Here is a 56255-nt window from a genome sequence, read left to right as displayed (position 1 = left end):
GATGCTGTCGCCCGGAGTCCATGCGCGGTGACTTCTTCCTTCGAATATCCCATGCGACGAAATGCGGCATTGAGCGTGTTTTCACTCATGGGACGCTTGGAGCTGCGCGCAGACGGGAAGACATATCCTTCGCGGCCGAGCATCTCGGCCAGGTCTGTGAGATAACCTCTAACTTGCTTGGACAGCGGGACGGCATGCGCTCGGCGCGCTTTCATTTTACCGGCAGGGATCTTCCAGACCCCATCGACCAGGTCGATCTCATGCCATTCGGCGTGGCGGAGTTCGCCGGGACGTACGAACACATGCGGCGCGATCTGCAAAGCAAACTTGGTCACCATGTAGCCAGTGAAGTCGTCGATTGCGCGCAGCAGCCCGCCTAGCTCGGTGGGCTCGAGGATTGCTGCATAATGCGTGGCTCTCGGCGTTACGAGAGCGCCCTTCAGCATACTGGTCGGATCGGATTTGCAGCGGGTGGTAGCGACACCGTAACGAAACACGCGGCCTGCGAACGAGCGGCATTTCTTCGCAGTCTCGTGCTTACCAGTGGCTTCCAGTCGTTTCAGAGGAGCCAGGACTTCGAACGGCTCGATCTCGTGGATGGGTCGGTTACCGATGGCAGGCGCAAGCTTGTCGAGGAAATAATTGGCCTTGACGATCGTGCCATCGGCGCGGCCATTCTGGACCATCATCTGCTCGATATATTCACGCGCGACTGCCTCGAACGTCTGTGCAGAAAGGAACTCGGCGCGGATTTTCCGCTTCCGCTTCTCAAAGGCCGGGTCGCCCCCAGAAGCAACAGCTCGTCGTGCCTCGTAGGCTGCGTCTCGGGCTTGCTTGAGGCTGATGTCAGGATAGCTGCCGATGCAGAGCTTCTTTTGCGCACCACCGATCCGGTATCGGAATCGCCAAAGCTTGCTGCCGGTCGGCGTGACCTCGACATATAGGCCGCGCTCATCGGTTACCTTGTACGGTTTGTCCTTGGGCTTGAGAGCGCGGAGGCGAGTATCTGTCAGCGGCATGTGGGGGCCTTTTCATCTGGGCCTTTGCGAAACGGCCTCAAAAGGCCCACAAAAGTGTCTGGAACCCCCGAGAACAGGCGGGACGATCCGGAACGATCCAAGGGCCAAATCCCTAGGATTTCTGCGGGTTTTATAGATTATTTGGGAGAACGTGAGAAGAACAAATGGTGCCCAGAAGAGGACTCGAACCTCCACGGGGTTGCCCCCGCCGCCACCTGAAGACGGTGCGTCTACCAATTCCGCCATCTGGGCACGGATGCGAGCGGGTCTTCGTCGTCCTGCTCGCGGGTAGGGGCGCGCCACTAGCGAAGGCGGGGGGGACTTGTCAACGCCTTCCGCGCGTGGTGCGGGGGCGGTTGCGGCCCGCGGCGCATTGGGGCAATGCGGCGGCGGAGTCGCGAACGACGCGCAAACGAAACGGCACGAGACAATGGCAGCAAAAGATCCCCTTCACGGCAAGCTGGTGACGCTGACGGGCGGCAGCGGCTTCTTCGGGCGCCACGTGGCCCAGGCCCTGCTGGAACGCGGCGCGCGCCTGCGCATCGCCAGCCGCGATCCGCGCAAGGCCCATTCGCTGAAGCCGCTGGCCAACCTCGGCCAGATCGCCTTCATGCCCTGCGACGTGCGCGACCCGGCCCAGGCCGAGGCCGCGGTGCGCGGGGCCGATGCCGTGGTGAACCTGGTCGGCGCCTTCGAAGGCGACCTGATGAAGCTGATCTGCGGCGGCGCGCGCAACGTCGCCCGGGCCGCGGCCGAACACGGTGCAGGCACCTTCGTCCACATCAGTGCGATCGGGGCCGATGCCGCTTCCCCCGCCGGCTATGCCGAGGCCAAGGCCCGCAGCGAGGACGCCGTGCTGGAGGCTTTCCCGCGCGCTACCGTCCTGCGCCCCTCGATCCTCTTCGCCGAGAACGGCGGCTTCGTGAACATGCTGGCCGATATCATCGCGACGTTCCCCGTCGTGCCCGTCTTCGCGCCCGAGGCCAGGCTGCAGCTGCTGTTCGTGGACGATGCGGCCGATGCCGTGGCCGCGGCGCTGGCCGATCCGGCGCGCCACGCGGGCAAGACATACGAGATCGCCGGGCCCGAGGCGCTGGAGGTGATGGAGCTGCACCGGCGGATCGCCCGCGGCCAGGGGCGCAAGCGGCATTTCCTGCCCGTGCCCGACAGCCTGGCCGGGGTCTTCGCCGCGCTGCCGGGCACCCCGATGAACGAGGACCAGTGGGCCCTGCTGCGCCAGGGCAATACCCCGTCGGGCAAGCTGCCGGGGCTCGACAAGCTGGGCGTGCAGCCGCGCCCGCTGGGGCTGTTCCTCGATCGCTGGATGACCCGCTATCGCAAGCACGGCCGGTTCGCCGACCGGGTGCGCAGCGCGGCCTGACCGGGCGGCCTAGCCGCCGCCGGGCGGCGGGCTCTGCACCGGCGGGACGGTGCCCTCGTCGGCGAGCAGGGTCAGCGGCTCGACCAGCAGGACCGAGCCTTCGTGCCCGATGATGCGCACCCGCTGGCCCGCAGCGATATCGGCCCCGCGCGCGAGCCATTCGCTGTCGCCGTGGCGAATGCGGCCGGTCCCGCCTTCGAAGGCCTGGGTGACGAGCGCGGTTTCGCCGATCAGCCGCCCGCCGCGCTTGTTGAGCAGCGGATCGGCCCCCACGATCGGCCTGTCGCGCAGAAGGCGCCGGGCGGAAAAGGCCAGGATCAGCGCGAGGAAGACGAAGTTGGATACCTGCACCGCCAGGCCCAGGTCGAGCACGAAGGTCAGCGCGCCGGTGATGATCGCCGCCGCCGCCAGCCAGATCAGGTAGACCCCGGGAACGAGCAGTTCGAGCGCCGCCAGCGCGAGGCCGATCGCGATCCAGACCCAGGGCGGATCGAGCGAATCGAGCCCGCCCATGCGCTAGCCCCCTTCGCCGGTGCGCGGCACGCTGGCCGAAGGGGTGCGGCCGCCGCGCGGGGGCAGCGGGGTCCCGCGGTCGCCGGGCGCGGCCTTCGCCCCGCCCTCGCCGCTGCCGACCGCCTCGCGCACGAGCTCGCCGATCCCGCCGAGCGAGCCGATCAGCTGGGTCGCCTCGACCGGGAACAGGATCGTCTTGGCATTGGGGCTGGTCGCGAACTGGCCGACCGCCTTGGTATATTCCTGCGCCACGAAGTAGTTGATCGCCGCGTTGCCGCTCTGCGCGATCGCGTCGGAGACCATCTGCGTCGCCTTGGCCTCCGCCTCCGCCGCGCGTTCGCGCGCCTCGGCATCGCGAAAGGCCGCCTCGCGCTTGCCCTCCGCCGAAAGGATCGCGCTCTGCTTCTCGCCCTCGGCGCGCAGGATGCGGCTCGCGCGGTCGCCTTCGGCCTCGAGGATCTCGGCGCGCTTCAGGCGCTCGGCCTTCATCTGGCGGGCCATGGCCTCCGAGATGTCGACCGGCGGGCGGATGTCCTTGATCTCGACCCGGGTGATCTTGACGCCCCAGGGCGAGGTGGCGTGATCGACCACCGCCAGCAGGCGGGCGTTGATCTCGTCGCGCTTCGACAGGGTCTCGTCGAGGTCCATGCTGCCCATCACCGTGCGCAGGTTGGTCGTCGTCAGCGCCATGATCGCGGCATAGAGGTTGTGCACCTCGTAAGCGGCCTTGCCGGCGTCGAGCACCTGGAAGAAGACGACCGCGTCGACGCCGACCATCGCGTTGTCTTTCGTGATGATCTCCTGCCCCGGGATGTCGAGCACCTGCTCCATCATGTTGACCTTCTGGCCGACCCGGTCGACGAAGGGGATGATCAGGTGGAACCCCGGCTCGGCCGCGAGCGTGTACTTGCCCAGACGCTCGATCGTATAGACATATCCCTGCTTCACCACGCGCACCGCCATCAGCAGGAACAGCACGGCCAGGACCAGCAGCATTATCAGCACGATGCCCATGGGCATTTCTCCTCCACAACCCCGCCTGCCATCGTAGCGCGCGCGGGGGCCGGGGCAAGCGAAACCGGCAGCCGCCAGGGGCCTGCCGCGCATTGCCGGCCGGCGAGGCCGAACGTTACCATTCGGCAAGAATTGCCCACTAGCCTCGCCGCCGACAGCAAGGATCGGGGGCTCGCGCGTGATCGAAATCGAGGTCCAGAACGAAACGCACCAGACGCAGGACCGGTTGCGCTTCGCAGCCGTCCCCCGGATCGGAGAGGGCATCCGCCTGCGCGAGCCGGACGGGTGCTGGGCATCCTACGACGTGCTAGACGTCTGGTACCAGAAGGCCGAGTTCGGCGACGTCTGGGTCCCCTATCTCCACGTCTGCATGACCCCCGACGAACAGCCCGCGGCCCCGCCCGCGCCGCCCGCCCAGGCGGCGCGCGCGCCCGGGCCGGGGGGCGCGCCGCGCTCGCCGCTCGCCGATCGCCCGGCCGGGCCCGACGCGGCGATCTGGGGGGAAGAGGAGGTGCCGCCATTCACGGGCTGATCAAACGTTCGCGCAAGCCCGGCGGCAACCGCGCGCAGGGCCGCGCGCCGGCGCCGGAAGGCAACGCGCCTGCCGCCGTCCCGCCTGTCGCGGCGGCGGGCTCGATCCCGTCCCCGGCGCCGACCCAGGCCGCCGCCCCGGCTCCCGCGGCGGACGACACCACGCGCCGGATCGTGGCGGAAGCGCGCGCCGCCGCCGCCGCGCGGGCGGCGCAGACGCGCCTGCGGCGGTGCCTGGTGGTCGACGATTCGCGCATGATCCGCAAGCTCGCCCGGCGGATCGTCGAGGCGCTCGGCTACGAGGCGGCCGAGGCGGAGAACGGCGAGGAAGCGCTGGCCCGCTGCAAGGCGGCAATGCCCGACCTGGTGATCCTCGACTGGAACATGCCGGTGATGAGCGGGATCGAATTCGTCACCCGGCTGCGCGCGACCCCGGCCGACCGCGTGCCGCGGGTGATCTTCTGCACGTCCAACGCGCAGGCGGGCGACATCCACAAGGGCATTTCCGCCGGTGCCGACGACTACGTGGTCAAGCCGTTCGACGAAGCCACGCTGCGCGCCAAGCTCCGCGACCTGGGCATGGCCTGAGACACCGCGGCGACTCGCCTCTGGCACATTTCCCTTGACATTTATAACCGTTTTGGTTATGTGGTGAGGGCCCGTCCAGGCTGGCTACAGCGACGGGGGCAAAGCGTGTACGCGTCACGTCTGGCCGCTTCGTCCATACGGCCGGTGCCTCGGGGGGCTAGTGACCGCTCGATAAAGCACCCCTGTGCCGGAATGCGAGGACTATTCGTAACGGGGCATGTCCCTTGCCCGGCCCGCGGCGGACCTCAACGCCGCGAGCCTTTCCAGGGGACGCTCCCGGGATAGCCTCTGGCGGACAGGGCAAGCGCGAGCCCTGGCCCTGTCCGCGCCTCGCATTCCTCGAAGGGCCGAGCGGGAGGTTGAAGGCAACCCCTCCCGCCACTCGCAAGGATGTTGCCAAGGCAACCCTGTGACGCCCAGGTGGCAATCCTGTGATGCCCAGGCGGCACCGGCCGGTTCCGTCCGCTTGCCTTTCCTCCCGGCGTAACCGTCCGCACGCGCCAGCGGATGACCGGGCGTGGGCACCCTCCGCAGGGGAAGATACTCCACCCGTGAGTTCCTGCGAAAGCAGGAACCCAGCCCCAGCCCCAGCGCCCGCCGTCCTGGGCTCCTGCTTTCGCAGGAGCTCGCGTTGCGGGGAAGATGGAACGGGGTGCCGCCCGCTTGCCTGCCAGGACGATGGCTCAACCCTCCCGAGTTCCTGCGAAAGCAGGAACCCAGCCCCAGCCCCAGCGCCCGCTATCCTGGGCTCCTGCTTTCGCAGGAGCTCGCGTTGCGGAGAGCGTGCCTTCCCGCCGCCGCCCCCGTCATGCTGAACGTGTTTCAGCATCCATCGCGCCGCCCGGCACCGCCGGTGCGGGAGGACGAACGGACCCCGAAACAGGCTCAGGGCGACGGCTTTTCGAGCGTTCGGACTTGTCCCGCCCTCACGCCAGCGCGCCGCGGTAGAGCGCGAGGAGATCCTCCCACGCGCGCTCGGCTTCGGCCGGGGCGTAGGCGGGGGAATCGGGGACGGTCCAGCCATGGTCGCCGGCATAGACCTCCACTTGCGCCGGCCGCCCCGCCGCGGCGGCGGCCTCGCGCAAGGTGCGCTTGTGCCCGGGCGCCTCGGCATCGTCGTCCTGCGCGATCGCGAAGAGGAAGGCGGCGCGGGTGCGGTCGAGCAGATTGTGCGGGCTGGCCGGCTCGCCTTCGCGCACGAGGCCGCCGCCGTGGAAGCTCGCCGCCGCGCGAACCCGCGCGGGCACGGCAGCCGCGGTCCAGACCGTGAAGGGCCCGCCCATGCAATAGCCCTGGGTGCCGACCCCGCGCGTGCTGTCGACCGCCGCCTGCCCGTCGAGCCAGCCGATCGCCGCGACGGCGTCGCGCATGATCGCGGCCGCGTCCAGCTTCGCCCGCCACGGGCGCACCTGCGCGAACCCCTCGTTGCCCGCGAAATCGGCGAAATCGGCGAAGCGTTCGCCCGCCACGTCGCGGTAATAGGGATTGGCGACGAGCACGGCGTGCCCGCGCGCGGCGAGGCGCCGGGCCATCGCGCGCTTCGCTTCGCGCAGGCCGGCGATGTCGGGCCAGAACAGGACCGCCGGGGCCGGCCCGCTATCGGGGTGGACGAAGAACCCGTCCATCGTCCCGTCGGGCGTGGCGAAGCGCACCGCGCGCTCGATCGTCGCCGGGGCCGCCGGGCCGCATCCCGAGCTCGGCCGGCACGCGGGCACCGGCAGATCGCCCCCGAAGCCGGGCGGCGTGCAGGCGGCGACCGCCGCCGCCCCGCCCAGCGCCGCGAACTGCCGCCGGCTGATCCCCTCGCGCGCCCAGCGGGCCAGCTTCTCCTCGTCGCACATCGTCGCCTCCTCGCCCCTGCTCGCTGCCGGTCGATCGCGCCATCGTGATCGCGCGCGCGCGGCGATGCAAGCGCAACGCGGATTGGCATGGGCCGCACGCGTGGTAGGTTGCGGTGAAAGACCGATTCTTGCCGGGAGAGACAAAGATGAACGAACAGACCGCCATCAGCCGCGAACAGCTCGAATATTCGCAAGGGGCGAAGGATTTCCTCGCGCGCAAGCCGCAGCTTTTCATCGGCGGCGAATGGGTCGAAAGTTCGCACGGCAAGACGCTGGCGGTCGAAGACCCGTCGTGCGGGCGCGAAGTGGCGCGGATCGTCGATGCCTCCACCGACGACGTCGATCGCGCGGTCGCCGCCGCGCGCAGCGCCTTCGACGACGGGCGCTGGTCCGACCTTCCGCCGATGAAGCGCGAGGCGACGATCCACCGGCTCGCCGACCTGATCCAGCGCGAGGCGGAGCTGCTGGCAGAGCTGGAGGCGATCGACAACGGCAAGCCCAAGACGATGGCCCAGGCGGTCGACGTCAACGGCGCGGTCTCGATGCTGCACTACCACGCCGGCTGGGCGAGCAAGATCGGCGGCGAGATGATCGAGCCGGCGAACGCGCCGCGCGGCGTGTTCCACAGCTATACCCGGCGCGAGCCGGTCGGCGTGGCGGCGCAGATCGTGCCGTGGAACTTCCCCCTGCTGATGGCGGTGCAGAAGATCGCCCCCGCGCTCGCCGCCGGCTGCACGCTGGTGCTCAAGCCGGCCGAGCAGACCAGCCTCACCGCGCTGAAGCTGGCCGACCTGGTGGCAGAAGCGGGCTTCCCCGCGGGCGCGGTGAACATCGTCACCGGGCTGGGCGAGACCGCCGGCGACCGCCTGGTGCGCCACCCGGATGTGGACAAGGTCGCCTTCACCGGATCGACCGAGGTGGGCAAGATCATCAACCGCACCGCGACCGACAGCCTGAAACGGGTGACGCTGGAACTGGGCGGCAAGAGCCCGGTGATCGTCCTGCCCGACGTGGACCCGGCGGCGGCCGCCGGCGGGGCGGCGAACGCGATCTTCTTCAACGCGGGCCAGGTCTGCGTCGCCGGCAGCCGCCTCTATGCCCACAGGGACGTGTTCGACCGCCTGATCGAGGGGATTGCCGAGACCGCCCCCGCCTGGGCCCCGCGCCCCAGCCTCGACCCGCAGGCGCGCATGGGCCCGCTGGTCAGCCACGAGCAGTTCGAACGCGTGATGGGTTATATCGAGGCGGGCAAGAAGGACGGGGCGAGCGTGGCCATGGGCGGCGACGCGGCCCCGTCGAACGGCGGGTACTACGTCAACCCGACCGTGATGGTCGACGTGAACCCGTCGATGAGCGTGGTGCAGGAAGAGATCTTCGGCCCGGTCGTCGTCGCCCAGCGTTTCGACGATCTCGACGATGTGGCGAAACAGGCGAACGACACGCTCTACGGCCTCGGCGCCGGGGTCTGGACGCGCGACGTCGGCGCGTTCCACAAGCTCGCCGCGCGCATCAAGTCGGGCACCGTCTGGGGCAATTGCCACTCGATGCTCGACAGCGCCCTGCCCTTCGGCGGCTACAAGCAGTCGGGGATCGGGCGCGAACTCGGCAGCGAGGGGGTGAAGGCCTATACCGAGCTGAAGACCGTCATCCTCCAGCTCTAGCGTCTCCCCTCGCGGCGGCCCCCGACCGCCCCCTCAGGCGGGCAGGTTGTCGGGCCGCTCGACGTGGTCCATCGTTTCGGCTTCCGCGATCGCGCTCGCATCGCGCCCGATCACCGCCAGCGTGCCGTCGGTTTCGAGGACGACCCAGTTCGCCCCCGCGGGATCGAGGATCCCCTCGTGCCGCAGGGCGGATTCGATCTCCGACTTGGTGATCCGGGTGCGCTTCATCGCGTCTTCGAGATAGACGCCCTTGTGCAGCAGCAGGGTCGGTTCGGCCTTGATCGCCCTGGTCACGCTCGACGAGCGCACGAGAACGAAGGTCACCGCGTACTGGCACAGGCCCAGCGCGACGATCGCCACGGTCGCCTCGGCATAGGACACGTCGCGCAGCAGGATGCCGCTGGCCGCGAGGCTCCCGACCGCGACCGTGATGATCCAGTCGAAATTGTTCATCTGGCCCGTCGTCCGCTTGCCCGACAGGCGCGTGAGCAGCACGATCGTGACGTAGAACGCCACCGACAGCGCCACCACTTCCCACAGGCGCGAGCTGTCGGCCCAGAAGCTCGGATCGAATTCCATTTGCACGTCCTCCTGCCTGATAGAAGGCGCAGGCCTGCGATACGTTTCCGGCCGGGCCGGTTTTTCGCCTCGCCGGTCAGTTGCGGAAGACGACCGTGCGCGCGCCGTTCAGCACGACGCGCTCCTCGACATGGAGGCGCACCGCCTCGGCCAGGACGCGGCTCTCGATCTCGCGCCCCTTGCGGACCAGCTCTTCCGGGCTGTCGGCATGGGTGATCGGCTCCACGTCCTGGTGGATGATCGGCCCTTCGTCGAGGTCGGCGGTGACGTAGTGCGCGGTCGCACCGATCATCTTCACCCCCCGCGCGTGCGCCTGGTGATAGGGCCTCGCCCCCTTGAACCCGGGCAGGAAGGAATGGTGGATGTTGATGCAGCGCCCGGCGAAATGGGCCGCCTGCCCGTCGGACAGGATCTGCATGTAGCGGGCGAGGATCACCAGCTCGGCATCGGTTTCGTCCGCGATCCGGCGCACTTCGGCTTCCTGTTCGGCCTTGGTCGCGGCGGTCACCGGCAGGTGGTGGAAGGGAACGTCGCCGATATTGGTGTGGCTGATCGCCTCGCGCGGGTGGTTGGAGACGATCGCCACCGGCTCGATCGGCAATTCGCCGATGCGCCAGCGATAGAGCAGGTCGGCCAGGCAGTGATCGAACCTGCTGACCATGATCAGCACGCGGCGCGGCCGGTCGCGCCGCACCAGCTTCCAGCGCATCGCGCATCGTTCGGCAAAGGGGGCGAAGGCTCCGCGGAAGGCCTCGGCGTCGCCGGCCCCGGGATCGAAGGCGATCCGCATGAAGAAGGCATCGCTCGCCCGGTCGTTGAATTGCTGCGCCTCCAGGATATTGGCGCCGCGTTCGAACAGCAGGCCGGTGACCTGCGCGGTAATGCCCGGCCGGTCGGCGCAGCTCAGGGTCAGGACCAGCGGCTCGGCCATGTCAGCGGCGCCCCAGCGCCTCTTCGCACTCGGCCATCAGCGTGGTGACGATCTGCCCGACCGGCTCCTCCTCGCGCACCATGCCGACCGACTGGCCGGCCATCAGGCTGCCGCCTTCGACATCGCCGTCGATCACCGCGCGGCGCAGGGCGCCGGCCCAGTAATGCTCGATCTGCAGCTGCGCCTCGGCCATCTCCACCTCGCCCCGGTCGAGCCTGCCGGCGACCTCGATCTGCTTGGCGGTGAAGCTTTCGGTGCCCTTGTTGCGCAGCGCGCGGACCGGGATCACCGGAAGGCGCGGATCGACCTGCACGCTGGCGATCGCGTCGCGCGCGCTGGCGCGGAAGAAGGCCTTCTTGAAATCGGGATGGGCGATCGACTCGCTCGCGCAGGCGAACCGCGTGCCGAGCTGGACCCCGGCCGCGCCCATTTCCAGGTAGCCTGCGATCGCGTGCCCCTTGCCGATCCCGCCGGCGACGAAGATCACGTGCTCCTCCGCCAGCGCGGGCAGGATCTCCTGCGCCAGGACGCTGGTGGACACCGGGCCGATATGGCCGCCCGCCTCCATCCCCTCGATCACCAGCGCGTCCGCCCCCGAACGCAGCAGCTTCTTCGCCAGCGCCAGCGTCGGCGCGAAGCAGATCACCCGGGCCGGATTCGCGCCGCCCTTGATCGCCTCGACGCTGCCCTTGGGCGGAATGCCGCCGGCCAGCACGACGTGGCCGACCCCGTGGCGCGAGCAGACCTCGATCAGGTCGAACAGCTGCGGGTGCATCGTGATCAGGTTCACGCCGAAGGGCCTGTCGGTCATCGCCTTCGTCGCGGCGATTTCGGCGTCGAGCAGCTCGGGCGTCATCGCCCCGCAGGCGATCACGCCGAAACCGCCCGCGTTGCTGATCGCGGACACGAGGTTGCGTTCGGACACCCAGCTCATCGCGCCGCACAGGATCGCGGTCTCGCAGCCGAGGAAGTCGGTGCCGCGCTGCATCAGGCGGCCGGTCTTGGGATAGTCGGTCATCGTCGGGCCGCTTAGGGCGCGCACGGCGGACCGGCAAGTGCCCTGGCGCGCGCGGGAACCCCGCCGCCGCTCGGCCCTTGTTCCCTATGGGAGGGAGCACCCGGCCTTTCTCGATCGCATTTATCGATAAGCCTGATAGGTCTTAATTGCTTTGATCGATTGTCGTGCGGGCGTAGCCTCCCCTCCGTATCGACTCGCCGGGCCGCCGCGCGGCCGTTTGTAACTGGAGGTGCCAAGATGGACGTAGCAACTGGATCGATCCCCGGGGGCGGCTGCCCCTTCAGCGGCGACGGCGGGGTGCGAAGCCTGCTCGGCCGCACCAACCGCGACTGGTGGCCCGATGCGCTCCAGCTCGAGATCCTGCACCAGGGCAAGCTTCACGCCGACCCGATGGAGGACGACTTCGACTATTGCGAGGCCTTCAACGCGCTCGATTACGAAGGGATCAAGCGCGACCTCAGGGCGCTGATGACCGACAGCAAGCCGTGGTGGCCGGCGGACTACGGCCATTACGGCCCGTTCTTCATCCGCATGGCCTGGCACGCGGCCGGCACCTATCGCACCGGCGACGGGCGCGGCGGCGCCTCCAGCGGGCAGCAGCGCTTCGCCCCGCTCAATTCCTGGCCCGACAACGCTAACCTCGACAAGGCGCGGCGCCTGCTGTGGCCGATCAAGCAGAAGTACGGGAAGCATATTTCCTGGGCCGACCTGTTCGTGCTGACCGGCAATATCGCGATCGAATCGATGGGCGGCCCGGTCTTCGGCTTCGGCGGCGGGCGCAAGGACGTCTACGAACCCGAAACCGACGTGTTCTGGGGCACGGAGGAAAAGTGGGTCAGCGAAGGCGTGCAGACCCGCATCGATCCCGACAAGGAGCTCAAGCTCGAAAACCCGCTCGCCGCGATCCAGATGGGGCTGATCTACGTCAATCCCGAAGGGCCGGGCGGCCAGCCCGACATCGAGGGTTCGGCGCGCGACATCCGCGAGACGTTCGCCCGCATGGCGATGAACGACGAGGAAACCGTCGCGCTGACCGCCGGCGGCCACACGTTCGGCAAGTGCCACGGCGCGGGCGACGCCTCGCTGGTCGGCGCGGACCCCGAAGGGGCGGACATCGCCTTCCAGGGGCTGGGCTGGACCAGCGGCTACGAAAGCGGGATGGGCGAACACACGATCACCTCGGGGCTGGAGGGATCGTGGACCAACACCCCGATCGAATGGACCGGCAACTATTTCCGCCTGCTGCTCGATTACGAGTACGAACTGGTCAAGTCGCCGGCCGGCGCGCACCAGTGGCAGCCGATCGACCAGAAGGAAGAGGACATGGCCCCCGCGGCCCACGATCCTTCCAAGAAGGTCCCGACCATGATGACCACCGCCGACATGGCGATGAAGGTGGACCCGGAATATCGCAAGATTTCCGAGCGGTTCCGCAACGACCACGAGGCGTTCCGCGATGCCTTCGCCCGGGCCTGGTTCAAGCTGACGCACCGCGACATGGGGCCCAAGGTCCGCTATCTCGGCCCCGACGTGCCGGAAGAGGACCTGATCTGGCAGGATCCGGTCCCGGCCGGGACGATGCCGTCGGACGGCGACGTCGCCGCCTTCAAGGACAAGATCCTCGATAGCGGGCTGTCGATCGGCCAGCTGGTCAAGACCGCCTGGGCCTCCGCCTCCACCTTCCGCAGGTCCGACCATCGCGGCGGCGCCAACGGCGCGCGGATCCGCCTCGCCCCCCAGAAAGGCTGGGCGGTGAACGAGCCGGACGAACTGGCCAAGGTGCTGGGCACGATCGATTCGCTGCGCGGCAACCTGTCGATGGCCGACGCGATCGTCCTCGCCGGGACCGCCGCGGTCGAGAAGGCGGCGCGCGATGCCGGCTTCGATGTCGAGGTGCCGTTCCTCGGCGGGCGCGGCGATGCCGGCGACGAGCATACCGACGCGGAAAGCTTCGAGCCGCTCGAACCCCATGCCGACGGGTTCCGCAACTACCTGAAGACCAAGATGAGCGTGCGGACCGAGGACCTGCTGATCGACCGGTCGCACCTGCTCGGCCTGTCGGCGCCCGAGATGACCGTTCTGGTCGGCGGGCTGCGCGTGCTCGGCGCCAACTACAAGGACAGCGAACACGGCGTCTTCACCGATCGCAAGGGGCAGCTGACCAACGACTTCTTCGTCAACCTGCTCGACATGAACACCGCCTGGGAAGTGGTGGACGAGAGCGGCGACGAGGAATTCGTCGGCCACGACCGCGCCAGCGGCGACGAGAAATGGCGCGCGACGCGGACCGACCTGATCTTCGGTTCGAACAGCCAGCTGCGCGCGATCGCCGAAGTCTATGCCGAGAGCGGGCACGAAGAGAAATTCGTGCGCGATTTCGTCAAGGCCTGGACCAAGGTGATGAACGCCGACCGCAGCGACGTGACTTACGCGAAGTACCACGAGGCGGCCTGACCGCCCATCCGCGGCAGGCCCTTCGCCCCCCGGCGCCTCGCGCGCCGGGGGGCGTTTTCGTGCCGGGTGAAGGGCCCGGCAGCCCGGCCGGCGCCGCGCGGGGCGCAGACGACGCCGGCGGAAAATCGCTGGACATTCGCGCCGGGGCGGAGAACAGATCGCGCGCAACACGTTTCGGGAGATACTGTCTCATGAGGATCCGCACTGCCCTGTTCGCCGCCACTGCCGCGACCGTCCCCCTCCTCGCCGCGCCCGCCGCTGCGGACGAGGGGATGTGGACGTTCGACGGCTTCCCTGCCGGGCAGGTTCGCGAAACCTACGGCTGGGCGCCCGACCAGGCCTGGCTGGACCACGTGCGCAATTCCTCGGTCCGGCTGACGGGCGGCTGTTCGGCCAGTTTCGTTTCGCCCGAGGGGCTGATCCTGACCAACCACCACTGCATCGCGAGCTGCCTCTACGACAACTCGACCGACGCGAAGGATTACCTCGCCGACGGGTTCACCGCCCGCCAGCGCGAGGACGAGCTGACCTGCCCGGGCCAGCAGGCCGAAGTGGTCACCGCGATCGCGGACGTCACCGGCGATGTCATGGCCGCAATGGCCGGCCTCTCGGGCGAGGCGCTGACCAAGGCGCGCGACGCGAAGATCGCCGGGATCGAATCCGCGGGTTGCCCCGATACCGAGACCACCCGGTGCCAGGTCGTGACCCTGTTCGGCGGCGGGCAGTACAAGCTCTATACCTATCGCAAGTATTCGGACGTGCGCCTCGCCTGGGCGCCCGAGGCGCGCGCGGCGACCTTCGGCGGCGACCCCGACAACTTCAACTTCCCGCGCTATTCGCTCGATGCCTCGTTCCTGCGCGCCTACGAAAACGGCGAGCCGGTCGCGAGCCCGGCGCATCTCGAATGGAACCCGCGCGCGCCGGAAGAAGGCGAGATCACGTTCGTCGTCGGCAATCCCGGTTCGACCAGCCGCCTCTATACCCAGAGCCAGCTCGCCTTCGAGCGGGAGGTGCGCCTGCCGCTGACGCTCGCCACGCTGAGCGAGCTGCGCGGCCGCCTGATCACGGCGATGGACCGCAGCCCGCGCCACGCGCGCGAAGGGCAGGACCTGCTGTTCGGCGTGGAAAACAGCCTGAAGGTCTATATCGGCCGGACCAGGGCGCTCAACGATCCGGCCTTCACCGCCAAGCTCGCCGCGGCCGAGGCCGAGCTGAAGGCGAAAAGCGCCGGCAACCCCGACATCGGCGATCCCTGGAGCGCGGTGGAAGACGCGGTGGACGCCTATCGCGCGCTCTACCTGCCGCTGCGTTTCACCCAGCCTTCGGGCGACCTGTTCGGCTATGCCCAGACGCTGGTCTTCGCGGCGCAGGAACGCGCCAAGCCCAATGCCCAGCGGCTGCCGGGCTATACCGACAGCGCGCTGCCGCTGACCGAGAAGCGCGTGCTCGACGAACGCCCGGTCTATCGCTGGGTGGACGAGCTGATGATGGAATGGAGCCTGTCGAAGGCGCGCGAATACCTCGGCGTCGACGACCCGGATTCGCGCCTGCTCCTGGGCCAGGAAAGCCCCGAGCAGCGGGCCGAGCGGCTGGTGAACGGCACCCGGCTCGACGATCCGGCGGTCCGCAAGGCGCTGTGGGAAGGCGGGCTGGAAGCGATCGAGGCGTCGGACGATCCGATGATCCGCTACGCCCTCGCGCTCGCCCCGCGCCAGCGCGAGCTGAAGGCGCTGGCCGACGCGCAGTATTCCGGCCCGCTCGCGGCTGCCGGGGCCAGCCTCGCCGATGCCCGCTTCGCCGCCTACGGCGACACGCTCTATCCCGATGCCACTTTCACCCTGCGGATTTCCTACGGGCAGGTGAAGGGCTGGACCGAGCGCGGCAAGGCGGTGCCGATCCGCACGACGATGGGCGGCACCTTCGACCGCGCGACCGGCAACCCGCCGTTCGACCCGCCCCCCGCCTTCGCCGCAAACGAAGCGCGGATCGACAAGGACACGACCTACGACTTCGTGACCACCAACGACATCATCGGCGGCAATTCCGGGTCGCCGGTGATCGACCGCGCCGGGACCGTGATCGGCACCGCCTTCGACGGCAATATCCATTCGCTGGGCGGCAATTACGGCTACGACGGGACGCTGAACCGCACGGTCGCGGTCTCGACCGCGGCAGTGCAGGAAGCGCTCGAGACGATCTATCCCGCGCCGGCGCTGGTCGCCGAACTGGCGGGCGAGTGAGGCACCGCGGGCGGGGGCCGCTCCTCCGCCCGCTCCGCTGCCGGGTGGAACGCCGGGCCTAGCCGTATTCGATCCGTACCCGGCCCGCCGCCTCGCCCGCGATCCGGCGGGCCGTGTCGGTGTCCCCCGCGCTGGCGAGCGCCACGCCCATGCGGCGCCAGGGCCGCGTGGTCGGCTTGCCGAACAGGCGCAGGTCCACCGTGCCCCCTTCGACCGCCAGCGCCTCGGCCAGGCCCGAATAGGCCGGGGCCGCGCTCTCGCGATCGGCCAGGATCACCGCGCTGGCCGAAGGCCGCGCGCGGATCGGCGCCGGGATCGGCAGGCCCATGATCGCGCGGGCATGGAGGTCGAACTCGCTCAGGTTCTGGCTCACCAGCGTGACCATGCCGGTATCGTGCGGGCGCGGGCTGAGCTCGGAAAAGATCACCTCGTCGCCGCGCACGAAGAACTCGACCCCGAACAGGCCATACCCGCCCAGATCGTCCACCACCTTGCGCGCCATGTCCTGCGCCGCGGCGATTGCGGCGTCGGTCATCGCGGTGGGCTGCCAGCTTTCCTGGTAATCGCCACGTTCCTGCCGGTGGCCGATCGGCGGGCAGAACAGCACCCCGTCTTTCGTCCGCACGGTCAGCAGGGTGATCTCGTAATCGAAATCGACGAACTGCTCCACGATCACGCGCCGGCGGTCGCCGCGCATGTTGGCCACGGCATGATCCCAGGCGGCTTCCAGCCCGGCGGCATCCCCGACCTTGCTCTGCCCCTTGCCCGAAGACGACATGACCGGCTTGATCACGCAGGGAAAGCCGGTGTGCTCCGCCCCCGCGCGCACTTCCTCCAGCGTTTCGGCATAGCGATAGCGCGAAGTCGCCAGGCCCAGTTCCCCGGCGGCGAGATCGCGAATGCGATCGCGGTTCATCGTCAGTTGCGTCGCACGGGCCGACGGGACGACGGCGAAGCCCTCCCGCTCCAGCTCGACCAGCATCTCGGTACGGATGGCCTCGATCTCGGGCACGACGAAATCGGGGCGGTGCCTCTCCACCGCGGCGCGCAGGGCCGCGCCGTCGAGCATCGAGAACACCTCCCGCCCGTCGGCCACCTGCATCGCGGGGGCATCGTCATAGGCATCGCAGGCCACGACCCGCGCGCCGAGCCGCTTGGCCGAGATGACGAATTCGCGCCCCAGTTCGCCGGCGCCGAGGAGGAGGATGGTCGCAGTAAAAGCCATGGCCGCAGGCCTAGCGCGAAAGGCGCGCCCGGGCCATGGCGGTTTCGCGGCCCTACTTGCCCCGCGCCGCGGCCCAGGCCGCGTGCTGGCGCGCGGTCAGCGCGACCAGGTCGCCCATGACCACCGGCATGTCGATCAGGTGCAGGCCCCAGTCGTCGAGCCGCCGACCGCCGGCGACAACGTCGCCGGTGATGTCGTCCACCCGCGGATCGCCGGGATCGCCGTTGACGGTCACCGCCAGGTATTGCGCCCCGTCGCGCTCGGCACAGCGGGCCGAGACAAGGCCGGGCACGGCGGTGAAGGCGGTCGTCGGCAGGGGCTGACCCGCGACCCATTCGGTCATCGGCCTGCTCGACGTGCCGACCCCGGCCGTGGAGAAGATCGCCCGGGCGTTCGCCGGGTCGCCCACCAGCGCGGCCGGGTTGACGCACACGACCGCGTTCCCCTCGCCCGCGGCCCGGCCGAACCGGCTGCCCGACGGCGGCGGCACGTCGGCGCGAAAGGCGACGTAGCTGACCAGGCAGCCCGCCTGGTCGGCGCGGGTGCAGGCGGGCATCCAGGCGATCTCGCCCCCCGCCCCGCCATCGGCCGGACGCTCGACGTTGGTGCCGATCAGGTGGGCCGCGACGACCAGCTCGCGCTGCGCGGCCGGCATCGTCTCGAGCAACCGCTTGAGCATGCCGCTGCCCTGGCTGTGCCCGATCAGGACCACGCCGCGCCCGCCGTTGTCCTGCGCGAGGTAGGCGCGCCAGGCGGCGGCCACATCGCCGAAGGCCACGGCCGCCGCCCGGGGCGGACGGCCCCCGCCGCGCATCATCATCTCGCGCAGCGCGGTCAGCGTGATCTGGCGATAGAGCGGCGCGAAGACCCGGCAGTGCTGGCGGAAGCGGGCGGCCTGGGCATGGGCCACGCGCCGCTCCTCCGCGCCGGCCTCCATGTCGCTGTTGGCCCCGGGATCGAGCGAGACGGTCGGATAGACATAGAAACAATCGAACTGGCGGTCTGCATCGGGAACGAGCGGTTCGACCCGCGTGGCGCCATCGGCGTCGACGACCGTTACCGACTGGTCGCTGGCGCAGGCATCGATCCGGTCGGGCCGGCAGAGCCAGCTACTATCCTCGGTATAGTCGGGTGCCGGCGCGGGCTCCTGCCCCGCGGCCGACGCCGCCCCGAACAGTGCCAGGGCCCATACGAACACGTGCTTCATCGATCCTCTCCCCGTTATCCGATTCGAGGATGCGGTATGTGCGCGCCAAGGTAAAGGGCCAATGCCCGCCGGCTCACGCGCGGCGGCGCTGGTCCATCAGGATATCGCCGCGCTCGATCTGGCCGCGGCCGCGCGCACGCGCGTGGACCAGCGCGAACTCGGCCCGCCGCAGGCTCTCGTCGGCGCTCTCGTCGATCCCGGCGATGCCGACGCTGGCGCGCAAGTCGATCGCCTCGCTTCCGGCGAGCCGGGTGGCGCGTTTCAGCTCGCCGACGATCTCGCGCGCGAGGGCCTCGGCCGCCGGCGGCGTTTCCTGTGGCATCAGCACGCCGAACCGCTCGTCCCCCACGCGGGCGAGGATATGGTCCTGGTGCAGCAGGCCGCGCAGGAGGTTGGCGAAAGCCGCGACGATGCTGTCGCCCGCGCTCGCCCCGTGGCGGAGCCAGAGCGAATGCAGATGGCCAATGTCGAACAGCGCCAGCGCCCCGCCCGGCCGATGGACCGAGAGATGGCGCAGCATGGTGCGAAAGGCGCGCCGGTTGGCCAGCCCGGTCAGCGGATCGGTCAGCGTCGCGGCGAACAGCCGCTCCTCCAGCTCGCGACGCTCCGCGATCGAGCGCATGATCCCGATCGCGCCGTCGATCGTCCCGTCGCCGGCCTTCAGCGGGCGAAGCTGGAGCGTGAACCAGCCGGTCGCCCCGTCCGCCCCGCGCGCGGCGAATTCGAACCAGCCGGCCGCGCTGCCCCCGCGCATGACCACCTCGATGAAGGATCGCAGCGCCTGGGCCTGGTCCGGGTCGGCGAGGTCGGCCAGGTGCGGCGCGATCAGCATGTCGGCGAGCGAGATCCCCAGCCGCTCGATCCCGGCGGAAGCGTGGACGACAAGCCCGTCGCGATCGAGCTTCAGCACGATATCGCCGTCCCCCTCGGCCAGCAGGCCATAAAGTGCCGCCCCCTCGCGAAGGGTAAAATCCTGGATCATGCTGTGCGCCCCGGCCCCGTTATTCTCAGTTAACCGGCGGCACTTCCCAACAAGCAGGCCGCGCCGCCGTAATAGCAAGACAAGACCCGGCTGTTATTGTGTTAGCCCTGTTAGCTAATACGTATTACCGGCGAATCATCTTGTATCTATATTAACCACGTAGGCCGCAGTTGGGGAGTCGCGAAGTGCAATTTCAAGCGCTTGGCCTGCGCGTCACAGCTCGATCATGATCCGGATCTTGGCCGGCTCCGTGCCATATGCGCGGGCGATCGCCTCGCGGCTGCGGGCGAGGACTTCGCGCGCCTCGGCATCGTCCTGCACGTCGGCCAGCTCCTCGCGCGAGGCGCCGAGCGCCTCGGCAATCGCCGCGATCCGGCTGTCGAGCGGGCGCGCCTTACCCTTTTCCCAGGCCCAGACCGTCGGCTTGCTGACGCCCAGCCGATCGCCGAGCTGCGACAGGGTGAGCCCGCGTTCCTTGCGCAGGCGCTGGAGGCGGGCGGCGAACGATTCGCCCGCGGCGCGGCCGGGGCGACCGGCCCCGCCGAGGTCGAGCCCCGTCTCGCTGCGCAGCTGCGCGGCAGACAGCGCCGCCTGCGACAGCGGCCGGTCGAATCGGCAGCCGTAGAGGTTGCCGCTGGCCCAGACGACCCGCGCGGAGACGACGCCTGCATGGGGGAAATCGATGTCGATCGGGTCGTCCACCGACAGCGCGCCCTCGCTTTCGAGCAGGAGGCCGGTGGTCGATGCGTTGTGAACCCGCACCGGGTGGCCGCCGCCCGACTGGGCGCTGCCGACGGTTTCGAACCGCAGCATCAGGCGCGCCGCGCCCCGCTTGCCCGGCGTTGCCCCGTCGCTTTCCAGGTGTGCCGCGATCGCCATTGCCCGTTCCTTTCGCGCGGAAGGGATTCGGGCCTGCGCGTTAAGGAATGGTTAGTCGCGGGGCGGGAATGCCCGCTAACCCGCGCGACAGGTCAACCCGCGTCGTCGTCCACGTCGAGGCCATAGGCGGTGTGGAGCACGCGCACGGCCAGCTCGGTCTCGTCCTCGTCGATCATCACCGAGACCTTGATCTCGCTGGTGGAGATCGCCTGGATGTTGATTCCGCGGTCGGACAGCGCGCGGAACATCGTCGCCGCGACGCCGGCGTGGCTCTTCATCCCCACCCCGACGACGGAGATCTTCGCGATCTTGGAATCGGTGATGATCCGGTTGAAGCCGATGTCGCCGCGCTTGTCCTCCAGCAGGGCCTGGGCCCGGGCCAGGTCCGCCTGGGGGACGGTGAAGGTCACGTCGGTCTCGCCCTTGTCGCGGCCGACGTTCTGGATGATCATGTCGACGTTGATCGAGGCCTGGGCCAGCGGTTCGAAGATATGCGCGACCGCGCCCGGCTTGTCCGGCACGCGGGTGAGGATCACCTTGGCCTCGTTCTTGTCGTGCGCGATGCCGGTGACGAGCTGGCGTTCCATGTCGCCCTTCTCCACTAGTTGGTTCATTTCCTCTTCCGACACGATCATCGTGCCGGGAAGGTCGTCGGCCGGAACGGCGTCGTCGCCGATGAAGCTCGACAGCACCTGGATGCGCACGTCCTCCTTCATCGCCAGGCCGACCGACCGGGTCTGGAGCACTTTCGCGCCGACCGACGCGAGTTCGAGCATTTCCTCGTACGTCACCGCCTTCAGCTTGCGCGCCTTGGCCACGATCCGCGGGTCGGTAGTATAGACGCCGTCGACGTCGGTGTAGATGTCGCACCGGTCGGCCCCGATCGCCGCCGCGACCGCCACCGCCGAGGTATCGGAACCGCCGCGGCCCAGCGTGGTCACCCGGCCATCGTCGCCGATCCCCTGGAAGCCGGGGATGACCGCGATTTCGCCCGCCGCCATCGAGGCGATCAGCGCGTCGGAATCGATCGTCTCGATCCGCGCCTTGGCATGGGCCTCCACCGTGCGGACCGGCAATTGCCAGCCGAGCCACGAGCGCGCCTTGCAGCCGAGCGATTGCAGCGTCAGCGCCAGGAGGCCGCTGGTCACCTGCTCGCCGCTGGCGACGACCACGTCGTATTCGGCCGGGTCGTAGAGGGCATTGGCCTCGCGGCAGAAATTGACCAGGCGATCGGTCTCCCCCGCCATCGCGGAAACGACCACCGCCACTTCGTGGCCGGCCGCCTGCTGCTTGCGCACGATATTGGCGACGCGGCGGATGCGCTCGGTCCCGGCCATCGAAGTGCCGCCGAATTTCATCACTATGCGCGCCAAGTCTCGTCGCTCCCCTGCATTGATGCCCGCCGTGCCGCGGGCGCTGGTGCCGGTCCCTGCGCGCTGTTAGGGAGGGTGCATGGGCGATGCAACAATCTCGGGTGAAACCAATTCTACGGGCGGCCAAACCATCCGCCCCGGCGAGGCCGAGCATTTCGGCGCGCTCGCGCAGGACTGGTGGGACCCGAAGGGCAGCTCGGCCATGCTCCACCGGCTCAACCCGGTCCGGCTCGCCTTCGTGCGCGAGGCGATCGACGCGCACTGGCAGGGCGATCCGCGCGGGGCCAGGCCGCTGGCGGGGCGCAGCGCGATCGACGTCGGCTGCGGCGCCGGCCTGCTGTGCGAGCCGCTGGCCCGCCTCGGCGCGGCGGTGACGGGGGTGGACGCCGCGCCGGAAAACGTCGCCGCCGCCGCCAGCCACGCCCGCGGCACGGGGCTCGACATCCGCTATGTCGCGGGGGACATCGCCGCGCTCGACCTCGGCACGTTCGATCTCGTCACCTCGATGGAAGTGATCGAGCACGTCGCGGACAAGCGCGCCTTCCTCGCCGCACTGGCGGAGCGGCTCGCACCCGGGGGGCTGATGATCCTTTCGACCCCCAACCGCACCGCGCGCTCGCGCATGGTCCTCGTCGGCGCGGCCGAGGCTGTCGGCGCGATCCCGCGCGGCACCCACCACTGGGAAGATTTCGTCACTCCCGACGAGCTGCGCGGCCTGCTGGCCGAAGCGGGCCTGGCGATGGGCGAGCCGCGCGGCATTGCCTTCTCGCCCGGCAAGGGGCTGCACCTGTCCGACGATCTGGCGCTGAACTACCTCGTCACCGCACGCCGCGCCTAGGCCGGGCAGGTCGCGCCCGCGCGCGCCGCCACCGCGATCCCCGGATCATCGGTGAAAACGCCGTCCACCCCCGTGCGCGCGAGGACGGCCCAGAGCTTTTCCGGGCAGCCGCGCGAGCCATCGCCATCCCCGCGACGCAGCGATGGCGGGAGGAAGACGTTTTCCTTGCGCAAGGTCCAGGCGTGAACCTGCAATCCGGCGGCGTGGGCGGCGCTGACCAGCCCGCCCGGCGTGCCGTCGCTTTCGATCACCAGGCGAATGTCTGCGCCGACCGCGTCGGCATATTCGGCTATCCGCCGCGTGCCCGCGATCGTGACCATGTCGGCATAGCGCATTTCCGGCGCGTCCGCCGGCCCGCCCTCTGCCGCGACAAGTTGCACCAGGCGGTAATCGCCGAGGGCATCGAGCCGGCGCAGCGGCGCGATCTCGAAGCTCTGGATATAGATCGGGTCGTCCGGCGCGATTCCCGCCGTGGCAAGTTCGCGCAGGAGCAGCGCGACCGTGTCGATCCCCGCTTCCTCCAGCAGGTACCCCGAATGCTTGAGCTCGGGATAGAGGCCGATGCGCCGGCCGGTTTCCGCCTCCTTGGCGCGGACGAGCGCGACGATCTCGGCGAAGGTAGGCACCGGGTAGAGCCCATCGTGGCGCGCACTGGCGGGCCGCAGCGCGGGCAGGCGCTCCTTCGCGCGCAGGCGGCGCAGTTCGGCGAGCGTGAAATCCTCCGCGAACCAGCCGGTTACCGCGTGCCCGTCGATCGTGCGGGTGCGGCGCCGGTCTGCGAACTCGGGCCGTTCGGCCACGTCGGTCGTGCCCGAAATCTCCGTCTCGTGCCGGGCGACGAGGACGCCGTCGCGCGTCGCGACGAGGTCGGGCTCGATATAGTCGGCCCCCTGGTCGATCGCCCGCTCGTAAGCCGCAAGCGTATGTTCGGGCCGTTCGCCGCTCGCCCCGCGATGGGCGATCACCAGCGGCCGGCCGAAATCCTGCGCGGCGGCAGGCGTCACGAGGGCGGCGCCGATCAGCGCCAGCACGTTCAGGAAAAGGCCGCGTCCCATTCGTCCTCCGCAAAGCCGACCAGCAAGCCGCCCGGGTGCTCGACCACCGGGCGCTTGATCATGCTCGGGTGTTCTTGCAGCAGCGTGACGGCCTTGTCTGCGTCGATATCGGCCTTCTGCGCGTCGGACAGCTTGCGATAGGTCGTGCCGCGCCGGTTCAGCACCCGGTCCACCCCCGCGGCCGCGATCCATTCGCGCAGCCGCGCCGGATCGGCACCTTCCTTCTTGTAGTCGTGAAACACGTAATCCACCCCGCGCGCATCGAGCCACTTGCGCGCCTTCTTCACGGTGTCGCAGTTGGGGATGCCGTAGAAGTGAATGCTGGTCATGAACCTCGATACCTCGTGCTACTGGCTTCGTTCGTCGAAGAGGGTTAGCGCCCCGCAGGCGATACGGGGGCGCCATAGAAGATGGAAGCGCGGATCGGCAGGCCCCTTGCAGCCCTGCCGCCTGCAGGACCATGCTCCTCCCGTATGCGAAGCCGCCCCCCGGTGACGCCGATCGCGCGCTTTTGCCGCCGCGATCCGTGCCTGCTAGATCTCGCACAGGGGAGGGTTTTTACATGGTGAGGCTTCTGAAATCGGCGCTCGTTCTGTTCATCGGGCTCCATGCATTGTTCTACGCCTTGCAGAACATCGCGAACATCGACGCCGCCCACGGCGCGCTGGCCTATGTCCTGAGCGGCGCGGACCACGCGGCCTATCCGGCGACCATGTTCTTCAAGACCGGCAATCCCCTGCTCGCATGGGCCGCGCTCGCGGTGGTCCTGGCGGGAGAACTCGCCGTGGCGTTTTTCGGCATCAAGGGCGGCTGGGATCTTTTCGCAGCGCGTTCGGGAACGGCGGAAGAATTTCACGCGGCGAAACGGAGCGGCGTGATTGCCGCGGGCCTCGCCCTGCTGGTCTGGTTCGGCTTTTTCATGAGCTTCGGCGCCGCTTTTTTCCAGATGTGGCAGACGCCGCTCGGAACCGGGTCGATGGAGGGCGCCTTCATGTATGCCATGGCATCGGCCATCACCATGCTCTTCGTCAGCGCGACGGACGACTGAGCGGCCATTCGGCGATCCTTGCCGGACGCGGTGGAAGATGCGGCGACGTCTCGCCGCCGGCTATCGCTCCCCGCCGCCAAACCGGTGGATGCGGGGATCGGGGCAGGCGAAGAGGGTGTAGCTCTCGTAGTATTCCTCGCGCCCGCGGGTCTGGACCAGGCGGTGTTCGGCCATGCGGCCCCAGGCGCGGGCGGCGGCTTCATCGGCCCATTCGGACAGCGCGATCACTTCGCCGTCTTCGGCGGTGTAGCTCTTGAACGAGACGAAGCCGGGCTGCGCCTGTGCCAGCTCCAGCATGTGCCGGGCGTCCGCATCGTAGGCGGCGTAGTCGATATCGGCGCGCTTGCGGTTGCGGAAGACGACCAGGAACATCGGCTCGCTACCTCCCGCCCAGGTGCGCGTCGGCAATCGCCACCGCCAGCGCGTCCGCCGCGTCGGGCCCCGCGACCTCCGCCCCGGGAAGCAGGATCTTGAGCATGGCCTGGACCTGCTGCTTGTCCGCCCCGCCCGTGCCCACCACGGCCTTCTTCACCAGCCGCGCGGCGTGTTCGCGCACTTCGAGCCCGGCGGCGCCGCAGGCGGCCAGGACCGCCCCGCGCGCCTGCGCGAGCTTAAGCGTCGATTGCGGGTTCTTGTTGACGAAGACTTCCTCCGCCGCGGCGCGATCGGGCGCATGTTCGGCGATCACGCCATCGAGCGCCGTCACCAGGTGGGCGAGCCGCGCGGCGATGGGCGCCGCGGGGTCGGTCTTGACCTGCCCATTGGCGACGTGGCCGATGCGGCTGCCCTCCACCCGCACGACGCCCCAGCCGGTGCAGGAGAGCGAGGGATCGAGGCCGAGGATGATCATGCCGGCACCGGGCCGCCCGAACCGTCATGCCGAACGCGATGGGAGATGCACGGCCTCACGCCGGATCGCCGGGCTTGAAAGCGCCGCCGATGGCCATGAGACAGGGCGCGATCACCGCCGCGGTCGCCACGCCCCGTCCCAGCCGGCTCATGCGTTCAGCTTGTCCATCACCGCGTCGGGGATCTCGTAATTGCCCCATACGGTCTGCACGTCGTCGTCGTCGTCGAGCGCATCGACCAGCTTGAGCAGGGTGCCGGCCGAGCCTTCGTCCATCTCCACCGTGATGTTGGGCTTCCAAGCCAGCTTGACGTTCTCCGCCTCGCCCAGGGTCTTTTCCAGCGCGCCGGCGACTTCGTGCAGCGCCTCCATCTCGGTCCAGATCGTGTGGCCGTTCTCGTCGCTCTCGACATCGTCGGCCCCCGCCTCGATCGCGGCCTCGAGCACCTTTTCCTCGTCGCCGACGTCGGCCGGGTACTCGATCAGGCCCTTGCGCTCGAACCCGTGCGCGACCGATCCCTCGGTACCGAGGTTTCCGCCGTTCTTGGAGAAGGCCGTGCGCACGGCGGTGGCGGTGCGGTTGCGGTTGTCGGTCAGCGCCTCGACGATCAGGGCCACCCCGCCCGGGCCGTAGCCTTCGTAGCGCACTTCCTCGTAGTTCTCGTCATCCCCGCCGCTCGCCTTGTCGATCGCGCGCTGGATATTGTCCTTCGGCATCGACTGGGCCTTGGCGTTGTTCACCGCCAGGCGCAGGCGCGGGTTCATGTCGGGATCGGGGGCACCGAGGCGCGCGGCCACGGTGATCTCGCGGCTGAGCTTGGAGAAGAGGTTGGAGCGCTTCTTGTCCTGCGCCCCCTTGCGGTGCATGATGTTCTTGAACTTGGAATGGCCTGCCATGGTCACCTGCGATCTGTGTGGATCATGCGGGCACCACGTCCGGCGCGGGCCGCATCGTCAGCCGCTCCTAGCGAACGATGCACAGCCGGGCAATCAGGGCGCGATATCGAAGTGAAGAACTTCCTCGCGCGTGCCCAGGCCGTCGTAAAGCGCGATGGCCGCGGCGTCCTCCTCCCCGGTGTCGGCCTGGACGTAGATCACCCATGCGCCCACCGCGCGCGCGATCCGGCGCACTTCGTCGATCAGCGCGGTCGCCACCCCGCGCCGGCGCCAGTCGGGCACGACGGCGAGGTCGTAGATATAGATCTCGCTGCGGGCCTGTTCGAACTTGGGCAGGACATAGGCGGCGAGCGCGCCGATCATCGCGCCGCCCGCCTCCGCCGCCAGCAGGATGGTATCCTCGCGCGCCAGCAGGCGGGCGGCATAGGCATCGTCGGGCGGGCGCCGGCAATAGCTGTCGCGATCGTCGAACACCGCGCCGAACAGGTCGTTGAGCTGGCGCAGCCGGTCGAGGCCGTCCGGGCCGAGCCGCTCGACCGCGAACCCGCGGCCCATCGTCAGACCTTGACCGCGGTGCCGCTGGCCGAAACCATCAGCATCGAGCCGGTATCGCCGATCACCTCGTAATCGAGATCGACCCCGACCACGGCATTGCCGCCGCGCGATCCGCATTCGGCCTGGAGTTCCTCGATCGCCTGTTCGCGCGCCTCGCGCAGGATGCGCTCGTAGCTGCCCGAGCGGCCGCCCACGATATCGCGGATATTGGCAAAGAGATCGCGGAACAGGTTGGCGCCCACGATCACTTCGCCGGTGACGACGCCGAGGTAATCCTGGATCGGCCGCCCCTCGATCGTGTGCGTGGTGGTGACGATGATCCCGCGTGCGTCCTTCCATGGTCCGGCCATGCTCTTCTCCCTGTTCGACTGTCAGCTCTCACCGTATTACTAGCATAATACAGATGAGAGCTTCAAGCCATCAGGCCGGCGGAAACGGCCGCGAGGGTGGGGTCGCGAGAGTCAGCAGATTGCCGTCCGGATCGCGCACCTGCGCGAGGGTCGAGTAATCGCCCGCGATGTCTTCCCCGAGCGCGATTCCCGGTGCGCGCAATCGGCTCCTTCCCGCGAGAAAGGGGCCGCTGGTCAGCCGTTGACGACTGTCCCGCCGTTGGGATGCAGGACCTGCCCCGACATGTAGGACGAATCCTCGCAGGCAAGGAAGAGGAACGCGGGCGCGACCTCGTTCGGCTGGCCCGGGCGGCCCATCGGCGTGCTCTCGCCGAAGTGCTCGACTTTCTCGGGCGGGGCACCGCCGCAGGGGTTCAGCGGGGTCCAGATCGGGCCCGGGGCGACCGCGTTGACGCGAATGCCCTCGCCCACCAGGTTCTCGCTCAGCGAACGGGTGAAGGCGGTGATCGCGCCCTTGGTCGCCGAATAGTCGAGCAGCCCGCCCGAACCCTTGTACATCGTCACGCTGGTGCAATTGACGATCGCCGCCCCCGGCCGGAGGTGCGGCCGGGCGGCCTGGGTGAGATAGAACATCGAGAAGATATTGGTCTGGAACGTGCGCTGCAGCTGTTCCTCGGTGATGTCGGTCACGTCGTCGTCCGGGTGCTGCTCGCCCGCGTTGTTGACCAGCACGTCGAGCCGGCCCCAGCGGTCGATCACCGCGCGCACGAGGCCGTCGGCGTGCTTGGGATCGCCCAGATCGCCGGCGGACAGCAGTACTTCGGCGCCTTCGGCCTCGCACAGCTCGCGGGTCTTGTTGGCGTCGTCATGCTCTTCGAGATAGGCGATCGCCACATTCGCCCCCTCGCGCGCGAAGAGGACGGCGGTCGCCCGGCCGATGCCGCTGTCGCCACCGGTGACGATCGCCACCTTGCCCTTCAGCCGGCCGGAACCGGGATAGCGCGGCTCCCACTCGGGCTTGGGCTCCAGCGCCGATTCGTGCCCGGGCAGGCCCGGGTCCTCGGCGGTTTCGTCGATATGCGCCTTGTCGAGCGTCTTCAGGTCTTCGTCTGCCATCGCTTGGTTTCCTGCATTGTCGAACTGGGGGACATGCAGAACCAACAGCCGCGGCGCCCGGGCCGTTCCGAGAAAGCGCCACGGTTCGACCGGCAGGACCGTCAGCCCAGCCCGAGCGCGGCCTTGTAGGTGTCGAGCACCATTTCCATCTCGGCGCGATCGTCGGGCGTCATCTTCCGCAGGCGGACGATCTGGCGCATGATCTTGGTGTCGTAGCCGACGGCCTTGGCCTCCGCGTAGACATCGCGGATATCGTCGGCGATGCCCTTCTTTTCCTCCTCGAGGCGTTCGATGCGCTCGATCAGCAGGCGCAGGCGGTCGTCGGTGGCTTCAGCCATCTGTTGCTTCTCCGAAAAATGGCAAGAATCGTTGGCCCCGTCCGTTAGCGGGCGGGCCGGTGGCGGTGAACCCGCCTTTCCACAGCTTGCGCCGATTCAGCGCAAGTCGGCGCGGTTGCGGGTCAGGCTCGCCTCCATCCGGGCGATCTGTTCCTCGGTCGCGGGGGCCTGGTGGCGGGCCTTCCACTCGTCCTGCGGCATGCCGTGGATCAGCTCGCGCGCGGCGGCCTTGTCGCCCGCGTAGCCGGCATCGCGAATCCAGTCGGCCAGGCAATTGCGGCAGAACCCGGCGAGGCCCATCAGGTCGATGTTCTGGGCATCGTGCCGGTGGCGCAGGTGGCGCACGAGCCGGCGGAAGGCCGCGGCCGCCACCGCGTCGTCGAGCCGGTCGAGCGGATCGGGGGAATTCGTATCCGTCATTGCGTTTTCCTTGTCTTGCAACGTTCGTCTGGCATAGCGCATCGGGCATGCAAAAGCTCGATCCGCGCGCCCGCAAGGTCAAGATCCTCGCCACCACCGGCCCCGCCAGCCGCGAACCGGAGATGCTGCGCAAGCTTTTCCGCGCCGGCGCGGACGCGTTCCGCGTCAACATGAGCCACGGCGACCACGCCACCCACGCGCAAACGATCCGCGCGATCCGGGCGCTGGAGAAGGAATTCGCCCGCCCGATCGCGATCCTGTGCGACCTGCAGGGCCCCAAGCTGCGGGTGGGCGAATTCAGGGACGGGCAGGCGGTGATCCGCCATTCGGGGCACTTCACGCTCGACCGCAATCCCGAACCGGGGGACGAGACGCGGGTGCATTTGCCGCATCCCGAGCTGTTCGGCCTGCTGGAAAAGGGCCAGCGCCTGCTGATCAACGACGGCAAGATCCGCCTGCGGGTGATCCGGGCGAACGAGGACGAGATCTTCTGCTCGGCCGAAGTCGGCGGCGTGATCTCCGACCGCAAGGGCGTGAACGTGCCCGATGCCGAAGTGCCGATCCCCGCGCTGACCGAGAAGGACCGGCGCGACCTGGCCTTCGCGATCGAGCACGGGGCGGACTGGATCGGCCTCTCGTTCGTCCAGCGGCCCGAGGACCTGGCCGAAGCGCGCAAGCTGATGGGCGGGCGCGGCTCGCTCTGCGCCAAGATCGAAAAGCCGATGGCGGTGCGGCGCCTCGACGAGATCGTCGAGCTGGCCGACGGGATCATGGTCGCGCGCGGCGACCTGGGGGTGGAACTGGAACCGCAGGAGGTCCCCCCGCTGCAGAAGAAGATCGTCAACAAGGCGCGCACCGCGGGCAAGCCGGTGATCGTGGCGACGCAGATGCTCGAATCGATGATCGAGAGCCCGGCCCCGACCCGCGCCGAGGTGTCCGACGTCGCCAACGCGGTCTACGACGGGGCCGATGCGGTCATGCTCAGCGCCGAGACCGCGGCCGGCGACTGGCCGGAAGAGGCCGTCACGATCATGGACAAGATCGCCGCCCAGGTCGAACGCGACGATGCCTACCTCGAACGGGTGCGCTTCCTCGACACCCCGCCCGACCGCACGACCGCCGACGCGCTGTCCCACGCCTGCATGACGATCGCGGACACCGTCTCGATCTCGGCGATCACGGTCTTCACCGGTTCGGGCAGCACGGCGCGCCGCGTGGCCCGCGAACGGCCGAGCGTGCCGATGCTGGTCCTGACGCCTTCGATGACGACGGCGCGGCGCGTGGCGCTGCTGTGGGGCGCGCACCCGGTGGCGACCAAGGACATCGGCAGTTTCGAAGAGATGATCGCCAAGGGCAAGCGCATGGCGCTGCGCCACGGGTTCGGCAAGGCGGGATCGAAGCTGATCGCGCTCGCCGGCGTTCCCTTCGGAACCCCGGGCAGCACCAACCTGCTGCACGTCGTCACCCTGACCGGCGACGAACTGGCCCGCCGGCAGGACTGATCGCCGGCGGCGCCGGACCCTGCGGCCCGGACCTTCCCGAACGCCTGCCCCGCGCGGCCTTCAGGCGGCGGCCGCGCTCTCGAGCCGGCGGCGCGCCTCGTCCTCGCCGATCAGCGGCAGCAGTTCGGCCATGTCGGGGCCATGGTCCATCCCGGTCAGCGCCTGGCGCAGGGGCAGGAACAGCGCCTTGCCCTTGCGGCCCGTCGCTTCCTTCAGCGCGGCGGCAAGGCTGCGCCAGGGATCGTCGCCCCAGTCGAGCAGCCGCGCCGCCTCGGCCAGGAAGGCACGGTCTTCCGGGGCGAAGGCGGGCGGTTCCACCGGGCCGGTGACGAGGCGCCACCACTCGGCCGCCTCGCCGACATGCGACAGGTTGGGCCGGATCGCGTGCCATCCGGCAGCGCCCATCCCTTCGGGCAGGCGATCCGCGACGGCGGCGTAATCGAGCTGGTGGACGATCGCGGCATTGATCCGCTCCAGCTCGCCGTCGTCGAAGCGCGCCGGCGCGCGCCCGAACGTCGCGAGGTCGAAACCGGCGAGCAACGCATCGCGCTCGGCGATCGGTTCGACCGGAAGCGACGTGCCGAGCCGGGCGAGCAGCGCGAGCAGCGCCTGCGGCTCTATCCCCCGCGCGCGCATGGCGTCGCAGCCGAGCGAACCGAGCCGCTTCGACAGCTTGCCCTCGCGCCCGACCAGCAGCGCCTCGTGCGCGAAGCGGGGAACCTGCCCGCCCAGCCCGGCGGCGACGAGCGCCTCGAACATCTGGATCTGCACGGCGGTGTTGGAAACGTGGTCTTCCCCGCGCAGGACATCGGTGACGCCCATCGCGAGATCGTCCACCGCGCTCGGCAGCATGTAGAGCCACGAGCCGTCGGCGCGGCGGACGACGGGGTCGGAAAGCTGCGCCGGATCGAACTTCTGCGGCCCGCGCACGCCGTCGTCCCACGCGATCGGTTCGCCGTGGTCGAGCTGGAAACGCCAGTGCGGGGCGATCCCCGCCGCCGCCTTCGCCGCATGGTCCTTCTCGCCCAGCGCCAGCGCGGCGCGGTCGTAGATCGGCGGCAGGCCGCGCCCGAGCAGGATCTTGCGCTTCAGCTCCAGTTCCTGCGCGGTCTCGTAACAGCGATAGACCCGGCCGGCGGCGCGCAGGGCCTCGAACGCGCGCTCGTAGTGCTCCAGCCGCTCGGACTGGCGCTCCTCGCCATCGGGCTCCAGCCCCAGCCAGGCCAGGTCGTCGCGGATCGCCGCGACATGTTCCTCGCGGCTGCGTTCCGCGTCGGTATCGTCGATCCGCAGCAGGAACCGCCCGCCCTGCTTGCGCGCGAGCATCCAGTTGTGCAGCGCGGTGCGGATATTGCCGACATGCAGGCGCCCGGTCGGCGAAGGGGCGAAGCGGGTGGTCACGGTCATCGCGCCGGGCTAGACAACTTGGCGAACAAGGCAAGTGGGAGCGGCCGCGATGAAAGCCTCTGCAGCCGGGTGGACAGCGACGATCGTCCTCGCGCTGGCCGTCGCATGGCCGGGCGCTGCAGACGCCACGACTTACGTGACGGAGACATTCACCTGCCCGATCGGCGGGGAAAAGTTCAAGGCGCGCTCGGTCGTCAGCAACATCACCTTCGGCCAGCGCCCCGACGGCAAGCCTTACAGCCCGCTCCCGGTCTATCCGATCCCCGAATGCCCTTCGAACGGCTTCCTCCTGTTCGAGAAGGATTTCGGCGAGGACGAACTGGCCGTTCTGGCCGCGGCGATCGCGACCGACGAATACCGCGCGATGCGCGACCGCGAGACCCCGCGCTACCGCGCGTGGTGGCTGATGACCCGCCTGAAGCGGCCCGCGCTGGAGCGCGCCTACATGCTGTTCCAGGCACCGTGGGAGAGCGACGACGACTGGGATCGCAAGGTCCGCTACATGGCCGCCTTCGTCAACGAGGTCGCGGCACTGGAACGCACCGAGGACGAGGCCGATGCCTGGTTCTGGATAACGCTGCGCGCCGCCAACAGCCTGCGCGAGCTGGGCCACTTCGACAAGGCCGCCGCGATGATCGAACGGGCGACTGCACCCGGCAACCTGCCCGGCGATCCCGAGGCGGCCGAAGGCGCCCGGACCTATGTCGCTGCGCTGGCCGCGCTGGTCGCGGAACGCAACCCGTTGTCCGAGCCCGCCAGCCTCGTGCCCGCGCGCTTTGCCGCGGTCCGCTGCACGGTGCCGCGCCCGGCCCTGACCCCGTCGGAGGAGCGGGCCTGCGCCCGGCCGGAGGTCGCCGAAGCCGTGGCCGAGTTCAAGACCCGGGACGACGAGGGCCGCAAGCTGACGGGCGAGGCCGCGATACGCTTCCTCGACCAGCGCCGCCGCGCGCAAGACTGAACCTCGTGCCCCTGCCGCCTGAAGCGCTTCGCGGGCGGCGGACAGGAAAAGGGCCCCGCCGGATCGCTCCGACGGGGCCCTTCTCGTTTCATGGCGGCGAGGGGGTTATTCGCCTTCGGCCGGCTTGCTCGCCTCGCCCTCTTCGCCCTGCTGCAGGTATTCGCCCGCATCCGCGTCGGTGCCGTGGGTTTCCCCCTCGACCCGGGCCAGCGGATCGTCGCCCAGCGCGGCCTCCGAGCCCTGGGCCAGTTCGGCCTCGCGCTCTTCGGCGGCGGTCTGCGCGGCGAGCAGCGCTTCCTGCTGCTTCTTCCACGTCGCCCGCAGGGCCGCGTCGCGGCTGGAGGCGGTGACGCGCGCCCGGTTCATCGCCGCGCCGGTGCCGGCGGGGATGAGACGGCCCACGATCACGTTCTCCTTCAGGCCGACCAGCGTGTCCTTCTTGCCTTCGACGGCCGCCTGGGTGAGCACGCGGGTCGTTTCCTGGAACGACGCGGCGGAGATGAAGCTGCGGGTCTGCAGGCTGGCCTTGGTAATGCCGAGCAGGATCGGCGTGCCTTCGGCCGGCTTCTTGCCCTTGGCCAGCCTGGCGTTGACCTCGTTCATCTCGCCCAGGTCGACCTGTTCGCCCGGCAGCAGCGTGGTGTCGCCGCCATCGGTGATCTCGACCTTCTGCAGCATCTGGCGAACGATCACCTCGATGTGCTTGTCGTTGATCTTCACGCCCTGCAGTCGATAGACTTCCTGGATCTCGTTCACGAGGTACTCGGCCAGCGCCTCGACCCCCAGGACTTCCAGGATGTCGTGCGGATTGGGCGAGCCGGAGATCAGGGTGTCGCCCTTCTTGACGAGGTCGCCTTCCTGGACGTCGATCACCTTGGTCTTGGGGATCAGGTACTCGACCGGATCACCTTCCTCGGGAACGATCGCGATCTTGCGCTTGGCCTTGTACTCGCGGACGAACTCGATCTTGCCGGAGATCTTGGCGATGATCGCGTTGTCCTTCGGCACGCGCGCTTCGAACAGCTCGGCAACACGCGGCAGACCGCCGGTGATGTCGCGCGTCTTGGCGGCTTCGCGCGAGGCGCGGGCGAGGATGTCGCCCGCCTCGACCTGCTGGCCGTCCTCGACCGAGAGCGAAGTGCCGGGGGCGAGCATATAGCGCGCGGCCTCGGTTTCCTCGCCCTTCTTGCCTTCCTCGCCCAGCAGGGTGAGGCGCGGGCGCAGGTCTTCCTTCTTCTTGCGGCCGCTGGTCCGCAGCTCGGTCACCACGCGCTGCGCGATGCCGGTGGCTTCGTCCACGCGCTCTTCCATCGTCGTGCCGTCGACCAGGTCCTGGTAGCGCACGACGCCCGACTGCTCGGTGATGATCGGCAGGGTGAACGGGTCCCACTCGGCCAGGCGGTCGCCTTCCTTCACCTGGGCCCCGTCCTCGAACATCAGGACGGTGCCGTAGGGCACCTTGTGGATCTCGCGCTCGCGCCCTTCGGCGTCGATCACGGCCAGCTCGCCATTGCGGGCGAGCGACAGGATCCGGCCCTTCTTGTCGGTGATGGTCGGCATGTCGCGATAGACGACCTTGCCGTCCGACACCGCCTCGAGGTGGGAGGTTTCGTTGAGCTGCGCGGCGCCGCCGATGTGGAAGGTCCGCATCGTCAGCTGCGTGCCCGGCTCGCCGATCGACTGGGCGGCGATCACGCCGACCGCCTCGCCGATGTTGACCGGCGTACCGCGCGCCAGGTCGCGGCCGTAGCAGCGGGCGCAGACGCCCTGTTCCGCCTCGCAGACCAGCGGCGAACGGATCTTGGCGACCTGCACTTCGGCATCCTCGATCGTCTTCACCATCGCCTCGTCGAGCAGGGTGCCCGCCTTGACGATGACTTCGCCGCTCGACGCATCGAGGATATCCTCGGCCACGGTCCGGCCCAGGATACGCTCGCCGAGCGAGGCGATCACCGAGCCGCCCTGCACGATGGCGCGCATTTCGAGGCTGTTTTCGGTCTTGCAGTCATCTTCGACGATCACGCAGTCCTGCGACACGTCGACCAGGCGGCGGGTCAGGTAGCCCGAGTTCGCCGTCTTGAGCGCGGTGTCGGCGAGACCTTTACGAGCACCATGGGTCGAGTTGAAGTATTCAAGGACGGTCAGGCCTTCCTTGAAGTTCGAGATGATCGGCTGTTCGATGATCTCGCCCGACGGCTTGGCCATCAGGCCGCGCATCCCGGCGAGCTGCTTCATCTGGGCGGGCGAACCACGCGCGCCCGAATGGCTCATCATGTAGATCGAGTTGATCTCCGCCTCGCGGCCGTTCTCGTCCTTCGGCCGGGCCTTGATCATTTCCATCATCGCGTCGGCCACCTGGTCGCCGCAGCGGCTCCAGGCGTCGATCACCTTGTTGTACTTTTCCTGCTGGGTGATCAGACCGTCCTGGTACTGCTGTTCGTAGTCGGCGACGAGCGCCTTGGTTTCCTCGACCAGCTTTTCCTTCTCGCCCGGGATGATCATGTCGTCCTTGCCGAACGAGATGCCGGCGCGGAACGCGTGGCGGAAGCCGAGCGACATGATCGCGTCGGCGAACAGCACCGTGTCCTTCTGGCCGGTGTGGCGATAGACCTGGTCGATGACGTCGCCGATTTCCTTCTTGGTCAGCAGGCGGTTGACGATGTCGAACGGAACCTTGTGGCTCTTCGGCAGGCATTCGCCGATCAGCATGCGGCCCGGGGTCGTCTCGAACCGCTTCATCGCGATCTCGCCGTTCTCGTCGGCCTGCGGGACGCGGCTGACGATCTTGGAGTGCAGCGTGACCGCGCCGACGTGCAGCGCTTGGTGCACTTCGGCCATGTCGGCCAGGACCATGCCCTCGCCCGGCTCGCCCTCGCGGTCCATCGACAGGTAATAGAGGCCCAGGACCATGTCCTGCGACGGCACGATGATCGGCTTGCCGTTGGCGGGACTGAGGATGTTGTTGGTGGACATCATCAGCACGCGCGCTTCCAGCTGCGCCTCGAGGCTCAGCGGGACGTGGACGGCCATCTGGTCGCCGTCGAAGTCGGCGTTGAACGCGGCGCAGACCAGCGGGTGCAGCTGGATCGCCTTGCCTTCGATCAGCACCGGCTCGAACGCCTGGATGCCGAGGCGGTGAAGCGTCGGCGCGCGGTTGAGCAGGACCGGGTGCTCGCGGATCACTTCATCCAGGATATCCCAGACTTCCTTGCGCTCCTTCTCGACCCACTTCTTCGCCTGCTTGAGGGTCATGGACAGACCCTTGGCGTCGAGGCGGGCGTAGATGAACGGCTTGAACAGTTCGAGCGCCATCTTCTTCGGCAGGCCGCACTGGTGCAGCTTGAGCTCCGGGCCGGTCACGATGACCGAACGGCCCGAATAGTCGACGCGCTTGCCGAGCAGGTTCTGGCGGAAGCGGCCCTGCTTGCCCTTGAGCATGTCGCTGAGCGACTTGAGCGGGCGCTTGTTGGCGCCGGTGATCACGCGGCCGCGGCGGCCGTTGTCGAACAGCGCATCGACCGCTTCCTGCAGCATGCGCTTTTCATTGCGGACGATGATGTCCGGCGCGCGCAGTTCCATCAGGCGCTTCAACCGGTTGTTGCGGTTGATGACGCGGCGATAGAGGTCGTTGAGGTCCGAGGTCGCGAAACGGCCGCCGTCGAGCGGCACCAGCGGGCGCAGTTCGGGCGGGATGACCGGCACGACTTCGAGGATCATCCACTCGGGCCGGTTGCCCGATTCGATGAAGCTTTCGACGACCTTCAGGCGCTTGATGATCTTGGCCGGCTTGAGCTTCGACTTCGTCGTTTCCAGCTCTTCCAGCAGGTCGGCGCGTTCCTGCTCGAGGTCGAGGTCCATCAGCATGTTCTTCACCGCTTCGGCACCGATGCCGGCGGTGAAGGCGTCCTCGCCATATTCGTCCTGCGCCTCGAGAAGCTCGTCCTCGGTCAGCAGCTGGAACTTCTCGAGCGGGGTCAGGCCCGGCTCGGTGACGATATAGGCCTCGAAGTAGAGCACCCGCTCGAGCTGCTTGAGCTGCATGTCGAGCAGCAGGCCGATGCGGCTGGGCAGCGACTTGAGGAACCAGATGTGCGCGACCGGGGCGGCCAGCTCGATATGGCCCATGCGCTCGCGGCGGACCTTGGTCACGGTCACTTCGACGCCGCACTTCTCGCACACGACGCCCTTGTACTTCATGCGCTTGTACTTGCCGCACAGGCACTCGTAATCCTTCACCGGGCCGAAGATGCGCGCGCAGAACAACCCGTCGCGCTCGGGCTTGAACGTGCGGTAGTTGATCGTTTCCGGCTTCTTGATCTCGCCGAACGACCAGGAACGGATGCGCTCGGGGCTGGCGATGCCGATCTGGATCTGGTCGAAGGTTTCCGGCTTCGCGAGCTGGTTGGTGAATTTGGTCAGTTCGTTCATGACTTCGTTTCCCTAGCGGGTGAATTCGCGGGCGGCGGGTGGAACGGGCTCGCGCCCGTCCCTTATTCCGCAGCCTCCGGCCACTGGTCCTCGTCGTCTTCCTCGTCGCTGAGCGACTTGAGTTCGACGTTGAGGCCCAAGCTGCGCATTTCCTTGACGAGCACGTTGAAGCTCTCCGGGATGCCGGCCTCGAACGTGTCGTCGCCCTTGACGATCGCCTCGTAGACCTTCGTCCGGCCGATCACGTCGTCCGACTTCACGGTGAGGATTTCCTGCAGCGTGTAGGCGGCGCCGTAGGCCTGGAGCGCCCAGACCTCCATTTCCCCGAAGCGCTGGCCGCCGAACTGCGCCTTGCCGCCCAGCGGCTGCTGGGTGACGAGCGAGTAGGGGCCGATCGAACGGGCGTGGATCTTGTCGTCGACCAGGTGGTGCAGCTTGAGCATGTACATGTGCCCGACGGTGACCTTGCGGTCGAAGGCGTCGCCGGTGCGCCCGTCGTAGAGCGTCACCTGGCCCGAGCCGTCGAGCCCGGCCCGTTCGAGCATCCGGGTCACGTCCGCCTCGCGCGCGCCGTCGAACACCGGGGTGCCCATCGGAACGCCCTTGGTCAGGTTGCCGGCCAGCTCGACGATCTCGGTCGGCGAACGCGCCTCGATCTCGTCGTGGTACTGCTCGCCGTAGACTTCCTTCAGCTTCTCGCGCACCGCTTCCGGCGGCTTGCCGGCCTGCGGGTCGGGGTTGGCTGCGCGCCAGTCTTCCAGCGCGGCGGCGACCTGCTGGCCGAGACCGCGCGCGGCCATGCCGAGGTGCGTCTCGAAGATCTGCCCGACGTTCATGCGCGAAGGCACGCCCAGCGGGTTCAGCACCATGTCGACCGGGGTGCCGTCTTCCATGAACGGCATGTCCTCGACCGGCAGGACGCGGCTGATGATACCCTTGTTCCCGTGGCGCCCGGCCATCTTGTCGCCGGTCTGCAGCTTGCGCTTCACCGCGACGAAGACCTTGACCATCTTCAGCACGCCGGGGGCGAGCTCGTCACCGCGTTCGAGCTTCTCCTTGCGGTCCTCGAACTTCTCCTCGATGCCCTTCACCGCCTCGTCGTACTGCGACTTGACCGCTTCGAGCTGTGCCTGGCGGTTGTCGTCGGCGACGGCGAACTTGAACCACTCGTGGCGCTCGACGCTCTCTAGAACCTCCTCGGTGATCTCGGTGCCCTTCTTCACGCCCTTGGGCGCTGCCGAAGCGGTCTGCCCCAGCAGCATGTCGCGCAGGCGGTTGTAGGTCGCGCGGTTGAGGATCGCGCGTTCATCCTGGCTGTCCTTGCGCAGGCGCTCGATTTCCTCGTTCTGGATCGCGCGGGTACGGTCGTCGATCTCGATCCCGTGGCGGTTGAACACGCGGACTTCGACCACCGTGCCCGAAACGCCCGGCGGCAGGCGGAGCGAGGTGTCGCGCACGTCGCTGGCTTTTTCGCCGAAGATCGCGCGCAGGAGCTTTTCCTCCGGCGTCATCGGGCTTTCGCCCTTGGGCGTGATCTTGCCGCACAGGATGTCGCCCGGGTGCACTTCGGCGCCGATGTAGACGATGCCCGCCTCGTCGAGGTTGCGCAGCGCTTCCTCGCCGACATTGGGAATGTCGCGGGTAATGTCTTCCGGGCCGAGCTTCGTGTCGCGGGCCATGACTTCGAATTCCTCGATATGGATCGAGGTGAAGACGTCGTCCTTCACGATGCGTTCGGAGATGAGGATCGAGTCCTCGTAGTTGTAGCCGTTCCAGGGCATGAAGGCGACGAGGCTGTTCTTGCCCAGCGCCAGTTCGCCCAAGTCGGTCGAGGGCCCGTCGGCGATGATGTCGCCCGGCTCGACCGTGTCGCCCACCTTCACCAGCGGGCGCTGGTTGATGCAGGTGTTCTGGTTCGAGCGCTGGAACTTCTGCAGCGTGTAGATGTCGACGCCCGACTGACCGGGTTCGACGTCGCCGATCGCGCGGATCACGATGCGGGTCGCGTCGACCTGGTCGACCACGCCGCCGCGGGTCGCGGTGATCGCGGCGCCCGAATCGCGGGCCACGGTCTCTTCCATCCCGGTGCCGACGAAGGGCGCCTCCGCCCGCACCAGCGGCACGGCCTGGCGCTGCATGTTCGAACCCATCAGCGCGCGGTTGGCGTCGTCGTTCTCGAGGAACGGGATCAGCGACGCGGCGACCGAGACGAGCTGCTTGGGGCTGACGTCCATCAGCGTGATCTGTTCACGCGGGAGCATCACGAACTCGCCTTCCTGGCGGGCCGAAACCAGCTCCTCGACGAACGAGCCGTCGTCGTTGAGTTCGGCCGAGGCCTGCGCGACGGCGTGCTTCTGCTCTTCCATCGCCGACAGGTAGATCACCTCGCCGGTGACCTTGCCGTTCTCCACCTTGCGGTACGGGGTCTCGATGAAGCCGTACTTGTTGACGCGGGCGAAGGTCGAAAGCGAGTTGATCAGGCCGATGTTCGGGCCTTCGGGCGTCTCGATCGGGCAGATCCGGCCATAGTGGGTCGGGTGAACGTCGCGCACCTCGAAGCCCGCCCGCTCGCGCGTCAGGCCGCCCGGGCCAAGCGCCGAGACGCGGCGCTTGTGGGTGACTTCGGACAGCGGGTTGGTCTGGTCCATGAACTGCGAGAGCTGCGACGAACCGAAGAACTCGCGCACGGCGGCGACCGCCGGCTTGGCGTTGATCAGGTCGTTCGGCATGACGGTCGAGACATCGACGCTGCTCATGCGTTCCTTGACCGCGCGCTCCATGCGCAGCAGGCCGACGCGGTACTGGTTTTCCAGCAGCTCGCCCACCGAGCGCACGCGGCGGTTGCCGAGATTGTCGATGTCGTCGACTTCGCCCTTGCCGTCTTTCAGGCCGACCAGCTCCTTCACCACGGTCAGGATGTCTTCCTTGCGCAGCGTGGTGACGGTGTCCTCGGCATCGAGGCCGAGGCGCATGTTGAGCTTGACCCGGCCGACGGCCGAGAGGTCGTAGCGTTCGGAATCGAAGAACAGCCCCTCGAACAGCGCCTCCGCCGTTTCCTTCGTCGGCGGTTCGCCGGGGCGCATGACCTTGTAGATCGCCTCCAGCCCCTCGTCGCGGTTTTCGGCCTTGTCGACCTTCAGCGTGTTGCGAATCCACGGGCCGGTGTTGACGTGATCGATGTCGAGCAGCTCGATCCGGTCCACGCCCGCCTTGTCCAGCAGTTCCAGATTTTCGGGGCCGACTTCGTCGCCGGCCTCGATCCAGATGCGGCCGGTCGATTCGTCGATCATGTCGTTCGCGGCGTAGCGGCCGATGATCTCCTCGGTCGGGATCAGGAGGTTTTCCAGCCCGTCCTTCTTCGCCTTGTTGGCGGCGCGCGGCGAGATCTTCTGGTTGGCGGCGAAGATCTCTTCACCGGTTGCGGCATCGACCAGCGGGAAAGCCGGCTTGGCCCCGCGCCACTGTTCGGGCACGAACGGCATCTTCCAGCCTTCACCGGCCTTGCCCGACACGCGTTCCCAGGCGACGGTATCGTAGAAGTAGTGGAGGATTTCCTCGCTATCGAGGCCGAGGGCATAGAGCAGCGCGGTGACCGGCAGCTTGCGCTTGCGGTCGATGCGCACGTTCACGATGTCCTTCGCGTCGAATTCGAAATCGAGCCACGAGCCGCGATAGGGGATCACGCGGGCGGCGAACAGCAACTTGCCCGACGAGTGCGTCTTGCCCCGGTCGTGGTCGAACAGGACACCCGGCGAACGGTGCATCTGCGACACGATCACGCGCTCGGTACCGTTGATCAGGAAGGTGCCGTTCTCGGTCATGAGCGGCATGTCGCCCATGTAGACGTCCTGCTCCTTGATATCGAGGACGGAGCGGGTCTCGGTCTCCTGATCCACCTCGAACACGATCAGGCGCAGCGTGACCTTCATCGGCGCAGCGTAAGTGATGCCGCGCTGGCGGCACTCGGTCGTGTCGTACTTCGGCGGCTCGAGCTCGTAGTGAACGAAATCCAGCTCGGCCGTTCCGGCGAAGTCGCGAATCGGGAAGACCGAGCGCAGGGTCTTCTCCAGGCCGGAGACATAGCCGGTGGCCGGATCGGAGCGCAGGAACTGCTCGTAGCTTTCCCGCTGCACCTCGATCAGGTTGGGCATCTGGACGACTTCGTGGATGTCGCCGAAAATCTTGCGGATGCGCTTCTTCGCGGTGCCGGTGTTGGCCGATGCCTTGGGGCCGGTCGCCTTTGCCTTGGTCGCCATGGAGGTGATTCGCCTCTTTCCTTATGCGCGCGGTCGATGCGCGCGCCCAGATTCAATTACTCGCACTGCGCAGTGAATGCGGAAGGCCATATTCGACGCAAAAACAGCCGCATGCCAGGATGCCGCCCCGCTCCGGGGCCGCTGGCTGCAGCTGGTCGTATCGTCGCGATATGGCAGTGTGCAGCTTCTATTCTGGCACCGACCCCGCGCATGATCGGCCTGTCTCGAAGCTGACGTGTGCGCGCCATTTAAGGCCGCGGAGCGCTGGCGTCAACCGGGCAGGCGCCCCGCGCCGGGCCGGCGGGAACATATGGGGCGCCCACCAATTCCCTGTATCGGTTGACGATTTTCGGCCGAACGGCTTAGCTGCCCGGCAGGCGACGGAGTCGCGCCGCCGGCCCTGGCCGCAGGCGGGTGGCGGGCACGGCCCGGACCCGGATGGAACGACAGCAGCCCGGCCCCGGCCGGACAGACCCCGAGGGGAGGAGAAGACGATGAAGAAGCTTGCCATTATCGCCGCGCCGCTGGTGCTGGGCATCGCCGCGTGCGACGGCCCCGCCGAAGAGCGCGGGGAAGAGCTGGACGACGTGGTCGAGGCCGAGGGCGAAGTCATCGACGAGCAGGCCGAACTGGCCGAGGCCCAGGCCGAACTGGCCCAGGAAAGCGCCGATGTCGCCGACGAGGCCGGCAACGAGGGGCAGTCGGCCAAGATGGAGCAGACCGCGCAGGAGATCGAGCAGCAGGCCGAGGCGCTCGAAGACACTGCCGACGGCATCTGATTCCGCGCGGTCGGGCCGGCCGGCACCGGCCATGGCTTGACTTGCACGGGGATTTCACTAGAGGCCCGCCACGACCGGCGGGCCTCTTTGCGTCTGCCCGGTCATCCGTCCGAGACAGTCGGTGAACGGCCAGCGGCCGCTCTTAATTTCCGACCGAGGCGGGGAAAAGAGATTTCGCGGGGTCCGGCACGGCCGCCCCGCATCGCACGCTTGGCGTGTCTCCTTCCCTTGTCGAACGGACTGCCCCGTACCGGTTAGCGGTGCGGAGCGATGTGAGCCGGCCGTGCCCGCGCCAGCGGGAGCGGCCATTTGTGAAGGAGTATGGCATGGATCGTTCGCAGAAAACCGAAGCGGTCGCCCAGCTCAACGCGGTCTTCAACGAGGTCGGCGTGGTGGTCGTCACCCGCAACCTCGGCCTGACGGTGGCCCAGTCCACCGATCTGCGCTCGAAGATGCGCGAAGCCGGCGCGTCCTACAAGGTTGCGAAGAACCGTCTTGCCAAGCTCGCCCTGAAGGAAACCCAGTACGAAGGTCTCGAGGAATATCTCTCGGGCCCGACGGCACTGGCCTGGTCGGAAGACCCGGTCGCGGCTGCCAAGGCCGCGGTGGACTTCGCCAAGACCACCGACAAGCTCGAAATCGTCGGTGGTTCCATGGGCGGGCAGCTGCTCGACGAAGCCGGGGTCAAGGCGCTTGCCTCGATGCCCTCGCTCGACGAGCTGCGCGGCACCCTGGTGGGCCTCGTCAACGCCCCGGCGACAAAGATCGCCCGGGTCGTCAACGAACCCGCTTCCAAGCTCGCCCGCGTCTTCGGTGCCTATGGCGCCAAGGAAGCGGCGTAAGCGGTTTTTCGCACACGCGTTTTTTCCGGGGCTCCGCCCCAGCCGACAAGATTTATCTGGAGTGAAACATCATGGCCGATATCGCCAAGCTGGTTGAAGAACTTTCGAAACTGACCGTCCTCGAGGCGGCCGAACTCGCCAAGGCGCTGGAAGAAGAGTGGGGCGTTTCCGCCGCCGCTGCCGTCGCCGTTGCCGGCCCCGCCGCCGGCGGTGGCGAAGCTGCTGCTGCCGAAGAGAAGGACGAATTCGACGTCGTCCTGACCGGCGACGGTGGCAAGAAGATCCAGGTCATCAAGGAAGTCCGCGCCATCACCGGCCTGGGCCTGACCGAGGCGAAGGCCCTGGTCGAAGGCGCGCCCAAGCCGCTGAAGGAAGGCGTGGCCAAGGCCGAAGCCGAAGAAATCAAGAGCAAGATCGAAGCCGCCGGCGGCACGGTCGAGCTCAAGTAAGGCTTCTCGCCTTCGAGCATTTCGGGAAGGGCGGTGCCGGAAGGCGCCGCCCTTTTCGTTTGCGCCTGCCGTTCCGGGCGCCCCGCGTCTGGGCGATCCCGGATCAGAGCGTTTCGAGATAGGCGATGATCGCCGCGCGCTCTTCCGCCGAACGGACCCCGGCGAACGCCATCTTGGTGCCCGGCACCACGCCGCGCGGATCGGCGAGGTAGGCATCGAGCGTGCGCGCATCCCAGACGAGGCCCGAATCGCGCAGGGCGCGGCTATAGGCATATGTCGGCTCGTGCCCCGCCGGGGCGCCGAAAACCCCGGCAAGCGACGGGCCGATCGCGTTGCGGCCGGGCACGGTGGCATGGCAGGTCGCGCAGCGTGCAAATGCTGGCGGGCGGGCGCCTTCGCCTGCCGCGGCAAGCGCGGGCCCGGCGGCGCCCCCGGCATTGCCCGCCGGCGCCTCCCCCCCGTCGCAACCCGCCAGCGCCAGCGCGCCGAGCGCAAGAATCCAGCCCCGTCTCATCGCCAGCGGTCCATGCCGCCGCCCGCCGCGCGGCGCAAGCTGTGGCCCCATGGCCGCACCCGTCGGCGAACCGTGCCGGGGCCGAAAAATCCGCTTCCTCGCCGCCGCCGGCAACCCTATCCGGGACGGCTTTATGTCGAACGCAGGTATCCTCCCCGGGGCCGGCCCCCACCCCTGGCGCACCGAGCTGGGCGCGACGTTCCGTCTCGCCTGGCCGCTGGCGCTCGCCAACCTGCTGCAGATGCTGACATATGCGGTGGACGTGATCTTCATCGCGCGGCTGGGGGAGGCGCCGCTCGCCGCTTCGGCCGTGGCGGTGGCGGTCTTCGGCCTCGTGCTCTGGGCGCTCTCGGGCCTGACCGGGGCGGTCGCGCCGCTGATCGCCGAGGAACTGGGCGCGCGCCCCCCGGCCCTGCGCCCGGTGCGCCGGGCGACGCGCATGGCGCTGTGGCTGGCGGTGCTGTCGGGCGCGGCGGGCATGGGCCTGTGCCTCCTGCTCGAACCGCTGATGCGCGCGACCGGCCAGCAGGAGGAAATCATCGCGCTCGCGACCGCCTACAACCTGGTGATCATCTGGTCGCTGGTCCCGATGGTGATCAACAACGTCCTGCGCAATTTCGTCTCCGCGCTCGGCCGGCCGGTCTTCGCCACCGCGATCACGGCAGCGGGGATCGGCGTCAACGCGCTTGCCAACTATGCTTTCATCTTCGGCAACCTCGGCGCGCCCGAGCTGGGACTGCGCGGGGCGGCGGTGGCGACGATCGCCACCGGGGTGACGACGATGCTCGCCTATATCCTCGCCATCCGTCTCGACCCGCGGCTGCACCGCTATCACATCTTCGGGTTCTGGTGGCGCGCGGACTGGCAGCGGATGATGCAGATCGTGCGCATCGGCACCCCGATCGCGCTGACGATCACCGCGGAGGCGGGGATCTTCGGCGCGGCCGCGTTCCTGATGGGCAATATCGGCACGCCGCAGCTCGCCGCGCATACGGTGGCGCTGCAGATCGCGGCCCTCGCCTTCCAGGTGCCGTTCGGCATCGGCCAGGCGGCGACGATCCGCGTCGGCTATTTCTTCGGCGCGCGCGATCGCGCCGGGATGCAGCGCGCGGGGTGGACCGCGATCGCGATGGGCACCGGCTTCATGGCCGTTACCGCGACGGCCATGATCGTCATCCCGAAGCCGCTGCTGGCGATCTACGTCGATCCCTGGGCGCCAGAGAACGCCGTCCTGGTCGCCTTCGCCCTGCAATACCTGGTGATCGCCGCGGCCTTCCAGCTGTTCGACGGGGTCCAGGCGGTCGCCGCCGGCGCGCTGCGCGGGCTGCAGGACACGCGCATCCCGATGTGGATCGCGATCTTCAGTTACTGGGTGCCCGGCATGGGCGTGGCGCTCGCGCTCGGCTTCGCCACCCCGCTGGAAGGGCGCGGGGTCTGGATCGGGCTTGCCACCGGGCTGACGGTCGCCGCCCTGCTGCTGGTCTGGCGGTGGCAGAAACGCGATGCCCTGGGCCTGACCACGCGCCCCCCGCCGGCCGGCGCGCCCGCCCCCGCGCTCGCCTGATTCCGGAGCCCCGCGCACCGGCGCGCAATTTTTGCCGCCGGCGCTGTTGACTCGCCCCCGCGCCGTTCACATATGCGCCTCGCTGGCACTCTCGACCCGAGAGTGCCAGACCAGATCATCCACTCTTAGCGAAAGAGGTCACACCAATGGCATTTCGTCCGCTGCACGACCGCGTCCTGGTCCGTCGCATCGAAGCCGAAGAAAAGACCGCCGGGGGCATCATCATCCCCGACAGCGCCAAGGAAAAGCCGAGCGAGGGCGAAGTCGTCGCCGTCGGTTCGGGCGCCAAGGCGGAGGACGGCACGGTCACCCCGCTCGACGTCAAGGCAGGCGATCGCGTGCTGTTCGGCAAGTGGTCCGGCACCGAGGTCAAGCTCGACGGCGAAGACCTGCTGATCATGAAGGAAAGCGACATCCTGGGCATCATCGGCTGATAGCCGCGCCCACCCGGATGGACGTCTTCAAACAACCTCAGAAATTCCAGGAGAATCACCAATGGCTGCCAAGGACGTGAAGTTTTCGCGCGACGCGCGCGAACGCATCCTCGCCGGCGTCGACACGCTGGCCAACGCCGTGAAGGTCACCCTCGGCCCCAAGGGCCGCAACGTCGTGATCGACAAGAGCTTCGGCGCGCCGCGCATTACCAAGGACGGCGTCACCGTCGCCAAGGAAATCGAGCTTTCCGACAAGTTCGAGAACATGGGCGCCCAGATGCTGCGCGAAGTCGCCAGCAAGGCGAACGACGCCGCCGGCGACGGCACCACGACCGCGACGGTCCTGGCCCAGTCGATCGTGCGCGAAGGCATGAAGTCGGTCGCCGCGGGCATGAACCCGATGGACCTGAAGCGCGGCATCGACCTGGCCGTGGGCAAGGTGGTCGAGAACCTCAAGAGCCGTTCGAAGGACGTTTCCGGTTCGTCCGAGATCGCCCAGGTCGGCGTGATCTCGGCCAACGGCGACCGTGAAGTCGGCGAGAAGATCGCCGAGGCGATGGAGAAAGTCGGCAAGGAAGGCGTCATCACCGTCGAGGAGGCCAAGGGCCTCGAATTCGAACTCGACGTGGTCGAAGGCATGCAGTTCGATCGCGGCTACCTCAGCCCGTACTTCATCACCAACCCGGAAAAGATGACGGTCGAGCTCGAGAACCCGTACATCCTGATCCACGAGAAGAAGCTGTCGAACCTGCAGTCGATGCTGCCGGTGCTCGAAGCGGCCGTCCAGTCGGGCCGTCCGCTGCTGATCATCGCGGAAGACATCGAGGGCGAGGCGCTGGCCACCCTCGTGGTCAACAAGCTGCGCGGCGGCCTGAAGGTCGCGGCGGTCAAGGCGCCGGGCTTCGGCGATCGTCGCAAGGCCATGCTGCAGGACATCGCGATCCTGACCAAGGGCGAGATGATCAGCGAAGATCTCGGCATCAAGCTCGAGAACGTCACGCTGAACATGCTCGGCCAGGCCAAGAAGGTCACCATCGACAAGGACAACACGACCATCGTCGATGGCGCCGGCGACGCCGAGGACATCAAGGCGCGCGTGGGCGAGATCCGCACGCAGATCGACAACACCACCAGCGACTATGACCGCGAGAAGCTGCAGGAGCGTCTCGCCAAGCTCGCCGGCGGCGTTGCCGTGATCAAGGTCGGCGGTGCGACCGAAGTCGAGGTGAAGGAACGCAAGGACCGCGTCGACGACGCGCTCCACGCGACCCGCGCCGCGGTGGAAGAAGGCATCGTCCCGGGCGGCGGCACGGCCCTGCTCTACGCGACGACCGCGATCGCCGATCTCAAGGGCGCGAACGACGACCAGACGCGCGGCGTCGACATCGTCCGCCGTGCGCTCCAGGCGCCGATCCGCCAGATCGCCGAGAACGCCGGCCACGACGGCGCCGTCGTCGCGGGCAAGCTGATCGACGGCAACGACGATTCGCTGGGCTTCAACGCGGCCACCGACACTTACGAGAACCTCGTGAACGCCGGCGTGATCGACCCGACCAAGGTCGTGCGTACCGCGCTGCAGGACGCGGCCTCGGTCGCCGGCCTGCTGATCACCACCGAAGCGGCGGTGAGCGAGAAGCCGGAAGACAAGCCGGCCGCGGCCCCCGCGATGCCCGACATGGGCGGCATGGGCGGCATGGGCTTCTAAGCCCGGCGGCACATCGGGCCTCCGCCGGCGCGGAGGCTCGCCAGGACACCGAGGAGGCCCGGCGGAGCGATCCGCCGGGCCTTTCTCGTGCGTCCGGGCACAATCGCCGCGCCCCGCCGTTGAGCGCGTGAACCATCAGGATGACGCGCGGGGCCCGCGCCGGTCGTGCAGGCGCGGGGCGCCGCCGGAAAGGCGCGACCTTGACCGACCACGAGAGCCAACGCGAAACCATGGTGCGGCGCCAGCTGCGCGCCCGCGGTATCGCCAACGACCACGTCCTGCGGGCTTTCCGCGAAGTCCCGCGCGAACGCTTCGTGCCGGACGATCTGGCCGAGTTCGCCTACGACGACAGCCCCCTGCCGATCGGCGAAGGGCAGACGATCTCGCAGCCCTATATCGTCGCCAGCATGATCGAGGCGGCCGAGGTCGAGCCGGGCGACCGCGTGCTCGAAGTCGGGGCCGGCTCGGGCTATGCCGCCGCCCTGCTCTCGCGCATCGCCGCGCGCGTCTTCGCCGTCGAACGCCACGCGGTCTTGGCCCGCGAGGCGCGCGAACGGGCCGCAACGCTGGGATATGCCAACCTGGACATCATCGCCGGCGACGGAATGGAGGGCCTTCCCGAAAAGGCCCCGTTCGACGCGATCCTGGTCGCCGCCCGCGGCATCGAGGTGCCCGAGGCGCTGAAACGCCAGCTCGCGATCGGCGGGCGCATGATCATCCCGGTCGGCGGCGAAGACGTCCAGCAGCTGCGCTGCCTGGTGCGCCGGGCCGAAGAGACGTGGGACAGCCACGACATCGCGCCGGTGCGCTTCGTGCCCCTGCTACCCGGCTCGGTGCCGGAAAACGGTACGCGCGCGGCGAGCGACCACCGTCCCGCGCGCGAGAAGGGCGTGAGCGAGCTGATCGCCGAGGCCGCCGTCCCGCTGCCCGCGATCGACGACCCGGCCTTCGCAAGAGCTTTCGACCGGTTCGCCGACCGCCGCGTCGTCATGCTCGGCGAATCGAGCCACGGGACGCACGAGTTCTACGCCGCGCGGGCCGCGATCACGCAGCACCTCGTCCGCCATCACGGCTTCACCGTGGTGGCGGTGGAGGGCGATTGGCCCGATGCCGCCGCCTACGACCGCTACGTTCGCGGCCGCCCGCAGCGCGAGGGGGCGCCGTCGCCGTTTCGCCGCTTCCCCACCTGGATGTGGCGCAACACCGTGATGCCCGGTTTCCTCCAGGGCCTGCGGGAAATCAACGCGGGCCGCGACGATGCAGACAAGGCCGGTTTCTACGGGCTCGACATCTACAACATGTCCGGATCGATCGAGGCGGTGCTCGCCTATCTCGACGAGCACGATCCCCGGGCCGCCGCCGTCGCGCGCGAGCGATATGGCTGCCTGACCCCGTGGCAGGCCGATCCGGCGACCTACGGCCGGGCCGCGCTGCGCCGCGGCTATGCCGAGTGCGAGGACGCCGTCGTCGCCCAGTGCCGCGACCTGCTGGAGCAGGCGCTCGCGCACGATGGCGAGAGCTTCGGCGCGGCGATGAACGCGCGGCTCGTCGCCTCGGCGGAGCGCTATTACCGCGTCATGTATTACGGCGGGCCGGAAAGCTGGAACTTGCGCGACAGCCACATGGCCGAGACGCTCGAGCACCTGCTGGACGAGCGCGGCCCCGGGGCGAAGGCCGTGGTCTGGGCGCACAACAGCCACATCGGCGATGCCCGCGCGACCGAGATGGGCGCGGCCCGCAGCGAACACAACATCGGCCAGCTCGCGCGCGAGCGATGGGGCGAGGACGTCGCCCTGGTCGGTTTCGGCACGCATGGCGGAACGGTGACCGCGGCCAGCGACTGGGACGCGGAGCGCGAGGTCAAGCGCATCGTCCCCTCGCGCGGCGACAGCTTCGAACGGCTGTGCCACGACAGCGGCACGGCCCGCTTCCTGCTCGACCTGTCGGCCGGCGACGCCGCGGCCCGGCGCCTGCGCGAGCCGCTGCTCGAACGCTTCATCGGGGTGATCTATCGCCCCGAGACCGAGCGCTGGAGCCATTACAGCGAGGCCGTGCCGGCCGACCAGTTCGATGCCTGGGCCTGGTTCGACGAGACCCGCGCGCTCGAGCCGCTCGTGCGGCAGGAGCCGCACGGGCAGCCGCCCGAGACCTGGCCGTTCGGGCTCTAGCCCTCAGCCGCCCTGCCGGCTTTCCTCGACCGCGGCGATCGCTTCCTCGGGCCAGGTCACCTGCGTCTGCGTCTGCGGGTTGAAGACATCGCCCGGGTATTGCGCCGCGGCCGCGGCCGCGATCTCCGCCTCGGTCAGGAACTCGCTCGGCTCCAGCGCGAAGACATCCAGCCCGCGGGTGATCTCGGTCGCGTAGATGCGGCCGCGATACCAGTAGGCCGACCAGTATCCGCCGGTGATCAGCTGGTCCTTGTCCACCGGGCCGCGATCGAAATAGGCGATCTCCACCGGGTTTTCCGCGTCGGTGAAGTCGATCACGCTGACCCCGCCCTGGTACCAGGCCTGGACGAAGATGTCGCGCCCGGGGACCGGGATGATCGAGCCGTTGTGCGCGACGCAGTTCTCCTTGTCGGTCTGCGGCGCGGGCAGCTTGTAGAGGCTGCGGAAGGCGAGCTTGCCGTCTTCTATCTCGTAGATCGCGTTGGCGCCCCAGTTGCGCGGATCGCCGGCCTGGCAGCGGGGCCGCCCGCCGCCGCCCCACTCGTCGGTGAACAGGACCTTGGTGCCGTCGTTGTTGAACGTGGCCGAGTGCCAGTAGGCAAAGCCCTTGTCGGTCACGTCGTCGATCCGCACCGGCTTGAGCGGATCGGAAATGTCGAGGATGATGCCGTTGCCCGAACAGGCCCCCGCCGCGAGGTCGAGCGAGGGGAAGACGGTGATGTCGTGGCACTGGTCGGTCACCCGCGTGTCCTGCGTGCCCTCCCCGTGGTCGCCGCCCCGCCAGAGGCCGGCGATGCGCCCGTCGCGCGCGAAGATGCGCGGGCTGTCGACGATGCGCGCGGCAGCGGGATCGGCCACCGGGATCTCGATCACGTCGATGCTGAACAGGGCGGTGTTGTCGCCGCCGGTGTCGAAACAGCCGGCCAGCTCGCGCTCGTCGCGGACATAGCTGGTGCCCGAATTGTACACGACCACGCGATCCTCGTCGGCGCTGACGATCGAGTGGGTGTGGCTGCCGCGGCAGGTCTGCACCTGGCCCACCTGGCGCGGGCGGGTGATGTCGGAAATGTCGAAGATCCGCAGGCCGCGGAACCGCTCGTCGCTGACGGTCCCCTCCACGCCCTGCAGGCCGCAGTCCTTGCGCGCACGCGCGTCCTGCACGCTCATCAGCAGGAGATCGCCGACGATCGACACGTCGCCCTGGCCGCCCGGGCACACGACCGAGCTGAGCAGTTCGGGCACGCCGTCCTCGCCCAGGCGATAGGCGTTGAAACCGTGGTAATTGCCCGCCACGAGCAGGTCGCCGGAGAACGCGAGGTCGGTATTGGCGAAACTGAGCAGCGAACTGCGCTCGCCGAACTGCGGCTCCTCCCCGTCTTCAGCTCCCGCACGTTCGGCACCCTCTCCTTCGGCACCCGCGCCGCCGGCGGCCATGTCATCGTGGCCGGCGTGGCCCGCATGGGCATCTTCGTCTGTCGCCGCCGGCTTGCGCGGGGCGAGCTGCGCGGGGTTGTCGGGGTCGAAGAACCCCGCCGGCTTGGGCAGGGCGGTGACGAGGCGCAAGTTGCTGATCGCTTCCCCCGCGTCGCGGAAGCCGGGCGCCAGGGCGACGCGCGGATCGTCGGACAGGCCGGCAAGGACGAGGTTCATCCGGTCGATCTCGGCCTGCTGGTCGCTCACCACGTCGTTGGTGAATTCGAACAGTACGGGTTCGTAGGCCGTGCCGGGCTGGGCGTGCAGTTCGTCGACCATCTCGATCGCGCCCATGTGGTGCGGGATCATCAGTTCCAGGAACAGGCGGTCGAAGGCGGTGCCGCGGGATTCGGCCAGCAGCGCCATCTGCTCCGGTGTTGCCATGCCTTTCATCAGGCCGTGCTGGTGCGCGTGGCCCATGCCCGCCATCGCGGTTTCCTGGTTCCGGTCGCGCAGCCACTCGGTCATGAAGCCGATCTCGTCCTTCTGGCTGGCATCGATCCGTCCCGCGATGGCGAGGATATCGGGGTTGTTCGTCCGGTCCGCGACCAGGGCGGCCATGTCCACCGCCTGCTGGTGATGGACGATCATCCCCTGCATGAAGGCCACGTCGGCCGGCGCGAAGGCCGTGCTGGCCAGGCGCGTCGCCTCTTCCGCCGCGAGCGTCCGCGCCGGCTCGCCCGGCGCGCCGGGCTGGACGATTGGCGCTTCCTGCGCGGCCAGCGCGCTCGTTCCGGCAAGAAGGCCCGCGACCAGCGTCAGGCGGGCAAGGCGGTGTGTCGTCATCGTATGCGTCCCCTCGTGCAATCTGGCGCGGGAGTGGGGACCATCGGGCCCGGCAAGTCAATACGACGCCGGTCGATCCGCATGGGCCGTTCGTCGGCCGCCGGCACCGGCCCGTGCCGCCCGCCCGGCGCGATCGCGCAACAATTTCCCGGCTCGCCCGTTGGCAAGGGGCAACGAGGAGGAAACCATATGAAATTGCCGCACAATGCCCATGTCGCGCTGGTGGACGGAACGACCTTCGTCGTCATGCGGAACAAGGGCAAGCCGTTCGAGCCGGAGCTGGAGACCGTGGCCAAGCCCGATCTCGAGGCGACCAATTTCAGCGCCGGGGTCCGCCACCAGGACCCGACCAGCCAGATGCCCGGGCGCAACGACCTGAACGAGCTCGCCCACGGCGCGGCGGCCGCCGAGTGGCTGAATGCCAAGGCGATCGCGGACGAGATCGAGGCAGTGCTGGTGATCGCCGACCCCAAGACGCTGGGCGAGATGCGCCACCACTATCACGGCGAGCTGGAGAAGCGGCTGGTGGGCGAAATTCCCAAGACCATGACCGGCGAAACCAGCGCCGACATCGCGCAGGCGATCGCCGCCGCCTGACCGCTTCAGTCGGCATTCATCGCGGCGAGGCAACCTCTCGTCGCCGCGACGCTTGCCGGCGCGAATCCGGTGCCGTTAAGCTGTTGCAAACCAAGGGAGGTTACGGCCATCCACATGGCATTGGGATCGCGCATCACGAAAACGTTCGCCGGGCTGGCCGGGGCTCTCGCCCTGGGCATGGCCGCCGTGCCGGCCCAGGCGCAATCGACCAATTTCGAGGCGATGTTCGACAGCGCGCTGGGGACCGAAACCCGCGCGCCGCGAACGTTCGAGGCGGTTTACCAGACCGGCTTCGAACAGCGTATCGCCATCGCCGCCGACGGGTCGAAGGGGCGCATCGGCGTCTCGGTGCTCGACCTTGCGACGGGGCAGGAATTCTCGATCCTGGGCGACCAGCGCTTCCCCATGGCCAGCACCAGCAAGATCGCGATCGCCGCGACTTTCCTGGAGGGGGTCGAACAGGGACGGTGGAGCCTTTCGAGCGAGTTTCCCCTGCTCTTCCCGCTGCGTTCGCAACCGTTTTCCAGCCCCAAGGCGCCGGTCCGGCGGGGCAAGCACCTGCCGGCCAGCGAGCTGATCGAGCTGATGATCACCCGGTCGAGCAACCCGGCGACCGACGCCCTGCTGGCGGTGGTCGGCGGGCCGGAAGCGGTCAACGACTGGATGCGCCGCGCGGGGATCGAGGATTTCCAGCTCACCCGCGATATCGCCACGCTCGTGCGCGACGACGGGGAGATCGATCCCGCCGCCGCGATCGACTTGCGCGACAGCGCAACCCCGCGGGCGATGACGAAGCTTCTCGCCGGCCTTTACCAGGGCCGCTGGCTTTCGCCGAGCAGCCGGGCCGTGATCATCGGGGCGATGGAACGCTGCCGGACCGGCAAACGGCGGATTCCCGCGCTCCTGCCGGCTGGCGCGACCGTGGCGCACAAGACCGGCTCGCTCAACAACACCTCCAGCGACATCGGCATCATCAACACGCCCGACGGGCGGGCATTCGCCGTGGCGATCTACGTCACCGGGCAGGGATCGCGCCTCGCGCGCGAAAGCCGCATCGCCCAGATCGCGCGCGCGGCCTATGCCGGCTACGACAACCCGGGCGGCGGGACCTGGGCGGAAGCCGTCTATTCGCGCGACGGCGCAGCGGCCAGCCCCTGAAACCAACGCCCCCCCGGACTGACGCCCCCTCCGACCGACGCCCCCTCAGGCTGACGACACCCGCGTGACGGAACGCGCCCGAAGACTGGCGCGCCCTGCCGGCCCGGCCGGGCAGGCCCCGGCCCCGACGGCGCAGCCTTGCCGCGCGCAAACAGAAAGGGCGGCGCCTCGCGGCACCGCCCTTTCCGTTTTTCGCAAGGCGAAAGCGAAGATCAGTCGGCCTGAGCTTCGGCTTCCGTTTCGCCGTGCACTTCGGCTTCCGCGGCAGCGGCAGCTTCGTCGGCGGTGGCAGCAGCTTCGTCGGCCGCGCCTTCGACGGCGGCACCGGCGTCGGCGGCGGCGTCTTCGATTTCGGCGCCCATGGCGTCGGCGTTGGCTTCGGCGTCGGCAGCGGCGCCTTCAACGGCGTCGCCGGCAGCGTCCTGGGTGCCTTCCGAGCAAGCGGCGAGGGTCAGGGCAGCGCCGGCCGCGGCAGCGGCGAGAACGATCTTACGCATATGTCAGTTTCCTTGAACAGCGAGTGGTTTCATCCCGGCCCGAGGCCGGAACGCGAAGCCCACAAGCGTGCAGACTTCGAGCGGGACAAATAATGGCCAATTTGTGGCGATGCAAGCGGTTTGACATTTTTACGCCGCAATTGCCCCGGCGTCCGGGGGCGCACGAAACCGGCTGACCGGGGGAAATTGCGCTGCTACCAACCTTGCGATGGCAGACAAGCAGCATCTCTATCTCGTCGACGGATCGTCCTACATTTTCCGGGCCTATCACCGCTTGCCCCCGCTGACCGATCCCGAGGGGACCCCGGTCGGCGCGGTCTATGGCTATACCACGATGCTGTGGAAGCTGGCCGACGATCTCGACAAGGCCGACGGCCCGACCCACCTCGCGGTGATTCTCGACAAGGGATCGACCAGTTTCCGCAACGAGATCTACGCCGAGTACAAGGCGAACCGGCCCGATCCGCCAGAGGACCTGGTGCCCCAGTTCCCCCTGATTCGCGACGCCACCCGCGCCTTCAGCCTGCCTTGCATCGAGGAAGAGGGGCTCGAGGCCGACGACCTGATCGCCAGCTATGCCCGCGAGGCGACGCGCAAGGGCTGGGACGTGACGATCGTGTCGTCCGACAAGGACCTGATGCAACTGGTGGGCAAGTGCGCCGAGCCGGACGACGGCGTGGCCGAAGGCGGCTGCATCGACATGCTCGACACGATGAAGAACGTGCGCATCGGGCCGGAGGAAGTGACCGAGAAGTTCGGCGTTCCGCCCGAGCTGGTGGGCGACGTGCTCGCGCTGATGGGCGATTCGGTCGACAATATCCCGGGTATCTACGGCATCGGGCCGAAGACCGCGTCGAAGCTGATCGTCGAACACGGCAGCCTGGCCGGCGCGCTCGACGCCGCGCCCGAGATGAAGAAATCGAAGCTGAAGGAACGCCTGCTCGAAGGCCGCGAGATGGCGGAGCTGAGCCGCGTGCTCGTGCAGCTGAAGGAAGACTGCGCGCTGCCGATGGCGCTCGAGGAATTCCGCCTGTCTGCCATTCCGCCCGAACCGCTGGCCGCCTTCCTGTCGAAACACGGCTTCACCAGCCTGCTGCGGCGGCTCGATTCGGGCCGGGGCAGCCCGAACCGGCCGACCGATCTCAACCCGGCCAGGCCGGTCAACAAGGGCGCAGACGGCGCGCCCGGCGGCAATCGCCAGCCGCTGCCCGACCTGCCTGCGGTGGACCGCGGCGCCTATGAATGCGTGCAGACGGCCGAGCGGCTCGAACACTGGATCGCCCGCGCCTTCGCCGCCGGCGTGGTCGCGATCGATACCGAGACCAGCGCGCTCGACGCGATGCGCGCCGAACTGGCCGGGATCAGCCTGGCGCTGGGCGCCAACGATGCCTGCTACATCCCCCTCGCCCACGGCGGCAGCGACATGTTCGCCGAGCGTCCGCAGCAGGTCGCGCGCGAGACCGCACTGACCCTGCTCAAGCCCCTGCTGGAAAGCGAGGCGGTCCTGAAAGTCGGGCAGAACGTCAAGTACGACATCAACGTCCTGGCCCGCCACGGGATCGCGATGGCGCCGGTGGACGACACGATGATCGTCTCCTTCGCGCTCGATGCCGGCCGCAGCCTCGACGGGATTGGCGGCGGCCACGGGATGGACGAGCTGGCGCAGCGCCACCTCGGCCACACGACCCTGACCTTCAAGGACATCTGCGGCAGCGGGAAGAAGGCGATCCCCTTCGGCGAGGTCCCGCTCGACCGCGCGACCGAGTACGCGGCCGAGGATGCCGACGTCACCTGGCGCCTGCACTGCCTGTTGCGGCCCCGCCTCGCGAGCGAGGGCG

General features: G+C 68.6%; 49 protein-coding genes and 1 tRNA gene (2 of these 50 cut by a window edge). 20 read left to right on the top strand and 30 right to left on the bottom strand.

Features of this window, described 5'->3' with window-relative positions; translation table 11 throughout:
• Positions 1 to 1019: the 5' portion of a tyrosine-type recombinase/integrase gene (locus T8T98_RS01080; RefSeq protein WP_222828596.1), read on the bottom strand. It extends 205 nt beyond the left edge of the window; 1019 of the gene's 1224 nt are visible here — the first part of the coding sequence; the start codon lies at positions 1017 to 1019; the stop codon falls past the left edge of the window.
• Positions 1020 to 1184: 165 nt separating this feature from the next.
• Positions 1185 to 1271 (bottom strand) — tRNA-Leu (locus tag T8T98_RS01075).
• 178 nt (positions 1272 to 1449) lie between these two features.
• Between T8T98_RS01075 and T8T98_RS01070 the strand changes: the two genes are divergently transcribed.
• Positions 1450 to 2400, top strand: a complete 951-nt coding sequence (locus T8T98_RS01070; protein ID WP_251104300.1) for a complex I NDUFA9 subunit family protein — start codon at positions 1450 to 1452, stop codon at positions 2398 to 2400.
• Between the two features lie 9 nt (positions 2401 to 2409).
• On the opposite strand, the gene T8T98_RS01065 is transcribed toward T8T98_RS01070, so the two are convergent.
• Together T8T98_RS01065 and T8T98_RS01060 are read right to left on the bottom strand one after the other, a co-directional pair.
• A complete protein-coding gene (locus T8T98_RS01065; protein ID WP_251104301.1) occupies positions 2410 to 2913 on the bottom strand; it encodes an NfeD family protein in 504 nt (167 codons plus the stop codon).
• Between the two features lie 3 nt (positions 2914 to 2916).
• Positions 2917 to 3933 carry an SPFH domain-containing protein gene (locus T8T98_RS01060; protein WP_407675060.1) on the bottom strand — a complete coding sequence of 339 codons (1017 nt, stop codon included), beginning with the start codon at positions 3931 to 3933 and terminating at the stop codon, positions 2917 to 2919.
• A 172-nt stretch (positions 3934 to 4105) separates the two neighbouring features.
• Here T8T98_RS01060 and T8T98_RS01055 point away from each other — a divergent pair, with 172 nt between their 5' ends.
• Positions 4106 to 4459 (top strand): hypothetical protein, encoded by a 354-nt coding sequence (locus T8T98_RS01055; protein ID WP_202389141.1) that lies wholly within the window; start codon positions 4106 to 4108, stop codon positions 4457 to 4459.
• Positions 4460 to 4632: 173 nt separating this feature from the next.
• On the top strand, positions 4633 to 5046 hold the full coding sequence (locus T8T98_RS01050; RefSeq protein ID WP_322295775.1) for a response regulator: 414 nt from the start codon (positions 4633 to 4635) through the stop codon (positions 5044 to 5046).
• Positions 5047 to 5972: 926 nt separating this feature from the next.
• Here the strand turns inward: T8T98_RS01050 and T8T98_RS01045 are convergent.
• Positions 5973 to 6887: a dienelactone hydrolase family protein gene (locus tag T8T98_RS01045; RefSeq protein WP_251104302.1), complete on the bottom strand. Its 915-nt coding sequence runs from the start codon at positions 6885 to 6887 to the stop codon at positions 5973 to 5975.
• 146 nt (positions 6888 to 7033) lie between these two features.
• On the opposite strand from T8T98_RS01045, the gene T8T98_RS01040 reads away from it, so the two are divergent.
• A complete protein-coding gene (locus T8T98_RS01040) occupies positions 7034 to 8548 on the top strand; it encodes an aldehyde dehydrogenase family protein (protein ID WP_251104303.1) in 1515 nt (504 codons plus the stop codon).
• Positions 8549 to 8581: 33 nt separating this feature from the next.
• Here the strand turns inward: T8T98_RS01040 and T8T98_RS01035 are convergent, their stop codons facing one another.
• The 3 genes from T8T98_RS01035 to T8T98_RS01025 all read right to left on the bottom strand — a co-directional run bounded on the left by T8T98_RS01035 (position 8582) and on the right by T8T98_RS01025 (position 11076).
• Positions 8582 to 9127, bottom strand: coding sequence for a DUF421 domain-containing protein (locus T8T98_RS01035; RefSeq protein WP_251104304.1), 546 nt, complete (start codon positions 9125 to 9127; stop codon positions 8582 to 8584).
• A gap of 76 nt (positions 9128 to 9203) precedes the next feature.
• Positions 9204 to 10058, bottom strand: coding sequence for a formyltetrahydrofolate deformylase (gene purU, locus T8T98_RS01030; RefSeq protein WP_251104305.1), 855 nt, complete (start codon positions 10056 to 10058; stop codon positions 9204 to 9206).
• 1 nt (position 10059) lies between these two features.
• On the bottom strand, positions 10060 to 11076 hold the full coding sequence (locus T8T98_RS01025) for an NAD(P)H-dependent flavin oxidoreductase (RefSeq protein ID WP_251104306.1): 1017 nt from the start codon (positions 11074 to 11076) through the stop codon (positions 10060 to 10062).
• Between the two features lie 237 nt (positions 11077 to 11313).
• Between T8T98_RS01025 and katG the strand changes: the two genes are divergently transcribed.
• Together katG and T8T98_RS01015 are read left to right on the top strand one after the other, a co-directional pair.
• A complete protein-coding gene (gene katG / locus T8T98_RS01020) occupies positions 11314 to 13530 on the top strand; it encodes a catalase/peroxidase HPI (protein ID WP_251104307.1) in 2217 nt (738 codons plus the stop codon).
• 191 nt (positions 13531 to 13721) lie between these two features.
• A complete protein-coding gene (locus T8T98_RS01015) occupies positions 13722 to 15770 on the top strand; it encodes a S46 family peptidase (protein WP_251104308.1) in 2049 nt (682 codons plus the stop codon).
• Between the two features lie 58 nt (positions 15771 to 15828).
• On the opposite strand, the gene purT is transcribed toward T8T98_RS01015, so the two are convergent.
• The 5 genes from purT to T8T98_RS00990 form a co-directional block, all read right to left on the bottom strand.
• Positions 15829 to 16995, bottom strand: a complete 1167-nt coding sequence (gene purT / locus T8T98_RS01010) for a formate-dependent phosphoribosylglycinamide formyltransferase (protein WP_251104309.1) — start codon at positions 16993 to 16995, stop codon at positions 15829 to 15831.
• Positions 16996 to 17047: 52 nt separating this feature from the next.
• Positions 17048 to 18202: a DUF3089 domain-containing protein gene (locus tag T8T98_RS01005; RefSeq protein ID WP_251104310.1), complete on the bottom strand. Its 1155-nt coding sequence runs from the start codon at positions 18200 to 18202 to the stop codon at positions 17048 to 17050.
• 73 nt (positions 18203 to 18275) lie between these two features.
• Complete coding sequence (locus tag T8T98_RS01000; RefSeq protein WP_251104311.1) at positions 18276 to 19184, bottom strand: GGDEF domain-containing protein; 909 nt, start codon at positions 19182 to 19184, stop codon at positions 18276 to 18278.
• 213 nt (positions 19185 to 19397) lie between these two features.
• The gene (locus T8T98_RS00995) at positions 19398 to 20063 is read right to left on the bottom strand and encodes a helix-turn-helix domain-containing protein (RefSeq protein ID WP_160734450.1); all 666 of its coding nucleotides are present in this window, start codon (positions 20061 to 20063) and stop codon (positions 19398 to 19400) included.
• Between the two features lie 92 nt (positions 20064 to 20155).
• Positions 20156 to 21436 (bottom strand): aspartate kinase, encoded by a 1281-nt coding sequence (locus T8T98_RS00990; RefSeq protein WP_160734449.1) that lies wholly within the window; start codon positions 21434 to 21436, stop codon positions 20156 to 20158.
• Between the two features lie 79 nt (positions 21437 to 21515).
• Here T8T98_RS00990 and ubiG point away from each other — a divergent pair, with 79 nt between their 5' ends.
• Positions 21516 to 22274, top strand: coding sequence for a bifunctional 2-polyprenyl-6-hydroxyphenol methylase/3-demethylubiquinol 3-O-methyltransferase UbiG (ubiG, locus tag T8T98_RS00985; RefSeq protein WP_251104312.1), 759 nt, complete (start codon positions 21516 to 21518; stop codon positions 22272 to 22274).
• Here ubiG and T8T98_RS00980 read toward each other — a convergent pair.
• Together T8T98_RS00980 and T8T98_RS00975 are read right to left on the bottom strand one after the other, a co-directional pair.
• Positions 22271 to 23329, bottom strand: coding sequence for a glycerophosphodiester phosphodiesterase family protein (locus T8T98_RS00980; RefSeq protein WP_322295774.1), 1059 nt, complete (start codon positions 23327 to 23329; stop codon positions 22271 to 22273). The genes ubiG and T8T98_RS00980 overlap by 4 nt on opposite strands.
• Entirely contained in the window at positions 23308 to 23658 is a 351-nt protein-coding gene (locus T8T98_RS00975) for an arsenate reductase (RefSeq protein ID WP_251104314.1), read from the bottom strand. Before T8T98_RS00975 ends, T8T98_RS00980 begins: the two co-directional genes overlap by 22 nt.
• A 131-nt stretch (positions 23659 to 23789) precedes the next feature.
• Here T8T98_RS00975 and T8T98_RS00970 point away from each other — a divergent pair, with 131 nt between their 5' ends.
• Positions 23790 to 24377 carry a DUF2165 family protein gene (locus tag T8T98_RS00970; RefSeq protein ID WP_251104315.1) on the top strand — a complete coding sequence of 196 codons (588 nt, stop codon included), beginning with the start codon at positions 23790 to 23792 and terminating at the stop codon, positions 24375 to 24377.
• Between the two features lie 60 nt (positions 24378 to 24437).
• Here T8T98_RS00970 and T8T98_RS00965 read toward each other — a convergent pair whose 3' ends face one another.
• The 9 genes from T8T98_RS00965 to T8T98_RS00925 form a co-directional block, all read right to left on the bottom strand.
• Positions 24438 to 24749, bottom strand: a complete 312-nt coding sequence (locus T8T98_RS00965; RefSeq protein ID WP_251104316.1) for an antibiotic biosynthesis monooxygenase family protein — start codon at positions 24747 to 24749, stop codon at positions 24438 to 24440.
• A gap of 7 nt (positions 24750 to 24756) precedes the next feature.
• Positions 24757 to 25227, bottom strand: a complete 471-nt coding sequence (gene ruvC, locus T8T98_RS00960) for a crossover junction endodeoxyribonuclease RuvC (RefSeq protein ID WP_251104317.1) — start codon at positions 25225 to 25227, stop codon at positions 24757 to 24759.
• A gap of 147 nt (positions 25228 to 25374) precedes the next feature.
• On the bottom strand, positions 25375 to 26121 hold the full coding sequence (locus T8T98_RS00955; protein WP_251104318.1) for a YebC/PmpR family DNA-binding transcriptional regulator: 747 nt from the start codon (positions 26119 to 26121) through the stop codon (positions 25375 to 25377).
• 93 nt (positions 26122 to 26214) lie between these two features.
• A complete protein-coding gene (locus T8T98_RS00950; RefSeq protein ID WP_251104319.1) occupies positions 26215 to 26676 on the bottom strand; it encodes an AAC(3)-I family aminoglycoside N-acetyltransferase in 462 nt (153 codons plus the stop codon).
• Between the two features lie 2 nt (positions 26677 to 26678).
• Positions 26679 to 27026 carry a heavy metal-binding domain-containing protein gene (locus T8T98_RS00945; protein WP_202389124.1) on the bottom strand — a complete coding sequence of 116 codons (348 nt, stop codon included), beginning with the start codon at positions 27024 to 27026 and terminating at the stop codon, positions 26679 to 26681.
• 70 nt (positions 27027 to 27096) lie between these two features.
• On the bottom strand, positions 27097 to 27228 hold the full coding sequence (locus T8T98_RS00940) for a hypothetical protein (protein ID WP_322295773.1): 132 nt from the start codon (positions 27226 to 27228) through the stop codon (positions 27097 to 27099).
• Between the two features lie 32 nt (positions 27229 to 27260).
• The gene (locus T8T98_RS00935) at positions 27261 to 28142 is read right to left on the bottom strand and encodes an SDR family oxidoreductase (RefSeq protein WP_251104320.1); all 882 of its coding nucleotides are present in this window, start codon (positions 28140 to 28142) and stop codon (positions 27261 to 27263) included.
• Between the two features lie 101 nt (positions 28143 to 28243).
• Positions 28244 to 28480: a DUF2312 domain-containing protein gene (locus T8T98_RS00930; RefSeq protein WP_160734439.1), complete on the bottom strand. Its 237-nt coding sequence runs from the start codon at positions 28478 to 28480 to the stop codon at positions 28244 to 28246.
• A gap of 96 nt (positions 28481 to 28576) precedes the next feature.
• Positions 28577 to 28900, bottom strand: a complete 324-nt coding sequence (locus tag T8T98_RS00925; protein ID WP_160734438.1) for a DUF1244 domain-containing protein — start codon at positions 28898 to 28900, stop codon at positions 28577 to 28579.
• A gap of 47 nt (positions 28901 to 28947) precedes the next feature.
• On the opposite strand from T8T98_RS00925, the gene pyk reads away from it, so the two are divergent.
• Positions 28948 to 30402, top strand: a complete 1455-nt coding sequence (gene pyk, locus T8T98_RS00920; RefSeq protein WP_251104321.1) for a pyruvate kinase — start codon at positions 28948 to 28950, stop codon at positions 30400 to 30402.
• A gap of 60 nt (positions 30403 to 30462) precedes the next feature.
• Here pyk and gltX read toward each other — a convergent pair whose 3' ends face one another.
• The gene (gltX, locus tag T8T98_RS00915) at positions 30463 to 31809 is read right to left on the bottom strand and encodes a glutamate--tRNA ligase (protein WP_251104322.1); all 1347 of its coding nucleotides are present in this window, start codon (positions 31807 to 31809) and stop codon (positions 30463 to 30465) included.
• 49 nt (positions 31810 to 31858) lie between these two features.
• Here gltX and T8T98_RS00910 point away from each other — a divergent pair, with 49 nt between their 5' ends.
• The gene (locus tag T8T98_RS00910; protein WP_251104323.1) at positions 31859 to 32767 is read left to right on the top strand and encodes a hypothetical protein; all 909 of its coding nucleotides are present in this window, start codon (positions 31859 to 31861) and stop codon (positions 32765 to 32767) included.
• A gap of 105 nt (positions 32768 to 32872) precedes the next feature.
• On the opposite strand, the gene rpoC is transcribed toward T8T98_RS00910, so the two are convergent.
• On the bottom strand, positions 32873 to 37195 hold the full coding sequence (gene rpoC, locus T8T98_RS00905; RefSeq protein ID WP_251104324.1) for a DNA-directed RNA polymerase subunit beta': 4323 nt from the start codon (positions 37193 to 37195) through the stop codon (positions 32873 to 32875).
• A 62-nt stretch (positions 37196 to 37257) separates the two neighbouring features.
• Complete coding sequence (rpoB, locus tag T8T98_RS00900; RefSeq protein ID WP_251104325.1) at positions 37258 to 41451, bottom strand: DNA-directed RNA polymerase subunit beta; 4194 nt, start codon at positions 41449 to 41451, stop codon at positions 37258 to 37260.
• Between the two features lie 494 nt (positions 41452 to 41945).
• Between rpoB and T8T98_RS00895 the strand changes: the two genes are divergently transcribed.
• The 3 genes from T8T98_RS00895 (at position 41946) to rplL (ending at position 43521) form a co-directional block, all read left to right on the top strand.
• Complete coding sequence (locus T8T98_RS00895) at positions 41946 to 42230, top strand: hypothetical protein (RefSeq protein ID WP_322295772.1); 285 nt, start codon at positions 41946 to 41948, stop codon at positions 42228 to 42230.
• 326 nt (positions 42231 to 42556) lie between these two features.
• Entirely contained in the window at positions 42557 to 43072 is a 516-nt protein-coding gene (gene rplJ, locus T8T98_RS00890; RefSeq protein ID WP_160734431.1) for a 50S ribosomal protein L10, read from the top strand.
• Positions 43073 to 43143: 71 nt separating this feature from the next.
• Positions 43144 to 43521, top strand: coding sequence for a 50S ribosomal protein L7/L12 (rplL, locus tag T8T98_RS00885; protein WP_160734430.1), 378 nt, complete (start codon positions 43144 to 43146; stop codon positions 43519 to 43521).
• A 103-nt stretch (positions 43522 to 43624) separates the two neighbouring features.
• Here rplL and T8T98_RS00880 read toward each other — a convergent pair whose 3' ends face one another.
• Entirely contained in the window at positions 43625 to 44035 is a 411-nt protein-coding gene (locus T8T98_RS00880) for a c-type cytochrome (RefSeq protein ID WP_251104326.1), read from the bottom strand.
• 133 nt (positions 44036 to 44168) lie between these two features.
• On the opposite strand from T8T98_RS00880, the gene T8T98_RS00875 reads away from it, so the two are divergent.
• The 4 genes from T8T98_RS00875 to T8T98_RS00860 all read left to right on the top strand — a co-directional run bounded on the left by T8T98_RS00875 (position 44169) and on the right by T8T98_RS00860 (position 49906).
• Positions 44169 to 45599 (top strand): MATE family efflux transporter, encoded by a 1431-nt coding sequence (locus T8T98_RS00875; RefSeq protein ID WP_251104327.1) that lies wholly within the window; start codon positions 44169 to 44171, stop codon positions 45597 to 45599.
• A 146-nt stretch (positions 45600 to 45745) separates the two neighbouring features.
• Complete coding sequence (groES, locus tag T8T98_RS00870; protein ID WP_160734427.1) at positions 45746 to 46033, top strand: co-chaperone GroES; 288 nt, start codon at positions 45746 to 45748, stop codon at positions 46031 to 46033.
• Between the two features lie 61 nt (positions 46034 to 46094).
• On the top strand, positions 46095 to 47738 hold the full coding sequence (gene groL, locus T8T98_RS00865) for a chaperonin GroEL (RefSeq protein WP_160734426.1): 1644 nt from the start codon (positions 46095 to 46097) through the stop codon (positions 47736 to 47738).
• 200 nt (positions 47739 to 47938) lie between these two features.
• The gene (locus T8T98_RS00860; protein ID WP_251104328.1) at positions 47939 to 49906 is read left to right on the top strand and encodes a protein-L-isoaspartate(D-aspartate) O-methyltransferase; all 1968 of its coding nucleotides are present in this window, start codon (positions 47939 to 47941) and stop codon (positions 49904 to 49906) included.
• A gap of 3 nt (positions 49907 to 49909) precedes the next feature.
• Here the strand turns inward: T8T98_RS00860 and T8T98_RS00855 are convergent, their stop codons facing one another.
• Positions 49910 to 52165: a DUF305 domain-containing protein gene (locus T8T98_RS00855; protein WP_251104329.1), complete on the bottom strand. Its 2256-nt coding sequence runs from the start codon at positions 52163 to 52165 to the stop codon at positions 49910 to 49912.
• A 189-nt stretch (positions 52166 to 52354) separates the two neighbouring features.
• Here T8T98_RS00855 and T8T98_RS00850 point away from each other — a divergent pair, with 189 nt between their 5' ends.
• Entirely contained in the window at positions 52355 to 52762 is a 408-nt protein-coding gene (locus T8T98_RS00850; protein WP_160734423.1) for a baeRF12 domain-containing protein, read from the top strand.
• A 177-nt stretch (positions 52763 to 52939) separates the two neighbouring features.
• Positions 52940 to 53920 carry a serine hydrolase gene (locus T8T98_RS00845; protein WP_160734461.1) on the top strand — a complete coding sequence of 327 codons (981 nt, stop codon included), beginning with the start codon at positions 52940 to 52942 and terminating at the stop codon, positions 53918 to 53920.
• 212 nt (positions 53921 to 54132) lie between these two features.
• Here the strand turns inward: T8T98_RS00845 and T8T98_RS00840 are convergent, their stop codons facing one another.
• Positions 54133 to 54417, bottom strand: a complete 285-nt coding sequence (locus T8T98_RS00840) for a hypothetical protein (RefSeq protein ID WP_251104331.1) — start codon at positions 54415 to 54417, stop codon at positions 54133 to 54135.
• Between the two features lie 208 nt (positions 54418 to 54625).
• On the opposite strand from T8T98_RS00840, the gene polA reads away from it, so the two are divergent.
• Positions 54626 to 56255: the 5' portion of a DNA polymerase I gene (polA, locus tag T8T98_RS00835; RefSeq protein WP_251104332.1), read on the top strand. Its footprint extends 1229 nt past the window's final position; 1630 of the gene's 2859 nt are visible here — the first part of the coding sequence; the start codon lies at positions 54626 to 54628; its stop codon lies beyond the right edge, outside the window.

Source organism: Pelagerythrobacter marinus, from assembly GCF_034375205.1.
Taxonomy (GTDB): domain Bacteria; phylum Pseudomonadota; class Alphaproteobacteria; order Sphingomonadales; family Sphingomonadaceae; genus Pelagerythrobacter; species Pelagerythrobacter marinus.
This window is presented reverse-complemented; position numbering and strand designations above follow the sequence as displayed.

Excerpts from the sequence above, each read along its gene's own strand:
- T8T98_RS00880 (WP_251104326.1), bottom strand. The coding sequence starts at position 44,035 with ATGAGACGGGGCTGGATTCTTGCGCTCGGCGCGCTGGCGCTGGCGGGT.
- T8T98_RS01040 (WP_251104303.1), top strand. The coding sequence starts at position 7,034 with ATGAACGAACAGACCGCCATCAGCCGCGAACAGCTCGAATATTCGCAA.
- purT (WP_251104309.1), bottom strand. The coding sequence starts at position 16,995 with ATGGCTTTTACTGCGACCATCCTCCTCCTCGGCGCCGGCGAACTGGGG.
- katG (WP_251104307.1), top strand. The coding sequence starts at position 11,314 with ATGGACGTAGCAACTGGATCGATCCCCGGGGGCGGCTGCCCCTTCAGC.
- ubiG (WP_251104312.1), top strand. The coding sequence starts at position 21,516 with ATGGGCGATGCAACAATCTCGGGTGAAACCAATTCTACGGGCGGCCAA.
- purU (WP_251104305.1), bottom strand. The coding sequence starts at position 10,058 with ATGGCCGAGCCGCTGGTCCTGACCCTGAGCTGCGCCGACCGGCCGGGC.
- T8T98_RS00965 (WP_251104316.1), bottom strand. The coding sequence starts at position 24,749 with ATGTTCCTGGTCGTCTTCCGCAACCGCAAGCGCGCCGATATCGACTAC.
- T8T98_RS01035 (WP_251104304.1), bottom strand. The coding sequence starts at position 9,127 with ATGGAATTCGATCCGAGCTTCTGGGCCGACAGCTCGCGCCTGTGGGAA.
- T8T98_RS00935 (WP_251104320.1), bottom strand. The coding sequence starts at position 28,142 with ATGGCAGACGAAGACCTGAAGACGCTCGACAAGGCGCATATCGACGAA.
- rplJ (WP_160734431.1), top strand. The coding sequence starts at position 42,557 with ATGGATCGTTCGCAGAAAACCGAAGCGGTCGCCCAGCTCAACGCGGTC.
- T8T98_RS00950 (WP_251104319.1), bottom strand. The coding sequence starts at position 26,676 with ATGGGCCGCGGGTTCGCGGTCGAGCGGCTCGGCCCGGACGGCCTCGAC.
- T8T98_RS00840 (WP_251104331.1), bottom strand. The coding sequence starts at position 54,417 with ATGCGTAAGATCGTTCTCGCCGCTGCCGCGGCCGGCGCTGCCCTGACC.
- T8T98_RS01070 (WP_251104300.1), top strand. The coding sequence starts at position 1,450 with ATGGCAGCAAAAGATCCCCTTCACGGCAAGCTGGTGACGCTGACGGGC.
- T8T98_RS00875 (WP_251104327.1), top strand. The coding sequence starts at position 44,169 with ATGTCGAACGCAGGTATCCTCCCCGGGGCCGGCCCCCACCCCTGGCGC.
- T8T98_RS00925 (WP_160734438.1), bottom strand. The coding sequence starts at position 28,900 with ATGACGGATACGAATTCCCCCGATCCGCTCGACCGGCTCGACGACGCG.
- T8T98_RS01025 (WP_251104306.1), bottom strand. The coding sequence starts at position 11,076 with ATGACCGACTATCCCAAGACCGGCCGCCTGATGCAGCGCGGCACCGAC.
- T8T98_RS01005 (WP_251104310.1), bottom strand. The coding sequence starts at position 18,202 with ATGAAGCACGTGTTCGTATGGGCCCTGGCACTGTTCGGGGCGGCGTCG.
- groES (WP_160734427.1), top strand. The coding sequence starts at position 45,746 with ATGGCATTTCGTCCGCTGCACGACCGCGTCCTGGTCCGTCGCATCGAA.
- ruvC (WP_251104317.1), bottom strand. The coding sequence starts at position 25,227 with ATGATCATCCTCGGCCTCGATCCCTCGCTCTCCTGCACCGGCTGGGGC.
- rpoC (WP_251104324.1), bottom strand. The coding sequence starts at position 37,195 with ATGAACGAACTGACCAAATTCACCAACCAGCTCGCGAAGCCGGAAACC.
- T8T98_RS01065 (WP_251104301.1), bottom strand. The coding sequence starts at position 2,913 with ATGGGCGGGCTCGATTCGCTCGATCCGCCCTGGGTCTGGATCGCGATC.
- T8T98_RS01045 (WP_251104302.1), bottom strand. The coding sequence starts at position 6,887 with ATGTGCGACGAGGAGAAGCTGGCCCGCTGGGCGCGCGAGGGGATCAGC.
- rplL (WP_160734430.1), top strand. The coding sequence starts at position 43,144 with ATGGCCGATATCGCCAAGCTGGTTGAAGAACTTTCGAAACTGACCGTC.
- T8T98_RS00850 (WP_160734423.1), top strand. The coding sequence starts at position 52,355 with ATGAAATTGCCGCACAATGCCCATGTCGCGCTGGTGGACGGAACGACC.
- T8T98_RS00855 (WP_251104329.1), bottom strand. The coding sequence starts at position 52,165 with ATGACGACACACCGCCTTGCCCGCCTGACGCTGGTCGCGGGCCTTCTT.
- T8T98_RS01015 (WP_251104308.1), top strand. The coding sequence starts at position 13,722 with ATGAGGATCCGCACTGCCCTGTTCGCCGCCACTGCCGCGACCGTCCCC.
- T8T98_RS00910 (WP_251104323.1), top strand. The coding sequence starts at position 31,859 with ATGAAAGCCTCTGCAGCCGGGTGGACAGCGACGATCGTCCTCGCGCTG.
- T8T98_RS01000 (WP_251104311.1), bottom strand. The coding sequence starts at position 19,184 with ATGATCCAGGATTTTACCCTTCGCGAGGGGGCGGCACTTTATGGCCTG.
- T8T98_RS00955 (WP_251104318.1), bottom strand. The coding sequence starts at position 26,121 with ATGGCAGGCCATTCCAAGTTCAAGAACATCATGCACCGCAAGGGGGCG.
- T8T98_RS00980 (WP_322295774.1), bottom strand. The coding sequence starts at position 23,329 with ATGGGACGCGGCCTTTTCCTGAACGTGCTGGCGCTGATCGGCGCCGCC.
- pyk (WP_251104321.1), top strand. The coding sequence starts at position 28,948 with ATGCAAAAGCTCGATCCGCGCGCCCGCAAGGTCAAGATCCTCGCCACC.
- T8T98_RS00970 (WP_251104315.1), top strand. The coding sequence starts at position 23,790 with ATGCTCCTCCCGTATGCGAAGCCGCCCCCCGGTGACGCCGATCGCGCG.
- T8T98_RS00895 (WP_322295772.1), top strand. The coding sequence starts at position 41,946 with ATGAAGAAGCTTGCCATTATCGCCGCGCCGCTGGTGCTGGGCATCGCC.
- T8T98_RS00845 (WP_160734461.1), top strand. The coding sequence starts at position 52,940 with ATGGCCGCCGTGCCGGCCCAGGCGCAATCGACCAATTTCGAGGCGATG.
- T8T98_RS00975 (WP_251104314.1), bottom strand. The coding sequence starts at position 23,658 with ATGACCAGCATTCACTTCTACGGCATCCCCAACTGCGACACCGTGAAG.
- T8T98_RS00930 (WP_160734439.1), bottom strand. The coding sequence starts at position 28,480 with ATGGCTGAAGCCACCGACGACCGCCTGCGCCTGCTGATCGAGCGCATC.
- T8T98_RS00945 (WP_202389124.1), bottom strand. The coding sequence starts at position 27,026 with ATGGCCGGACCATGGAAGGACGCACGCGGGATCATCGTCACCACCACG.
- rpoB (WP_251104325.1), bottom strand. The coding sequence starts at position 41,451 with ATGGCGACCAAGGCAAAGGCGACCGGCCCCAAGGCATCGGCCAACACC.
- gltX (WP_251104322.1), bottom strand. The coding sequence starts at position 31,809 with ATGACCGTGACCACCCGCTTCGCCCCTTCGCCGACCGGGCGCCTGCAT.
- groL (WP_160734426.1), top strand. The coding sequence starts at position 46,095 with ATGGCTGCCAAGGACGTGAAGTTTTCGCGCGACGCGCGCGAACGCATC.
- T8T98_RS01060 (WP_407675060.1), bottom strand. The coding sequence starts at position 3,933 with ATGCCCATGGGCATCGTGCTGATAATGCTGCTGGTCCTGGCCGTGCTG.
- T8T98_RS00995 (WP_160734450.1), bottom strand. The coding sequence starts at position 20,063 with ATGGCGATCGCGGCACACCTGGAAAGCGACGGGGCAACGCCGGGCAAG.